We start from the raw sequence: 46,230 nt of genomic DNA, 5'->3' as shown, positions 1-46,230 counted from the left end.
GTCGTCAGTTCGAGTGTTTTTGTGTAGAGAAACGAAACAAAAATGTATCGAGAACTCATAAAAAACAAAAACTCAATTAAATTATTACGCCGTCAGTTCGAGTGGTTTTGTGTAGAGAAACGAAGCAAAAATGTATCGAGAACTCATAAAAAAAGAGAACTCAATTAAATTATTACACCGTCAGTTCAAGTGTTTTTGTGCAGAGAAACGAAACAAAAATGTATCGAGAATTCATAAAACCCTCAATATAAATCTACTTTACTTCTTCACCTGCGCTTTAATTTGTTCGAAATACTTGGTATAATTCCCATAATCGATATGCTTGGTAATGCGACTATTTTCGATAGTGAGAATGGTTACAAAAGGAATGGCAATAAGAATGGTTTCGTTTGTTTTTTCCTGAAACCAAGCATTAGGCAAAACACATTCAAAAGTGGCATTAATAATCGTATGATTACCTGATGTAAAGACTTTTTCGATGACAAAATTGACATAAGGAGGTTTGTCATTTTTAAATTTGTCTTTAAAAACCGTTTTGAAGAATTGATACACCTTTTCTTTTCCATCAAAAACAAAATCTTGTTGAAAAGCCGCTTTGGCTGTAGGATCTTCAAAATGAACCTCATCAGCATAAAAGGTTTTCATGGTGTCAAAATCCCATTTTCCATAGGCTTGCATATACGCTAAAGCCAGTTTTTCATTTTGACTTTCATTGGTTTGTCCAAAAGAAAAAGCAGAAAGAATAATTAGTAACGTTAGGATTAGTGTTTTTTTCATATTATTTATATTAAAAAAACTAGCTTATTTCTAAACTAGTTTTTATATAAGTAAGCAAGATACCAAATTACAGTATATAATCGGTATTAATGAAATTACTTTTTTTACTGTCTAATAATTCTTGTAAAATAGCATTGTTATAGTCGTTATCTTTTGACGCAACAAAAGTTCGTATCGAAAACGAGCGCAACGCATCATGAATACTTAACGTTCCTACAGCAGAATCTTTTCTTCCGGTAAACGGGAAAACATCTGGACCTCTTTGGCACGAACTATTTAAATTAACCCTACACACTAAATTAACTAAAACATCGATTAACGGTGCTACTGTGGTGATATCTTTTCCAAAAAGACTCACTTGTTGGCCGTAATCGGAAGCTGCCATATCGTCTAAAGGCTCTTGAATGTCTTTAAAAGTTAAAATAGGTACTACTGGTCCAAATTGTTCTTCGTGATACACACGCATGGCTTTATTTACAGGAAACAAAACCGCTGGAAAAATATAATTTTCCATGCGTTTGCCTCCTCTTTCGTTGATAATGTTGGCACCATGTGCTTTAGCATCATCAATTAATCCTTGGATATAATCAGGCTTATCAGGTTCTGGAAGTGGTGTTAAAAACACATTTTCTTCCCAAGGGTTACCAAATTTTAGTGCATCTACTTTGGCTGCAAAACGTTTGTTGAATTCTTCAGCAATCGATTCGTGTACGTAGATAACTTTTAAAGCTGTACAACGTTGTCCGTTAAACGAAAGTGATCCTGTAATACATTCGGAAACGGCCAAATCTAAATTCGCATCGGGTAAAATGATAGCTGGGTTTTTGGCTTCCAAACCTAAAATTAAACGCAATTTGTTTTTATTCGGATGTAAATCTTGTAAAGCAATCGCAGATTTACTATTTCCTATTAAAGATAAAACCGTAACTAATCCTGATTTCATAATGGGTGCAGCCACTTCTCTACCTCTTCCATATAAAATATTGATGACCCCTTTTGGGAACGAACTTTGGAATGCTTTTAGCAAAGGAGCTAACAACAAAACACCATACTTTGCAGGTTTAAATAATACGGTGTTTCCCATAATTAAAGCTGGAATCAATAAAGAAAACGTTTCGTTCAAAGGATAATTATACGGACCTAAACACAAAACCACTCCAAGCGGACTTCTTTTAATCATGGCATTAATGCCTTGTACTTTCTGAAAACGATTGCCTTCCTGATTTAAGGCTTTGTAATCTTTTATGGTATCATAAATATATTCTACGGTTCGATCAAACTCTTTTTCGCTATCAGGTAAGGTTTTGCCTATTTCCCACATTAATAATTTGACCACTTCACTACGCACTTGCTCCATTTGTTTTACAAATTGCTCCATGCATTTGATACGGTCTTGTACTTTCATGGTTGGCCAATCACCCTGACCATTATTATAGGCTTTGTGTGAAGATTCTAAAGCTGCTAAAGCGGCTGCTTCATTCATATTTGGTACAGACCCCAATAAAGTAGGCTGATAATGGGCTGTTGTAGAAATGGAAGAATATACCTCAGCTGATTCTCCTTCCCAAATTTTAAGTTCGCCATCGAGCAAATAGTCTTTTTGATACCAAGGTTGTTGCAGTTGTATTTTTTCTGGAATTGTTGTCATTTTCTTCGTTTTTATTTTATAGTTCCAATGCTTTTCTAAATAAAAAAGCTACTATAAAATTCCAACTATTTAACGGAAGAACCAAACATTTTCAACTGAAATACAATTATTTGACGCATTATTATTGATAATTTAAAAAATAAAATACTTCAAACGTTTTCGCATAAACACTAATCTAAAAAAGTCAAATATTTCTTAAACAATAACTTAGAAATCAAACAATTATTTATTTCTTTTTACGTTATACCTATTCAAACAACAACTATGAAAAAACTAGCCCTAAACTATTTCAAAGCAATAGGTTATTGTTTTGCAACATTCCTTTTAATCAGTTGTTCCAATGAGAGTGCAACCGAAGAACAAATCTTAACGGTACATAATCCTTTAGAAAACCCTCAAGATGGTCCACCAGCTGGTAATCCTAATGGTAATGCTCCCATTCCTGTTGGTGCAGGACCAGAAAATGTAAGCAATCCTGATGTGGTAATTGGCAATGGAACACCCGAAAGTTGCACGTGTGACGCAGTGGTTGCAGCAGTTGCACAAGGTGGTAAAATTACTTTTAATTGTGGACCAAATCCGGTTACTATAGTTATGGACAAACCTGCACGTATTTTTAACAATGCTAATCCAGATGTGGTTATTGATGGTGGTGGATTAGTTACTTTGAGTGGTGGTGGTACCACTCGCATTGTATATATGAATACCTGCGATCCTGATTTAGTTTGGACAACAGACCATTGTCAGAATCAAGATCACCCAAGAGTTACCGTTCAAAATATCACTTTTGCAGACGGTCACAATATGGAAACAGGTTCTTCTGGTGGTGGAGCTGCTATCTGGGCGAGAGGTGGACGATTAAAAGTAGTCAATTGTCGTTTCTTTAACAACAGATGCATTGGTACTGGACCAGATGTAGGCGGAGGTGCCATTAGAGCTTTTAGTCAATATAATAGTTTACCAATTTATGTTGTGAATACCACTTTTGGTGGCGGTAGTATTTATGGAAATAGCGGTTCCAATGGTGGAGCCATTAGTAGTATTGGGACTTCATGGACCATTATTAATAGTTTGTTTTCGCATAATAAAGCTATTGGGAATGGAGGTAACCCTGCACAAAGCGGTACACCAGGAGGAGGAAGTGGTGGTGCCATTTATAATGATGGAAACGAGATGACACTAACCATTTTAGGGAGTTTACTAGAACAAAATGAAGTTAATGCCTACGGTTCTTCTATCTTTTTTGTAAGCAACAATCATACCGGTACGATTCGAATTGATAATTCAACTATTAGAAATAATACTGGTGGTTCTTGGTACCCAGTATACCCAAGCATATCGATGCATAGTGATACTCCTATAGTAGTTACCAATTCAATCATTCAATAGTATTATTCTAATTCTACACAAGTATGATTAAAAGTGTCCAATAATTCACAAACTGTTTTTGAAACATTTTTTTCAGCTACAATTCGTAGAATATTATCGCAATCTTCTAAGTCAAAATTCCATCTTTTAATATCCTGAATTTGATTTAGGTTTTTGGAAATGCTTTTAATTTGTTTTTTATTTTCAATTGAAGTTTTGAAAACGTAAACCATGATTTGTATTGTTTTTTTATTTGTTTGTACAAATTTAAAATCAGTTAGTGACAACTGTATGTCAATAGAAATCTATTCGCATCATTAAAATAAAAAAAGACGCAATTAGTACTACATAAACTGAAAACATTTCAGCTATTTTTAAAGTATTAGATACTAAACACATTTGGCTTTTCATTACAGAAAAGCAACAATAGTAGTTAGTATTAACACGATATATATAGCAATAGAAACGTTTAAGTATAAATCAAAATATATCGATTTGAATGAAATTAATGATTTCTCGACATATAGTTTTAAAATGTACTTACAAGATGAAATGAAAAAACAAATAACTGAAATGGCAATAAAAGAAACCAAATAAGTTAATATCATTTTATCATAAGTAAATTTTGACACAAAATGATTTGTTAAATAATTAAATACCAAAAAATTCAATAAAATTAAACAAACTGCAAATATTAATCTTTTCATAAAGTAAATATTTATGTGTGAACAATTTTGGTTAAAATTTGGCAGAACTTTGTATAATGAAAATCTCATCCTACACAAGAAAGAGTTCTTTTAGTAACTTTTGCTTTGTAATAGTTTTGGGGATTCATTTAATACCATAAAGATAGTGTGTTTTTCAAATCAAATCAATACGTATTTACACGTATTTTTTACTGTTTTTTGTAAGTATTTATACGTATATGAGGAATTTTATCTTCTTATCTCAAAAAGAATACATATCAAATTCATGTATTTATAAAACGATTAAATTAATAACTCGTATCGTCAAGTTTTACTTTTCCATAAAATGTTTTATACAAAAAGATAAAGTAACCCGCTAATAAAGGTGATCCTATTACAACAATGGTTAGCATAATTCCTAAAGATTTTTGGGAAGAAGCAGCATTGTAAATAGTGACACTATGATTAGGATGAATACTTGATGGTAATAATACAGGATATAACTGAAAGGCAACCAACATTAATAAAAATGCCATGGTTAACGAAGAAAAAATCAAAGCATAACCGTATTTTTTCTTTGAAACCAACCTTGGCACATTGGCAACAGCCAAAAAAGCTAAAACAGGTAATCCAAAGAATAAAGGAGTTTCTTTAAAATTATCGGTCACACCAGGAATAAATACCAATGTATATAAAGAAGTTATTGAAAAACAAACAATAAAGAAAATCATTCCTTTTCTTAGTAAAAAAGTAATCCTTTCATGTAATCTTCCTTCTGTTTTTAATAATAAAAAAATGGCTCCTTGAGTCATAAATAAAAAAAGTGTTGTAAAACCTACCATTATAGCATACGGACTTAAGAAAGATAGAAATACACCTCCTTGATAACTAAACTCATGACCAATTTCAAATCCTTGTAAAATATTTCCTAAAACCACTCCTAATAAAAATGAAATAAGAATATTAGACACAAAATAAATAATATCCCAGGTATTTCTCCACCAGAACATCTCTTCTGCACTTCTAAATTTGATAGCAGCCGAACGTAGCACTAATAACATTAGAAACAACATAAATGGAATATACATAGCAGATAACATGGTAGCATACATTACTGGAAAACCTGCGAATAAAGCGCCACCTCCAATAATTAACCACACCTGATTGGCATCCCAAACAGGACCAATAGCGTTTATCGCAATACGTCTGCTTAAATCTTTTCTTAAAAACAAATGCCATGAGCCAGCACCATAATCAAAGCCTTCTAAAATAGCATATCCTGAAAATAATAATCCAACTACTAAATACCAAAGTGTAGGATAATCGATTCCTAAAAATGTTTCCATTTGATTTATTTTAAATAATTTCTAATGCATTTTGAGCTTCATCATAAGGTCCGTGTTTAATTTTCTTATTTAAAGAATACAAAAACAACAAGAAAAGCAAACTATAAACTATGGTAAACAATACCAAAGAAAAAACTATTTGATTGGCAGACACTTCTTGCGAAAAACCTTGACTAGTGCGTAAATGACCATAAACAATCCAAGGTTGCCTTCCCATTTCTGCGGTAAACCAACCTACTTGATTCGCAATTTGTGGTAATAAAACTGAAAAAGAAAAAATCCATAATAACCATTTGGTTTCAAACAATTTACCTTTCCACCATAAAAAACAAGCATAAAAAGTGAGTCCGATTAAAAACATTCCAATAGCAATCATAATATGATAAAACTGAAATACCGCATTTACTTGGCTTGGTCTATCTTCTTCAGGAAAAGCATTTAATCCTGTTATGGGCGCTTTAAAATCTTGATGCACTAAAAAGGATAATCCTCCTGGAATTCCTAAACCAGTTACTTCTTGATTTTTAGAATCAACCCAACCTAAAAGGTATAAATCGGCAGGAGCTTTCTCATCAAAATGACCTTCCATTGCTGCTAATTTTGCAGGTTGATTTATAGCAACACCATCTGCAGAACTATGTCCGGAAATTAATTGAGAAAACGAAATTATGGTGGCAACGACCAATGCCATTTTAAAGGCTTTCTTAGATATATCAATATACCTTCCTTTTCTTAAATAATAGGCATGTACACTCAATACCATAAAAGCACCTGCTAAAAAAGCGCCTTGCCACACATGAATAATGCGATCCAAACTGGAAGGATTAAAAACCATGGCCCAAAAATCGGTTACTTCTGCTCTGGCATGAATACCTTCACCTACTATATGATACCCTGCTGGTGTTTGTTGCCAACTATTCGCTACCACTATCCAAACCGCTGAAAACATAGAACCCAAAAAAACACCTACTGTAGAAATAAAATGTACTTTGGGAGACACTCTGTTCCAGCCAAAAAGCAAAATCCCTAAAAATGTACTTTCTAAACCAAAAGCAAACAACCCTTCTGCAGCAAGAGCACTTCCAAAAATATCACCAACATATTTGGAGTATATCGCCCAATTGGTTCCAAACTCAAATTCCATAATAATTCCAGTAGCAACTCCTATTCCGAAGGTTATAGCAAATATTTTTAACCAAAAACGAGTAAGAATTTCATATTCTTTCTTCCCCGTTTTTAAATACAAACCTTCCATGATGACCATTATAAGACCAATGCCGATACTTAAAGGAGGATAGATATAATGAAAAGCAACGGTAAAGGCAAATTGGATTCGAGCAAGTATTTCAACATCCATAATTGTAAATTTTAGCTTCTCACAAAGTTACCTTATTCTAATTTATTTCAAGGTAATAATTGTTACATTTTAACCTGAATTTATACTCTTTTTATAACCTATGAAAAACACATAAACATAAAAAAAGAGGTCTTTTCGACCTCTTTATATAAAATTCAATATTTTGTTTCCTACATTCTTTCTGGTACTTGTATACCCAATAATTGGAAGGCATTTTTAATTGTATTTCCAACCGCTTGAGACAATTGTACTCGAAACGCTTTTTTCTCTAAATCTTGTTCAGGTAAAATAGGCACATTTTGATAGAATGAATTGAATTCTTTTACTAAATCATAGGTATAATTAGCAATTAAAGCTGGACTATAATTTGTAGCCGCATTTTGAACTACTTCAGGGAACAACTGCACTTGTTTGATTAATTCTTTTTCTTTTTCATGTATCTCTACTTCAGTTGATACCACAGTATTGGCATAATCAAAATCAGATTTTCTTAAAATCGATTGAATACGAGCATAAGTATATTGAATAAAAGGCCCTGTATTTCCATTAAAATCAACCGATTCTTCAGGATTGAACATCATTTGTTTTTTTGGATCTACTTTTAACATATAATATTTTAAAGCGCCTAATCCAATTACTTTGTACAGAGCCGCTTTTTCTTCCGCTGTATAGCCATCTAACTTCCCTAATTCTTCTGAAATATTTTGAGCAGTTTCGGTCATTTCTTCCATTAAATCGTCTGCATCGACCACCGTTCCTTCTCTCGATTTCATCTTCCCAGAAGGCAATTCTACCATCCCATAACTTAAATGATATAAATGTTCTGCCCAATCAAATCCTAACTTCTTTAAGATTAAGAACAATACTTTAAAATGATAATCTTGTTCGTTACCTACGGTGTAAACCATACCACCCACATCTGGATAATCTTTCACACGTTGAATAGCCGTTCCAATGTCTTGCGTCATGTAAACAGCCGTTCCATCTGAACGTAAAACAATTTTTCTATCTAAACCTTCTGCCGTTAAATCAATCCAAACAGAACCATCTGAGTCTTTTTCAAAAACACCTTTTTCTAAGCCCATTTGAACCACTTCTTTTCCTAATAAATAGGTATTGCTTTCGTAATAATTTGGTATGTTAAAATCAACACCAAGGTTTTTATACGTTTGTTCAAAACCATCATACACCCATTGGTTCATGGTTTTCCAAAGTGCTACTACTTCTTCATCACCTGCTTCCCATTTACGTAGCATTTTCTGAGCTTCTAATATTGATGGAGCTAGCTTTTTAGCTTCATCTTCTGTTTTGCCTTGTGTTACTAATTCATTGATTTCTTTTTTATATTGCTTATCAAATTCAACATAAAAATTACCCACTAATTTATCCCCTTTCAATCCAGTAGATTCTGGAGTTGCCCCTTCACCAAATTTTTGCCAAGCCAACATCGACTTACAAATGTGAATGCCACGGTCGTTTATAATTTGTGTTTTATAAACTTTCTTACCTGAAGCTTTAATAATTTCTGCTACAGAATAGCCTAATAAATTATTACGAATGTGTCCTAAATGCAAAGGCTTATTCGTGTTTGGTGAAGAATATTCCACCATAACTGCCTTATCTCCTTCTACTGGATCAACATAGCCAAAAGTAGCCTGATTTTTAATAGAATTGAAGAAATTTACATAAAAAGCATCTGCAATAACGATATTTAAAAATCCAGCAACTACATTGAATTTTTCAACTACAGCTACATTTTCTACTAAATAGGTTCCAATTTTGGTTCCAATTTCAACAGGATTGCCTTTTAATGCTTTAACCAAAGGAAAAACAACCATTGTAATATCACCTTCAAAGTCTTTCCTAGTCGCTTGAAATTCAACTTTATCAATGGTTAAATCGAAAACAGAATGAACGGCTTCTAAAATGTGTTTGGTTAGTGTTTCTTGTAATGTCATTTTTCTTGATTTTTATGAAGGTGCAAAAATAAGAAATTAGAAGTTAGAAATCAGAAATCAGAAAATAGATTTTCAGACAAGGTGTTAAAAAAAACCAAAAAAACAATACTCTTTGTAACAAAGTAGAAAAACTATAGTCTAGTATAGTATCAATCAAATCACGTTAAACAGTTATTAAAATGAAATTAAAATTATTTATTTTACTTGCATTGAGTAGTTGGTATTCCCTATTTGCTCAAATCTCTGGAAACATTTCAGGAAAAGTAATCGACAAAAAAACAAGTGAACCTTTACCCTATGTTACTATTGTAGTTAAACACGACGCTACTTTGGTAACAGGTGGTATTACGAATGAAACTGGAAATTTTGAAATCAACAAATTAGTCCCTCAAAAATACACTCTTGAAATTCAGTTCATTGGATACAAAACCTTAGTAAAGGAAGTTGATTTATCGACAAATTCTCGTATCGATTTAGGTACTATTGCCATAGAAGAAGACGTAGCACAGTTAGCTGGTGTTGAAGTAGTAAAAGAACGTTCTATTATGGAACAAAAAATCGACCGAAAAGTAATTAATGTAGGAAAAGATTTAATTAGTGCTGGTGCAACCGCAGGAGAAATTATGAACAACATTCCTTCTGTATCAGTAGATCCTCAAACCAATCAAATTACGTTAAGAGGTAATTCGAATGTGCGTATTCTTATTGATGGAAAACCAACAAACATTTCACCAGAACAATTGTTAAAGCAAATTCCGTCTGCGTCTATCAAACAAATTGAATTAATTACAAATCCATCTGCAAAGTATAATCCAGAAGGAATGAGTGGAATTATTAATATTGTGTTACATAAAAATGCCAATGATGGTTTTAATGGTTCAGTCAATTCTGGAGTAACTTTTGGAAAAACACCGAAAGTAAATTCGTCTTTAGATTTAAATTATAAAACTGGAAAAGTTAATTTTTATGGTAATTATGGTTTCAATCATGGTAAAAATGCGAATAATGGTCATATCGACAGTTATGAAGTAAACAATAGAAACTATCAGGATTTTGACTTTAACAATAAAAACACTTCTCACCTATTTAAGGTAGGAATGGATTATTTTATTGATGACAAAAATACCGTTTCGTTTTACACCACTCAAAATCTTTTCTATGGAAATGGAATAGGAAAAACAGTAGTAGATTATGTAGATCCTGCAACCGCAGATATTTTACAATTGTTTAATTCTAAAAATGACAATACATCGCAAGCTTATAACTTTGATTACAAACACAACTTCAAAAAAGAAGGAGAAAATATTGAGTTAGAAGTAAATTTTAACACGAATGATAGTCCGGAGAGAACCACTTTTGATTTCCCATTTACATCGAGTTATACCTTAAATACAGTAGATAATAATAATGATAATGTTATTATTAATTTGGATTATGTGAATCCATTAAGCGAAACGACTAAATTAGAAACTGGATTAGAAACCCGTATTGAATCGACTGATAATTTATTAAATGTAAACAACAATTATAATTCTAGTTTTAGTTACGAAAGAAAAATTTATTCAGCTTACGCTACTTATGGAAAACAATGGAAAAAATGGAGTGCGCAAGTGGGTGCAAGATTAGAAAAATTTGAAGCTGCTGCTGATTTTAATCAAATAGGAAATGCAACTGCTCATTTTTCAGATAGTTTTGTAACGGTATATCCTTCAGGATTTGTAAGTTACAATCCGAATGACAATAACTCTTTTAATTTTAGTGTTGCCAGACGTGTGGATCGTGCGAGTATTCAACAAATAAATCCAATTAGAGAGTGGTCAACTCCTACTATCGATTCTAAAGGTAATCCAGAATTAGACCCACAATTTACTAATTCCTTTGAATTGAATTATACAAGAAGAACAAAAATAGGTTCTATTACTTCGGGTATTTTTTACAGAAAAATTTATGATGAAATTAATAGATATATCTATGAAAGCCCAACAGATCCTAACAAAAACATCTTAAGTTATGACAATTTTAAAGATAATGATGCTTACGGAATGGAAGTTTCTGGGAACTTAAATTTCACTAAATGGTGGAGTGCTAATTTTGGAGTAGATGCTTATTTCAGAAAAATAAGAGGTGTTGTAGCTACTGATTACGTAGAAGCAAATACAACTATTTTCAATGCAAGAGTAAACAACAGTTTCAAAGTAACTAAAGATTTCCGCATGCAACTTTTTGGAATGTACAGAGGCAAAGATATTAGCTTACAGTTTATCCGAAAACCAATGTGGAGAACCGATTTAGGTGCAAGTTATACCGTTTTAAAAGGAAAAGGAACGGTTAGTGCTCGTTTTAGCGATATGTTTAAAGCAATGAAATTTAGTTTTGATGGCGATTTACCTTACAGACAAGTTGGTTCTTTCCGTTGGGAAAGTCAAACCGTCTATGTTGGATTCAATTACCGATTTGGAGGAGGAAAAAACAGAGCCTTACAACGTAAAGAAAGAGACAACAACCAAACACAAAAAAGTGGTGGTCTATTATAATTTTATACAAAAAAGCGATTCCAAATGGAATCGCTTTTAGTTTTAAGGTGAGGCGTCTATCCAACTCTGTAAATACCATTTCCCGTTTTTATTTTCAAAGAAATAATCAATCATATAACCATTATTCAATCCTCTTTGCTCTATTTTGGCGTGTTTAGCATCAATAAAAATATTTTGTTTGTATTCCAAAAAATCATCAGGTAGTATAAAATTTAAGAAAGTATACTTTTCTTGAGTTATTGCAATTTCTTGCAATTCAAAATCATCATCTAACACTTGAATTGCTAAAGGAAATTGAACTCTCTCTAATTGAAACGCTCTTTTTTTACTAAACATTGCAATAAAATCATAGAAATCTTCCTGAACAATTATCTTATTAATTTCTTTTCTTTCTTGTGATTGACTCAAAGAATCTTGCTTCGTTTGTATATTGTTATTTATTTTTCCTTCATTTTCTTTTTTACAACCTAGAAGAAAAAAAGTAGCACAAATCAATATAAAAAACAACTGTTTCATCCATTTAAACGAAACAGCTTTTCCCATTTTTGTAAATATCATTTTACCAACGAATAATTGCACTTCCCCAAGTAAAACCACTACCAAAAGCGGCTAACACTATTAGATCTCCTTCTTTTATTTTTCCTTGCTCCCAAGCTTCAGTTAAAGCAATAGGAATGGATGCGGCTGTAGTATTACCATACTTCTGAATATTGTTATACACTTGATTATCAGCAAGTCTAAACTTTTGTTGAATAAACTGAGAAATTCTCAAATTAGCTTGATGAGGCACTAATAAATTAATATCAGAAACTTGCAAATTATTGGCTTGTAACCCTTCGTTAATCACTTCACTAAAACGAACCACTGCATTTTTAAATACAAATTGACCGTTCATGTAAGGATAATAACTTTCATCATTAGGATCATTATCGGCAATAATATCGGTAACCCATCTTTTTCCCATACCTGGAGCTACTAAAGATAATTCTTCAGCATGTTGGCCTTCAGAATGTAAATGAGTAGACAAAATACCCTTAGTTGTATCTTCTTCTCTACTTAAAATAGCGGCACCTGCTCCATCTCCAAAAATAACAGAAACACCTCTTCCTCTGGTAGTCATATCTAACCCAGTAGAATGCAACTCAGATCCAATAACCAATATATTTTTATACATACCTGTTTTTATAAATTGGTCTGCTACCGAAATGGCATATACAAAACCAGAACATTGATTTCTTACATCTAAAGCACCAACTGTTTTTAATCCTAAATCGCGTTGTACTAAAACACCTGGTCCTGGAAAATAATAATCTGGACTTAAAGTGGCAAAAATGACAAAATCAATATCATCTTTATCTATTTTTGCTCTTTCGATGGCAACTTTAGCTGCTTTTACACCCATTGATGTGGTTGTATCTTCTCCTCTTATTACATGTCTGCGCTCCTGAATACCTGTTCGCTCTTGAATCCATTCGTCATTGGTATCCATAATTTTAGACAAATCATCATTGGTTACTATATTGTCAGGAACATAATATCCTAATCCTGTTATTTTTGAATGATACATTTCTTACACTATTAATATTTTATGCAGGACAAATTTAATAAATTATCATTTTAAATGAATTATCATGCTATTTTTTTCGGTAATCTCAAATTTACAGATTTTAAACTTACATTTTAACAAAATTTACAGATTTTCCGATTTTAATTTAAATATTTTTGAGCAACTAACCATTTTTATTTTACAATGAAAGCATTTTTTATTAGTGCATGCCTGTTAACAGCTAGTTTTTCTAGTTTTTCTCAGGAAAATGTAACCTATCAAAAACCACCACAAGAAATTTTAGCTTTAGCTGATTACCAAAGAGCTCCAAGTGTTTCCATGGATTCCAAAAAAGAATACATGCTATTAAGTTATCGAAACACTTACAAGCATTTAGAAGATTTAAGTCAGGAAGAAATGCGTTTGGCTGGATTGCGTATTAATCCTGTAACCAATATTTCTAGTACAGTTACTTATGTGAATAATTTAAAAATTGGCAACATCAGAAACAAATCTGAAGTTCAAGTTTCGGGTTTACCAGATAATCCAAAGATTGCTAATATTTCTTGGTCACCCAATGAAAAATATATTGCTTTTACACACACCACTTCCGAAGGGGTTACACTTTGGTATATTGATGTTGCAACAGCTAAAGCTACAAAATTAAGTAAGGTATTTTTAAATGCCAATATGGGAAATCCAATAAGCTGGTATAAAGATAGTAATGCCTTATTAGTAACTACATTATCTTCCAATAGACCTGCTTTAATTAATGCAAAAGAAGAATTACCTAAAGGCCCAATCGTTTCTGAAAGCGAAGGAAAAGTTTCTCAAAATAGAACGTATCAAGATTTATTAAAAAACAAAACAGATGAAGCTAACTTTATAAACTTAGTAACATCTAGAGTTGATAAAATTGATTTAAAAGGAAACAGAACTTCTTTTAGCAAAACAGCTGGAATGTTTTCTGACGTTAGCTTTTCTCCTGATGGAAATTATGTTATGATTACTTCTATTGAAAAACCTTTCTCCTATTTAGTTCCTTATTATCGTTTCCCACAAATAACTGTTGTTTATGATAGCAACGGTAATGAAATTAAAACAGTTAATGAAGTAGCTTTAAATGAAATTTCACCTAAAGGTTTTATGTCTACACGTACTGGAAAAAGAAATATGTCGTGGAGAAATGATGCTCCAGCTACACTTTATTATGTAGAAGCTTTAGATGGTGGTGACCAAGCCAATGAAGTACCCTACAGAGATGAAGTTTTCCTATGGGAAGCTCCATTTAACAAAGAACCAAAACCTTTACTAAAAGTACAACAACGTTTTGGAGGCATCGAATGGGGAAATAGTACAACTGCCATTGTTGTAGATTACTGGTACGATACTAGAAATAGCAAAACATACTTAATTAATCCTTCAACTGAGGGAGCAGATCCAAGATTAATTTCAGACAGAAATTACCAAGATAAATATAGTGATCCAGGGAATTTTGAAACAAAGAAAAATGAATTTGGCAGTTATGTTTTAACCATTGAAAACAATAAAATGTTTTTATTAGGTGATGGGTTTACCAAAGAAGGTCAGTTTCCTTTTATTGATGAATTTGATATAAAAACACTAAAAACAAAACGCATTTACACCTCAAAATTAACAGATAAAAAAGAAGATTTATTATCTATTGAAGACAGTAAAAAAGGAGATGTTTTAGTGATGTTACAATCTAAAAATGAATATCCAAATTACTATTTTAGAAATTTAAAAACAAAAAAAGTTACTCCTATTACCGCTTTTAAAAATCCTTTTGAAAGTTTAAATAATGTATATAAAGAAGTAATTACTTATAAAAGAAACGATGGGGTAACTTTATCTGGAACTTTATATTTACCAGCTAATTACGACAAAACTAAAAAAGACAAAAAATTGCCTCTATTAATTTGGGCTTACCCTGAAGAATTTAAAGATAAAAATAGTGCAGGACAAACTACTCAAAACCCAAATGATTTTACGTTTCCCTATTACGGTTCCTTTGTTTATTGGGTAACTAGAGGTTATGCCGTTTTGGATGATGCTTCTTTCCCTATTATTGGAGAAGGTACAACGGAACCAAATGATACGTTTATTCCTCAATTAGTGGCTAATGCAAAAGCCGCTATTGATGCCGTAGACAATTTAGGATATATCAATCGAAAAAAAGTAGCGGTGGGTGGTCATTCATATGGAGCCTTTATGACTGCCAATCTATTAACCCATTCTGATTTATTTGCCTGTGGAATTGCAAGAAGTGGTGCCTACAACAGAACATTAACTCCATTTGGTTTTCAAAGCGAACAAAGAAATTACTGGGATGTTCCTGAAGTCTACAATACCATGTCTCCATTTATGAATGCTTCTAAAATGAAAACCCCATTGCTTTTAGTGCATGGAGAAGCAGATAATAACCCTGGAACTTTTACATTGCAAACAGAACGTTACTTTCAAGCGTTAAAAGGATTAGGCGCACCTGTAAGAATGGTTCTTCTACCTAAAGAAAGTCATGGTTATGTTGCTGAAGAAAACATCTTTCATCTCTTATGGGAACAAGATCAATTTTTAGAAAAGTACTTAAAAAATTAAAATCATAAAAAAATAGACTTGTAATAATTACAAGTCTATTTTTATTTTTAAACCAACTGATGCGTTAGGTTCAATAGCATATTTACTTTCAAAAAAGATATTCTGATTTTGAAAAACTGATTCTACTAAATATTTATCTCCCTTAAAATAACATTGGGTAACTACTACTTCAAATGTAGATTGTGTGGCTACTTCCAATTGATGTGCATAAACATATAATGTGTTGTCTTCCCATTTTATAATGTTTACTTCTCCAAATAAAGAAGCAGCATAATACGAACTTGGGTAGCGATATATTTCTTCTGTTTGTCCTAAATCTACTATTTCACCATCTTTCATTATTAATACTTCATCACAATAAGAAAGCACATCATTCGTATCATGCGTAGCCATAATACATGTAATTTTCTTTTGTTTCAAATATTTAAAAATACGTCTCCTTAAACTATTTTTTAAAAAATTATCTATATGACTAAAAGGTTCATCTAGCAATAATAATTCAGGTTCAAGCGCTAATACTTTTGCTAAAGCCACGCGTTGCATTTGTCCTCCACTCAAAAATTTCACCCTAGTTGATGCAAAAGCAGTCATTTCGACTACTTCAAGTAATTCACGTGTTCTTTCTTTTTTTTCTTCGGGATAAAAGTTCGATAAAAATTTTCCCACATTTTCTGCTACAGAAACATAAGGCATTAAATCAAAATCTTGCGCTAAATATTTCATTTTTGGCATTCCTGGCACCAAATTAAATTTTGGTCCTAACACTTGTTCTTCATTCCAAAAAACAGATCCAGACTCTACATCATGCAAGCCATAAATTAATTTCAACAAGGTACTTTTACCACAACCGCTTTCTCCTATTAATGCTAAAAATTGACCTTTAGCCAAAGAAAAACTCATCTCTTTTAGTAAAGGTGTGGTTGTGTAAGAAAAAGTAAGGTTTGCTACTTTTAACATTATTTCATGAATTTTAAACAAACTTACAAATAAATTCACTTTTATTTAAACAACAGTTAGCAACAATAAATTGTTAATAAAAAGGATTTTATCAGATAAAATTAATTTCTATCTTGCGCCACCCAAAATCAATAACCTATTATTATTCAAAATGGCACGAAATTTTTTTTCAATTAGTTTAATTTTAACTTTTCTTTTTTGCACGATTACCTCTAATGCTCAATTCGGTGTAGAAGTAAATTATGGTCTTAATGGTGTAGTACAACCAAGCATTACTAATTTTTCACATTTAGGAGGTGGTATTTCTTATGATTTTAATGAATCTTATGGTGCTAAATTAGACTTTGGTTCTGACAAGTTTAGATCAGATAACGCCCTTTTCAATAAGGAAACAGGAATTACTATTACTAGAATTTCACTTCAAGGTACTGTCAATATTTCCGATTTAATAGATCCTACCAGTTTATATAGTGTTTTTAACTTGTCTGGACATTTGGGTGGTGGTTATTCTTTTATTAAATCATCAGAATTTAAGAATAATGATAACACTGTTAATGCAATCATTGGTTTAACTCCAAAAATTAAAATCTCAAGAGGCATCTATTTTGCTATTGATACTTCAGTTATTTTTAATCTTTCTCAACATTACGGCTTTGACGGAGCTTATACTTATGATAATTACCCAAACTCAATTACTGGAATTATGTACAACGTTACTGGTGGTATTATTTTTAAATTCAATGAATATTATTAATAAACAATTACTATAAATAAAAAAGGCTGTTGTGTAAACAACAGCCTTTTTTATTTTCATAACATTTTTTTAATTCTGTGCTTCCTTCTTAGCATCTTCTATCATTTTATCATTTGCTACAATAGCAAACTCTACACGTCTATTTTTACTTCGCCCAGCTTCAGTTTCATTGTCTGCTATAGGTTCAGATTCGCCCATTCCTTTAATTACAAATCGGGAAGAAGCTAATCCTCTTTGTACTAAATAACTTTTCACACTAGTAGCTCTTTGTTCTGACAGTTTTAAATTGTAATCATCAGCACCTTTACTATCTGTATAACCAAAAATGGTAATATCTGTATCGGCATAATCTTTAAATACTGGAACCAATTTATCTAAGTTTTGTTTTGCTAATGGAGTTAAAGTAGCTTTATTAAAATCAAAATTAACTGAATTTTCTCCTAAAACTAATTGAATTCCCTCTCCTACTCTTTTTACTTCTGCACCTGGTAAAGCCGTTTCAATTTCTCTAGCTTGCTTGTCCATTTTATTTCCAATAACACCCCCTGCAACTCCACCAACAACACCGCCAATCACTGCTCCAAGCGCACCATTTCCACCTTTACCTACATTATTACCAATAACACCTCCAATAATTGCACCACCTACTGCCCCAATAGCAGCTCCTCTTTGTGTTTTATTCGTATTTTTTACTGCATTACAACTGTTCATACTAACAAGCAAACTCATTGCTACAGCTGACATTACTATAATTGACCTTTTCATATTTTTATTTTTTTATTTTTAATTGTTTCTAACAAATTGATAAGTAACCGCAGTATTTTTTCCTGCTATACTCACATGGTCTATTAATTGAAACGTAGTTTCCGTTACATTTACCAAATCCAATACATACCCAGTACCTACTCTTTTTGCTTTTTCAGCATCTAAAATTTTCATCACAAAACGTCCTTCTTTATTTACATACCAAGTAATATCTGAAGAATACAAAGAACAAGAAGAATTAGTTAAACTAAATGACCCCTTATTATTATTTGAAATAAAATTCCACTTACTACCTACAAAACAATTAGAATCTACTAAATCAAAAGAATTCAGCTTCACATACTGAGAATTTGGATAACTTACCTGAGATAAAATCCAATCGCCTTTAAGAGCTACTTCGGTTTTCATATCTAGTTTTGTCTCAACTGGAGAAGTCGATTTACAGGAGACTAGTGTAAAAACAAAGCTCATAATTATAAGTACTTTTTTCATATTTGTTTTCTTTAAAATTGTATTACAAAGATACGTGGGTTTTATTCATTTTGATTTACATAATATTACTTTTCGATTTCAAAATTTCCATTCAGCCAATTTGTCAGTTTCTTTAAATTGGTATTTCTTTTGAGTAGTAATTAATCCAAAAAAGTATAATTAAAAAATCATAAATATGTCAAGTGGAAAAATTAATGTATCAGTAGAAAACATCTTTCCTTTAATTAAAAAGTTTTTATACAGTGATCACGAAATTTTCTTACGTGAATTAATCTCAAATGCTACAGATGCTACACTAAAGTTAAAACATTTAACGAGCATTGGCGAAGCAAATGTAGAATATGGTAATCCACAAATTGAAGTAAAGATTGATAAGGAAGGTAAAAAATTACACATTATCGATCAAGGTTTAGGAATGACCATGGAAGAAGTGGAAAAATACATCAATCAAATCGCTTTTTCTGGTGCCGAAGAGTTTTTAGAAAAATATAAAGATACTGCCAAAGATTCAGGTGTAATAGGACATTTTGGATTAGGATTTTATTCCGCTTTTATGGTAGCTTCAAAAGTTGAAATTATTACTAAATCTTTCAAAGAAGAACCTGCAGCACACTGGTCTTGTGATGGAAGTCCAGAATTTACTTTGGTTCCGGCAGATAAAAAAGAAAGAGGAACAGAAATAATTCTTCATATCGCTGAAGATTCATTAGAATTTTTAGAAGAAGGAAAAATTAATGGTTTGTTAACGAAATATAACAAATTCATGCCTATTCCAATTGTTTTTGGAACTAAGCAAGAAGCGTTACCAAAACCAGAAGATGCTCCAGAAGATTACAAGACAGAATACAAAGAGGTAGAAAACATTATTAATAATCCAAATCCAGCTTGGACAAAACAACCTAGCGATTTAAAAGAAGAAGATTATAAAAGTTTTTATCGTGAACTGTATCCAATGCAGTTTGACGAACCTTTATTTCATATCCATTTAAATGTAGATTATCCTTTTAACCTTACTGGTATTCTCTACTTTCCAAAATTAGCAGCTGACTTACAAATTCAGAAAGATAAAATTCAACTGTACCAAAATCAGGTTTTTGTAACGGACAATGTGGATGGAATTGTTCCAGAATTTTTAACCATGCTGAAAGGGGTTATAGACTCTCCAGATATTCCATTAAATGTGTCGAGATCTTATCTACAAGCCGATGGAAATGTAAAGAAAATTTCAAACTACATCACTCGTAAAGTATCCGATAAATTAAAATCGTTATTCAATGAAAATAGAGCCGATTTTGAAACAAAATGGAATGATATTAAAATTGTATTAGAATATGGGATGCTTTCTGAACCAAAATTCTATGAGAAAGCAGGTGATTTTGTATTATATCCTACAGTAGATGACAACTATTATACACTAGCGGAATTAAAAGAACAATTAAAAGAAACACAAACTGATAAAGACGGAAAATTAGTCTTACTTTATGCTTCTAATAAAGAAGCACAACACAGTTATATTGAAGCTGCTAAAGAAAAAGGATATGAAATATTAGTATTAGACAGTCCAATTGTTTCACATTTAATCCAAAAACTAGAAGCAGACAATGAGAATCTTACTTTTTCACGTGTTGATGGAGATGTTATTGAAAAATTAATCCAAAAAGATGATGCCCAACTTTCAAAATTGTCAGATGAAGAAAAAGAAAGTTTAAAATTAGTAATTGAAGCGACTGTTCCAAAAGAAAAATACAGTGTTCAATTAGAAGCTATGGACAGTAAATCTGCTCCTTTTATGATTACACAACCTGAATTCATGAGACGTATGAAAGAAATGAGTCAGTCTGGTGGCGGTGGTATGTTTGGTATGGGTAATTTCCCAGAAATGTACAACTTAGTTGTGAATACTAATTCAGATTTAGCGACTTCTATTTTAAACACTGAAAATGAAGAAGTAAAAGCCAATCTAGTAAAACAAGCCTTAGATTTAGCCAAATTGTCTCAAGGTTTATTAAAAGGAGAAGAATTGACTTCATTTGTAAAACGCAACTTTGAAACACTTCGCTAAGAAGCAACAAAAAATAGAAACAACAAAAAACCTGCAAATGATATTTGCAGGTTTTTTTTATTCAATCATCTTTTTTCAAACAATACTATAAATCATAAAATAATGAGAAATACTACCTCCTAAAACAAATAAATGCCAAATAAAATGACCATAGGGAATTCGCTTTGAAGCATAGAACAAAGTACCTAGAGTATAAAAAATACCGCCTATAGCCATGTAAGTTAACGCTTCTGTAGAAAGTAAATTGAGTAGTTGACTTAATTCGGCAACCACTAACCATCCCATTAATAAATACATTATTAAGGATAGTTTTTCTACTTTACCCGTTAAAAACAGTTTCATTACTAATCCAATTCCAGCAATGCTCCAAATAATAAAAAACAAACGCCAACCTGTAGTTTGCTCTAAAGTTATCAAACAAACTGGCGTATATGTTCCTGCAATGAGTAAAAAAATACCAATATGATCCATTATTTGTGCTTTTTTCTTTCTTCCTTCATGTTCAATCGCATGATAAACCGTTGATGCAGTATATAAAGCAATTAAACAAAATCCGTAAATCCAAATACTTAATGTGCTAAAATGAGTTACTTCTCTATTTTTTAGCAATAAAAAAATCAATCCAAAAATTCCTAATACAATTCCAGCTCCATGAGAAATGGTATTTAAAAATTCTTCCTTATTTTTGAAGTGCATTGCCATTGTAATTTCCTTATAAATAATGGTATAAAGATACTAAAAACCCATGAAAGAAAAACCAATCCTATATTTTAAAAACGATACCGAATGGAGAGAATGGTTGCACGAAAACCACACTCTTTATGATGGTGTTTATTTAATTTTTTACAAAGTAGCTAGCGAATCGGAAAGTATGCGCTGGGAAGAAGCGGTAAAAGTTGCTATTTGCTATGGTTGGATTGATTCTACTGTAAAAAAAATTGACGAAGACAGAAGAAAACAATTGTTTACCCCTAGAAAAGATAAAAGTGTTTGGAGCAAATTGAATAAATCCTACATCGAAGAATTGCTCGTTCAAGATTTAATACATGAAAGCGGACTAAAAAAAATAGCCACTGCGAAACAAAATGGATCTTGGGAAAGCTTAGACGCAGTTGAAAATTTAGAAATTCCAGATGATCTACAAAAAGCTTTTGAAAAAAACACTTTGGCCTTGACTAACTATACTAATTTCAGCAAAACCTATAAAAAAGGCTATTTATATTGGTTAAACCAAGCCAAAAGACCAGAAACTAGGCAAAACAGAATCATAGAAATCATTGAACTTTGTAAAAAAAACATAAAATCCAGATAACCAATAAAATAAACACAAAAATTTAACAATAAATACAAGATAATTGTAAGATTCTAATTTTTAAATTATATAATTTTAACATAAACCTAACAAACAATTATGGATTATGAAAAAAATTAATTTAAAAAAAATTACTTGGATGACTATTTTAATCATAGGCTATAGCTCTTGTGATAAAAATGATGTTCCCGAACCCGATTATGCTACGGAAGTCAATTCAATTACAGACGAAATTTACAATACCAAAACTACTGGCACTACAATTGAGGCAATTTATCTTGGAAGATATGTTACTCTTCTTGAAATTGACAATGACAAATATCTTTATGATGGCGATGTTGTTTTAGACAGAAATGATTTTTCACTTCCTAGCGAAGATAGTAATCGTGGTGTGTATGGTGGTGGAAATTGGCCAAATAGAAACGTTCGTTGGAAATATGCTAGTGGTGTTTCTCAAGATCTTAAAAACAAATGGACGAGCGCCATGAGCACATGGTCTAGTCAGCTAAATTTTACATTTACTCAAATTTCCAGTAGTTCAGGAGATTATATTTTGGTAGAACAAAACTCTAGTGGTTCAGCCTACAGTACAAGTATTGGCAGAAGAGGTGGACAACAAATTATAAGTGTAGATCCAAGATATTATGGTTCTGGTAATGTAGTTCATGAAATTGGTCATGCTGTTGGATTAATTCACGAACAAAAAAGACCCGATCGAGACAATTACATCATTGTTAATTATTTTAATATTAAACCAAATTGGACTTCTCAATACGATAAATGCTCTAATTGCACCTCTAATGGCTCTTTTGATTACAATTCCATTATGCTTTATGGTTCAAGAGCAAGTAGTTCAGTTGTATACGACACTAGCATTCCAGCAATGACCAAAAAAGACGGGAGTATCTGGAATTCACAACGCTCTTATCTATCAACAGGCGATAAAGCTGCTATAAATGCGAAATATTAAAAATACTCTAAATATTGAAATTTTAACAAATTCTATAATTTTGTTGTAAAACTATTACAAAAAAACGTTTTAGATTTGTATCAACAAACAAACAGATCAAGCATGATGAAACCGTCTAAAAAACTTTTTTTAGACGGTTTTTTTCTTTTCCTTATTTCTTAATAACAATAAGCTAAGTATTTTCCATAATAATTTAACTTGTAAACTAGTGTTACAAGCCATCTAGATTCTTATATTTACGTAAAAATTAGCTGTAAAAACTGTACCATGAAAAAAATACTTTCTATCTGTATTCTTACTTTTTTGTTTTCAAAAAACTTACACTCTCAAGAGACTAAAAAACCCTTAACCATTGGAGAAACTGTAACTTTAAAATCTAACATTCTTTCTCAAGATAGAATGTTACATATTTATTTACCAGAAGGATATGAAACCAATGATTCTATCACTTACCCAGTTATGTATGTTTTAGATGGTTCTCTAAATGAAGATTTTATACACGTTACAGGATTAGTCCAATTTTTTAATCTTCAACTACATATGCCAAAAACAATTGTGGTTGGCATTGCTAATATAGACCGAAAACATGATCTTACTTTTCCAACAGAGATCCCTGATTTAAAAAAAGACTACCCTACAACAGGTGGATCTGAAAAATTTATTGCTTTTATAGAAAAAGAATTACAACCTTATATAACTGCCAACTACAAAACCTCTGAAAAAAAATACCTTTTAGGGCAATCTTTAGGTGGTTTATTAGCCACTGAAATACTATTTAAAAAGCCAGAATTATTTACAAATTATATTATCACTAGTCCGAGCTTATGGTGGGATGACCAATCTTTATTAAAAAATGCCACAAGCTACTTATCTAAAATTCAAAAACCAGTTTATGTATATGTTGCCGTAGGTGAAGAGCATAAAATTATGATTCGAGATGCAAAAACTTTAGCTTCTGAATTAAAAAAATATCCTAATAAAATTAAATCCGATTTTCAGTTTTTTCCAAAAGAAAATCATGCAACCATTTTACATAATAGTTTGTACAAAGCCTTTTTAATTGAATTTCCATACAAAGAATCGAAATAATTTATCATGAAAAAAATATTTTTTTGGGTCGTATTACTTGTCTTTACAAAAGAATTTTCTCAAAATAAACAAGTAATCCCAGCTTTTGATTTTCTAATAAACTATTCTAATTGCAGAGATTTTACTCTTTCAAAAAATCAGGATGAAATGTATTTTACCGTTCAAAACATGAATGAAGAAATTTCTCGAATTGTATTTAGTAAAAAAGTTAAAAACAAATGGACAAAACCAAACTTAGTTTCTTTTTCCAGTAATTTTAGAGATCTTGAACCCTTTTTAAGTCAAGACGGACTACGTTTGTATTTTGCTTCAAACCGACCGCTACAAGATACCATTTCAACTAGCAAAGATTATGACATTTGGTATGTAGAACGAAAAAGCGTCTCAGGAAATTGGTCAAAACCCATAAACATTGGTGCACCAGTAAATACTGAAAAAGACGAATTTTATCCATCGGTTGCTTTAAATGGCAACTTGTATTTTACTTCTGAAAATAAAAATTCATTGGGAAAGGATGATATTTTTGTAAGTTATTGGAATACTAATAAATATTCCAATCCTGAAAATTTAGGTACAACAATTAACTCATCGGGATATGAATTTAATGCTTTTATTGATCCCGAAGAGAAGTTTCTGATTTTTACTGGTTATAAAAGAGAAGATGGTTTAGGAAGTGGTGATTTATATATTAGCTACCAAGATACAAATGGTAAATGGCAAACCGCAAAATCATTGGGTGAAACAATCAATTCTGTAGCTATGGATTATTGTCCTTTTTATGACACCAATAACAACATCTTATATTTTACAAGTAGAAGAAATAATACTTCCAATAAAAATTTTCAAACTTTAGCAGACTTTGAGCAAGAAATTAACCAATATGAAAACGGATGTAGTAGAATTTACAAATGCTATTTAAAATTATGATGAACTTACAACCTACTCTTATAGAAGACACTATCCTTATAAGACCTTTACAGAAAGAGGATTTTGATAATTTATATTTAGTTGCTTCCGATAAATTACTTTGGGAACAACATCCTAATAATGATAGATATAAAAAAGAAGTTTTTGAAGACTTCTTCCAAAAAGCTTTAGATTCCAAAGGTGCTTTTGTTATTATAGATCAAAATAGCAACGAAATAATAGGGTCATCTCGTTTCTATGATTATGATGAAAAACTAAAAACCATTGTCATTGGTTATACTTTCATCGCAAGAAAATATTGGGGCACACATTACAATCGTAGCATAAAAAAAATGATGATGGACTATGCTTTTAATGATATAGACAAGATTCAATTTTATGTTGGAAAAACAAATTATAGATCTCAAAAAGCAATGGAAAAACTAGGTGGCAAAATTATTGGTTACACTACAGCGAGTAATGGAGTAGAAGAAAATCCGGTTTATGAAATAACAAAACAAACTTGGTTAAATAAATAAAATGGCATACTTATTGAAAAGTGATTTGTTAAAAAATTTAACATTTGAATTAAACCTTTTTAATTTTTTAATATCCAATAAAAAACACAAAAACTTAGATTATGAAAAAATTAAACTTTTTAACAGCTTCAATCATAGTGGTTTTAACCTTATCATTTCAATCTTGTAATAAAGATGAACAAGAAGCTACAGCTGTTGATCAAGAATTACTAACGGTAAATGCACAAATCGATTTCTCTAACGAGTTAGATTTTAACATGGGGTTAGATGTTGCCTCTGAAAATGACACTTATTCAAATAGAGACACAAATGGCACCATGACTTTTCCTGCTTGCGCAAATGTATCTATACAAAGTGGAACCATAGGACAGTTTCCCATCACTTTTGCAATCGATTTTGGTACAGGATGTTTACACAATGGCATTCTTCGTGCAGGTATTATAACTATTACTTTTGATGATTATGTAACTAATTTTGGTAGTCACATGACTATTACACGTACTAATTATTACGTAAATGGTAGAAAAATTGAAGGAACTGTAGTCTATGAAAATCAAACTACAAATACGCAATTGCCACAATGGACAAGAACTGTAACTAACGGTCAATTAACCACTATTTCTGGAAGTGTATTTACTTTTTCTGGAACGAGATCAGTACAACAAATTGAAGGTGTAAGTACCTTGACACTTGGTGACAATGTTTACAAAGTTTTATCTGGAAATCACACGGTTAATAGACCTAATGGCTCTAGTTTAACTGTAACGGTAGTTACACCACTTATTAAAAAATACGCATGTAATTATATTTCTCAAGGCCAACTTAATTTACAAGGCACTATTTTAGACGGTATTTTAGATTATGGTAACAATACTTGCGATAATCAAGCAACATATACACATTCTAATGGTGTAGTATATAACATCGCTTTATAAATTAAAAACATAAAATGAAACCCATGAAAAAGATAACTTTTATATTTCTATTTGTTCTTATAACTACTTTTAGTAGTTATGCACAACAAGACAATTCAAACAATCTTGAATATACTGGCGAAAATTTTAGTTTAGAAGGTGCATTAGCAATTTTCAAAAAAGCGGCTAATTTAGAAGAGTTTGAAAAAATGATCAACGAAGAAAATAACAATGTAAATAATCTTGATTTGAATGGAGATGGAGAAATTGATTATGTTGTTGCCAATGCTATTCAAGAGAACGAAACACACGTTATTATTTTAAGTGCTTATTTAAGTGAAACTGAAAAACAAGATATTGCAACAATTGGTATTGAAAAAACAGGAAATGACGAAGCGATACTTCAAATAGAAGGAGATGAAGACTTATATGCTGCTAACACCATTGTAGAACCCTTAGACATTGAAGAAAAAGCAATTAAAACAGGTCATGGTCCAAGTCCTTTTGATATTAAAACAACTGCTGTTGTAGTTAATGTTTGGTTTTGGCCAAGTGTTCGTTATATCTACGCACCAAGTTATGTAGTTTGGAAATCTCCCTATCGCTGGAACGTTTATCCAAGATGGTGGAAACCTTGGAAACCTTATAGACATGCCATTTTTTATACCAGATGCGCTCCACATAGAGTATACTATTCTAGAACCCCTACAAGAAGAGTAGTTGTTGCTAGAAAAGTATACACTCCTAGAAGAAGTAGATCTACTGTCGTTGTACATACTCGAAAAGGAACTACGATAGTGCATAAAAACAGAAGAGGAAAAACAACTGTAGTAAAAACTAAAAGACGAACTAGAAGATAAATATCATTTAAAAAAACGCTAATCAATTTCTTTCGATTAGCGTTTTTTATTTTGTTTATTTTTTAGACCTTTGATTGTTTTCAAATTTATATTTTATGGAATTACCTATTGAAACACCTGCTTTATTGTTTTCGGCAACATCACTGATTTTATTAGCCTATACTAATCGTTTTCTAACAATCGCACAAATCATACGAAGTTTAAAAAAAACTTACGATGAAGAAGAAAATAAACTTATTTTATTGGAAATAAAAAATCTAAACTTAAGACTAACACTTATTCGGTATATGCAATTGTTTGGTGTAATGTGTTTGTTCTTGTCTGTTTTTGCCATGCTTCTTTTATTTTTAGGACATCAATTAACTGGTATTTATCTTTTTGGACTTTCTTTATTATGCTTACTCATTTCTTTAGGATTATCCTTTTGGGAAATTAGTATATCCGTAAAAGCATTACGACTCCATTTAAGTGATTTAAACGAAAAATAATTACTCTATTAATACATTTTCTAAGGTTTCTTTCAATTTATTTATTTCAAAAGGCTTCCATAAAACACCACTAAAATAATTCGTTTCATAATTTTTCGAAGTTACCATCGTATCTGCAGTTAAGGCTAAAATAGGTGTTTTTAGGTTGGCATTTGGAGTTGTTTTAATAAGTTTAGCGACTTCAATACCATTCATCTCAGGCATATGAATATCCATTAAAATATAGTCATACCTGCTTTCTTTTACTTTTTCTAAAGCCATCTTTCCTGTCTCAACGTGCTCTGAAGTAATTTCCCACTTAGAAAGAATTTTTTGAAGTAACACGGCATTGATAACTGTATCTTCAATGATTAATACCTTTTTATCTTTAAGATCAATAATTTGTTTACCAATTCTATTTTCTAGATTTACATCTCCTTGAAACGATTCATTTCTACTAAATTTTAACTTAAAATAAAAAGTAGTACCTTTACCCAAAGTGCTTTTTACTTTAATTTTGCTTTTGTGTAAAGCGATAATTTTTTTTACAATAGCTAAACCTAATCCAGTACCTCCTTGCTTACGGGTTAAAATAGGTTTAACTTGCGAAAAACTTTCAAAAATTTCTTCTAAATTTTCTTTAGAAATACCTTCTCCTGTATCTTTCACTTCAAACAAAAATGTATTTTTCTTAGTTCCTATTTTGACTTCCTTAATAGATAATTCAACTCCTCCTTTATCTGTAAATTTTATTGCATTACTAATCAGATTATTTAAAATCTGAGTTAATTTCGTTTCATCTACATTATAATAATTCTGTGTAGGAATAGTACAGTTTAACTTAATATATAGTCCTTTTTCTTTTGCTTGCTTGTCATAAACACTAACAATATTTTTTACTAAATGAGCTAAAGAAACTGGTGCCATTTCTAATTTAGATTTATTGGAATCTAATTTGGTAAAATCCAATACATCATTTACAATTTTAATTAGATTAGATGAAGCAAATTTTAAACTTCCTAACAGCTCTTCCCCTTCTAAACTTACCTCATCATTTAATAGCTCAACTATTGAAGTTATTGCATTTAACGGTGTTCTAATCTCGTGACTCATAATAGACAAAAAATCCTGACGCATTTTTATAGCCTTAGCTTCGTCTAAATTCTTTTTCTCTAATAATAATTGCTTTTCTTTATGCAATTTCGCCTCATTTTTTAAAACTTCCATTTTAGAAATCAACTCATAATTTTCAATAACCTTTAACGTTTGTGCATTAATTACCGATTCCTTTTCTTTTTGATACCGCTCAAAATAATCTAAAGCAAGTTCATGTTCTTGTTTGGCTTTAAAAATAAGATAAATTAACTTTTTAAGTTTAATAGTAGACATAGCAATTCTTAGTTTATTGGCTATCTCTAATCCCATAAAAGCTGCTTCTAATGCAAGTTCCAAATCATTTTTAGCATAATACAATTCTCCAAGTTTAGTATAAGTCATTGCTTTACCGGTATTTTCGCCCATTTCATTATGCATTTTCAAGGCCTTCAAATAATAGGTTTCTGCTTTTTTGTACTCTTGCAAGTAAAAATATACTTTCCCCTTTCCATACAAAGCATACGCCATACCCCTAATGTCTTGGGTGATTTCTTTTAGTTGGATTGACTTTTCAATAAAAGCCATAGCAAACTTTAGTTTCCCATTTTTAGCTAAAATTCCTGAAAGATTATTGTATACATTAGATTCTAAATTAAAATCCTTTACTTTTCTGGCATTTCTTACCGCACTATAATAGGATTTTAAAGCCGCATTTTGATCTCCAATATATCCATAAATGGTACCTAACGACTTCTCTGTCCGAGATTGATTGTAATAATCTCCTTTTCTTTGATAAATTTTTAAAGCATCTAAAAAAGAAATCAACCCTAAATGATACAAATTGGTTTTATAGTATACTCCAGCTAAGCTATACTTGGCATCTGCAATACCTCTTTCATCATTTAATTCCACAAAAAGGGCTAAAGCTACTTTGGCATATACTTCTGCCTGAGTCATTTCTCCTATAATCATATAATACAATCCTAATTGACTATAAGATCTAGCCAACAAAGACTTATTACCAAGCTCAGAACTAAGTTCTAATGCATTAAGTGTTAAAGAAATACTTTTAGAAATATTATTTATTCTAATTTGATGAGCTTCATCAAGTAATAAAAGTATGTCCTCATCACTTTTATTAAAATTTAATTGGTTAAACATTTAAGCAGTTTTGGGAAATTAAAAATATAAAAAAATGTTTAAAAAAAAATTTATTTTTTATATAATCCACAATAAAACAGGCTTTTGTGATTGTTGTAACTGTTTATCTAGCTTTTTCATAAAGGTATTTGAAACAGCAGGACACCCCCAACTTAACGGGCTATATTTCGGATAAACCTCTTCATTTTTAACAGCATTCCAAGAATGTAAAACCACTACTCTATCAACAGCGGTTTGATTGCTTTCTTCTAAACCATGAATCCAGTACTTTACATTAATTCCCCAAGAACTGTAATCTCTATCTCCAATTTTATACTTTCCACTCATAGAGCAATGACTATTATTTCTTACATCAAACTTTACTTTCTCCCATTTTTTTGGATTTTCTTCAAATTGATCACAACTACCATGAGTTACTAAATTTTTATCTATTATCTCTTTCTTTTTAAAATCATAAATAAAAAAACGGAATTTCCCTGAATGCTGACTTAAATCAATTAAGTAATAATAATCGGTATTAAAATTATTGGCTTCAACATATGTTTTAGCTTGTTGATGCAAAGAAGTATAATCTCTTATTTTTTCTGTATTCTCTTTAGTCAATACTTTCTTTGGAGTAGTAGGCCCATTGGTACAATTTATAAGAATAAAAACAAACAAAACAAACAGGTTCTTCATATACAAACAATTAAACTTTGTAATATTAAAATTAATTTTAAACCTTTTGTGTTAATTTTTGTCTAAAATATAACGTCAAATCGTTAATATATGAACACAAATACACTTTGGTCACTTCGATTAGGCTTTTCAAACAAAGAAAGTCAGTTAATAGAAAAATTAGGTTTTACTTCTTTTCTAGAACAGTCTTTTGATTCAAAAATAGATCATTCTTTACCATCATTTTTAAAGGACAGCCCTAAAACTATGATTGAATTAAAATTAGTAAGAGAAACGATTCAAAAGGCTGATGAAGAAGAGAAAAAGAAAATTTTAAAAAAACAGATTAAAGATGTAACAGAATTAAGAGTTTGGTGGTTAGAGAAGATGCAACAAGAAAAGTTTCCTTTACGAGAAAAAATGACCTGTTTTTGGCACAATCATTTTGTATCAACTATACAAAAAGTAAAAGTAAGCTATTGGATTTATCAACACAATATGGTTCTTAGAGAAAATGCCTTCGGAAATTTTAAAGACATTACTAAAAAAATCATTCAATCCAATGCCATGGTACGCTACTTAGACAATGTAGATAATCGCAAAGGAAAATTAAATGAAAATTTAAGCAGAGAATTATTAGAATTATTTACAATTGGTATCGGAAATTACACAGAAGAAGACATTAAAAATGGAGCCAAAGCATTAGCTGGTTTGCATTTAGGCGATGAAAAAGCAATGTACAGACCTCGTTTAGAAGACAACGAAACCATTACTTACCTTGGAAAAACAGGAAATTTTAAAGTAGAAGATTTGATTGATATTATTTTTGAACAAAAAAACACACCTTATTTCTTGACTGAAAAAATTTTAAAATGGTTTATTTATGATACTCCTTCAAGTGAATTAATTCAATATTATGGAGATTATTTTAAAGAGACAAATTTTGAAATCAAACCCCTATTATTAAAAATTTTCACTGAAGAATATCCGAAAAACAATAAGGGGAGTAAAATAAAAGATCCATTGGTTTTTTCGCTACAACTTCTAAACGAACTACAAATAGAAAGCACAAATAAGCTAATACTTATTCAGTTCCTAAAACAACAAGGCATGGAATTATTTAATCAACCCAATGTAAAAGGATGGATTGGCGGTAATCATTGGCTTACCTCTCAAATTTATTTACAAAGGAACAATACTGTAGATTTTTTGAGTAGTGGTCAAAATATGGTTAGAATACGAAAAAACGAAACAGAAGAAAAAAAACGCTCACCAAATATTCAATTTGAATCAAACGGAAATAATATTAGCATTATAAAAGAGCTAACCGACAGGTTATTATTTACAGTAGATAAAAACACACAAGAAGATATGGAAACTATCCTAAAATATGATTTTAATCCTAAAAGTGAAAGTGCCTCCTCAGCAGTTTTACGTTTATTTACTTACATAACTAAATTACCCGAATTTCAACTCATTTAATTTTAGAGCTATGGATCGCAGAAAATTCTTTAAATTAACAGGAACATTTACAGGAGGCTCATTACTAATTCCTAGCTTTCTTCATGCTTTTACAAATAAAAATAGTTTCACTTTATATGAAAAAAGCGTACTATTTATTCAATTAAATGGTGGAAACGATGGTTTAAACACATTCATTCCTTTTAATAATCCTTTATATTATAATTTAAGACCCAATATTAGCATCGTTAAAGATCAAATTATCGGTAAAAACAACGGCATGGGGTTTCATCCAGCTTTAAAGGGTTTTGCAAAAATACAGGAAGCAGGTGATTTATCTGTTGTCCAAAACGTAGGTTATCCAGAGCCTAATCGTTCTCATTTTAGAAGTCAGGAAATTTGGCAGACTGCTACAAGTTCAAAAGAATACAGTAATGAAGGTTGGCTAGGCCGTTATCTCGATTTTCATTACTTAGAACAACATGCTACTGGAGGAATTAATTTAGATACTATAGACAATTTTGCGTTAAAAGGGTTGCACCCCAATAGTATTACTGTTAAAGATCCCAATCGTTTTAGAGGCAAAAATAAGACAGACGACAACGCTAAATTATCAGAAAATCCTCAACTTGATTTTGTTAGAAAAATTGCCAATTCGGTAGTAGAAGGAGCCGATGAAATTCAAAAAGCTTTAGCAAAAAGCAAAGCAGAAATGAATTATCCCAAAACGGGTTTAGGCAAAAATTTAGAGTGGATTTCCAAATTGATTAAAGGAAATTTAAATTCAAAAATATATTATACTTCGTTAGGTAGTTTTGACACCCACGACAATCAACTAGCATTACATCACAATAAACTAACAGAATTAAACGATGCAGTTTTGGCACTATATTCCGATTTAAAACAAGCCAATTTATTGCCTTATACTACTATTGTTATATTTTCAGAATTTGGAAGAAGAGTAAAAGACAATGGAAAAGGTACCGATCATGGTACTGCAGCACCTATGTTTATTATTGGTGGTAATACCAAAGGAAAAATTATTGGTACAAATCCTAATTTAGAAGATTTAGATCAGGGCGATTTAAAATTTGAAATCGATTTTAGAAGTATTTACGCTACCTTATTAGAGAAACAATTAGATTGTAACCCAAAAACAATTGGCATACAGAACAATTCCATACAAGGATTATTCTAATTTTCTATTATAGAATCAATTCTTTGCTTATCTTTGCGCCCCCTTAAAAAAAGAGAATATGTCAAAGAATGAAATTATAAAAGGAGTTATATTAGTAGGCTTAGGTGCAACTAGTTATGGCATGCTTGCTACAATTGTAAAACTGGCTTATCACAGTACAGAAAAATTTACTACTGCTGAAGTTATTACAGCTCAATTTATATATGGTCTTTTAGGAATTCTTTTACTAAATCTGTACCAAAAAACCACTGCTAAGAGTCCTATTATAAAAGCCTCTTCAAAAAATATTAGAAATTTAATGCTTGCAGGTACTTCTTTAGGAGCTACAAGTATTTTTTATTATTTATGTGTAAAATATATTGATGTTTCTATTGCTATTGTGTTACTGATGCAAACTGTTTGGATGGGAGTACTTGTAGAGTGGATTTTAGACAAAAAAACACCTTCAAAACAAAAAATACTCGCTGTTGTAGTTGTATTAGCAGGTACTATTTTAGCAACCAATTTATTATTTAGCAAAGTGGCTTTTAATTGGACCGGTTTTATGTGGGGAATACTTGCAGCTGCCTCATTTACAACAACCATGTTCACGGCAAATAAAATAGCTGTAGGGGTATCCTCAGCACAAAGGAGTTTGTACATGCTTTTGGGAGGTGCTATAATTGTTTTGTTTTTCGTACTTTACACACAAACAACTCCATTTAATCTAGCCATTTTTGGAAAATATGGGATTCTATTAGCCTTATTTGGCACCATTATTCCTCCCCTATTAATGAATAGTGGTTTCCCAAAAACAGGGTTAGGATTAGGCAGTATCGTTTCTTCATTAGAATTACCAGTTTCTGTTTCTATGGCCTTCTTTCTTTTAAATGAGAAAGTGGTTTTCTTACAATGGCTCGGTATTATTTTAATTATTACTGCTATTGTTATTATGAATATAAATTTCAAAAAAACAGGTAGTCTCTTTATTTTTTCATACCTTAGAAAATAAAAAACATGAGTTTACCGTGGCACCAATATGCAATGGGAATTATTTATATTTTAGCTGGTATAAATCATTTTAGAAGTCCCAAATTATACATAAAAATTATTCCCCCATTTTTCAAAAACCCAAAACTTTTGAATCAAGTTAGTGGATTAGCTGAAATTATTCTAGGGGGTTTAGTATGTATTAAAATCACAGCTCCATATAGTGCTTGGGGAATTATCCTATTGCTAATTGCTGTTTTTCCAGCAAATTACTATATGTATCAAAATGACCAAGCCTCATTAGGCCTATCAAAATGGTTACGATTCATTCGATTGCCCATACAATTACTTTTACTATATTGGGCCTATTTATATACTTAAAAGTTATTTTTATCATCAACTTTATTATTTTTAAGATATGTTAGATTTGTTCCCAAATGAAAAAATAACATTTGACCTACCCGATGCAATTTTCGAATATTATCCTAATTTTCTTTCAACTGAAAAAGCTACAACTCTTTTTGAAAAATTAGTAAACGAGACCCCTTGGCAGCAAGACAGCATAACAATTTATGGCAAAACGCACTTGCAACCCAGACTTACAGCTTTGTATGGAAATGAAGGCAAACCTTACTCCTATTCAAACATTGTAATGCATCCACATCCTTGGAATGCTACCTTAATGTATTTGAAAAATGAAATTGAAGAACGCACCCAACTTAATTTTACTACCGTTTTATTAAACTTATATAGAAATGAGAACGATAGTAATGGTTGGCATTCAGATAATGAGAAAGAATTAGGAAGAGATCCAATTATTGCTTCATTAAGTTTAGGACAAGAAAGAGTATTTCAATTAAGACACAACACAAAAAAAGAAGCAAAACTAAATATCACTCTTGGCAATGGAAGTCTTTTAGTAATGAAACAAGGAAGTCAAATTTATTATAAACATCAGCTCCCTAAGGCTTCAAGTCCTAAAAAGAACAGAATAAATTTAACATTTAGAACTATTATTTAATGATTTTTTAATAAAACACAGTAAACTATAAATAATATTAAGAAATTTCTAAAAATGAACGAATATATTTTTTTTAGTAATTTTTTTTAGTAATATTGAACTACATAACATTAATAAATTTACAGATTAATTTTTCATCTGATGAAAAAAAGAAAGATTTCAGAATTAGACAACGAAACTTTAGAAAGAGTTGTAACTATGGCTCAAGAGGAAAAAAAACCATTTGAAGCCTTAAAAGAAGAATTTGGAATTTCAGAAAATGAAGTTACAGAATTAATGAAAAAGAAATTATCGAAAGATAATTTTGAAATTTGGAAAAAGAAAGCTGTTTCAAGTAAACCTAAGCCAAAACCTTTAAAGTTTGATCCCCTAGAGGATGATGATTTAGATAGTAAATACTACTTTAAAAATAAATTTGATTAAAATGTTAAGCTCTTCCTAAATGAAGGGCTTTTTTTATTTAAAAATGTAACATTTTCATAGCTTTAACGTCAAATTAAAATATCAATAACGATTTAAATGAAAAAAATAATTTTAACCCTTGCTGTAGCAAGTTTTGTTTGGAGTTGTAAAACTGGTTCTACAACTACAAAAAAAGACGAAGTTAATGTTGCTATCGACTTAGTAAACGTAAAAGATGACAAAGTAATGGTAGCTATAGATGCACCTACTTTCACATCAGAAAGTACCACTTTTTTCATACCAAAAACAGTACCTGGAACGTATTCAGAAGATGATTACGGTAGATTTATTGAAGATTTCAAAGCTCTAGATGCAGCAGGTAATGGATTAAGAGTAACTAAGATTGATGTTAACTCATACAAAATTGATGATGCTAAAAAACTAGCCAAAGTAACTTACTTAGTAAACGATTCATTTGACACAGAAGGTGGTGGTGGTTTTGGAAAAAGCGAAGATATTTTTTCTCCTGCAGGAACAAATATTATAGCAGGTGAAAACTTCATGTTAAACACACATGGTTTTGTAGGTTATTTTGAAGGAAAAACGGAAACTCCATATGTTTTAACCATTACACATCCAGAAAGTTTATTAGGTGTGTCTGCCATGACAGATTTAGATAAATCAAATGCTAAAGATGTTTTTCATAGCTCTAAATATGCCACTTTGGTTGAAATGCCATTAATGTATTCTAAACCAGACATTACTACTTTCATGGTAGATGATATGGAAATCATTATCAGTGTGTATTCACCTACAGGTAAATATACGGCTAAAGATATTACTCCAAACATGGAAAAAATGATGACCGCTCAAAAGAAATTCCTAGGAGCTTTCAATGCGACAAAAAAATATGCTATTCTACTATATCTTTCTAATATAGAAAATGATGCAAAAGGCTTTGGTGCTTTAGAACACCCTACTTCAACTACAGTAGTTATGCCAGAAAGAATGGAATTAGAACAATTAAGAGAACAATTAAAAGATATTGTTTCTCATGAATTTTTCCATATCGTAACTCCTTTAACTGTGCATTCAAACGAAATTCAGTATTTTGATTTTAACAATCCACAAATGTCTGAGCATTTATGGATGTATGAAGGAGTAACAGAATATTTCGCTAATTTATTTCAAGTAAATCAAGGTTTAATTGATGAAACTGAGTTTTATGAAAGAATGTCTGATAAAATTGAGCAATCAAAACGCATGAATGATAAAATGAGTTTTACTAAAATGAGTAAAAACGTTTTAAAAGAACCTTATAAAGATCAATATATTAACGTGTACCAAAAAGGAGCATTAATTGCTATGTGTGTGGATATTTTAATACGAGAAAACAGTAATGGTCAAAAAGGTATTTTAAATTTAATGCAAGATTTATCAAATGAATTTGGTACCAAAAAAGCTTTCAAAGACGAAGAATTATTTAGCACCATTACTAAATTCACTTATCCAGCTGTAGGCGCATTTTTAAACAAATACGTAGCTGGTGAAACACCAATTCCTTATGATGAATATTTTGCAAAAATGGGAGTTACTCCAGCTGAAATTGAAGTACAAGGTAATCCATTCTTAAAAGGAGGTCAAATCCCTTACATTACAATCGATCAGTCTACCAAAGAAATCATGATTATTCCTAGTATAGAATTAAATGAATTTATGACTAATTTAGGGCTAAAAGGCGGTGATAAAATCCTTGCTGTAAACGGAACTAATTATAATTTAGATAATATTTATGATTTAGTTTTAGGAAGTATGGGATGGAAAGATGGAGATGCCATTACTTTAAAAATTAAGAGAGATGGTGCTGAGCAAGAAATCAAAGGTACAATTGCAATGCCAAAAGAAACAATTCAAGGCTATCAAGCTACTGATGATAGTAAAAAGACAGTTAGAGAAGCTTGGTTAAAAGGATAATTCCTTTTGTATTTAAAATACTAATCCTCAAAGTAGATTCTATTTTGAGGATTTTTTTATTATTTTGCAGACAAATTATAAAAAATGCAAAATCCCCCTTATTTTACTGACGATACAATTGTTTTTGGTTTGCTAATGTTCGTTCTAGGTTTTGTTTTTTATACTTCTTCTAAAAATGAAGGGAATTGGAAAACATTTTACAAATTTATACCAGCACTATTAATGTGTTATTTACTTCCTGCTGTTTTAAGTTCTCTAAATATTATTGCTCCAGATTGGATAGAGATTTCAGCAACAGGTGAAGAAGTAAAAAAAAGTTCACAAATATACTATATTGCTAGTCGCTATTTATTACCTGCAGCATTGGTTTTAATGACTCTAAGCATAGATTTAAAAGCACTTATGAATTTAGGATTCAAATCTATTTTAGTTTTCTTAGCTGGAACGGTTGGTATTATTCTAGGTGGTCCTATTGCTATTTTAATCCTATCCATTTTTTCACCAGAAACAGTTGGTGGCAATGATTTTGATGCGGTTTGGAGAGGTTTATCGACCATTGCTGGAAGTTGGATTGGCGGTGGTGCAAATCAAGCAGCAATGTTAGAGATTTTCAAATTTAACCAATCTAAATATGGAGCAATGGTACTAGTTGATATTGTTGTTGCTAATATTGGAATGGCTTTTTTATTATTTGGAATTGGAAAAAAAGAAGCTATCAATAAATGGTTAAAAGCAGACAATTCTTCCATCCAACAACTCCAAGACAAAGTTTCTAGCTATCAAGAAAGTGTTAAAAGAAACCCTTCATTAACAGATTATATGGTTATCTTAGCTATTGCATTTACGTCAGTAGGAATATCACATTGGGGATCACAAATAGCATCAAAATTTTGTATCCAAACTTTCGAAGTTGTTAACGACCCAAAGAGTTTTGCTTCCACTTTTGGAGGAACTTTCTTTTGGATGATAACTATAGCTACTCTTTTAGGAATTATATTATCTTACACAAAATTAAAAACCTATGAAGGAGCAGGAGCTAGTAAAATAGGAAGTATCTTTATTTATATTTTAGTAGCATCAATTGGCATGAAAATGAATTTGACATCTGTTTTAGAAAACCCAGGATTAATTCTTGTTGGAATTATTTGGATGATAATTCATTTTATTATCATATTTGCAGTCGCAAAATTAATAAAAGCACCTTACTTTTTCATAGCGGTTGGAAGTCAGGCTAATGTGGGTGGAGCAGCATCTGCACCCGTTGTAGCTTCTGCGTTTCATTCGTCCTTAGCAAGTGTAGGAGTGCTTTTAGCAATTTTCGGTTATATTATAGGTACATACGGAGCTATTATTTGCACCTTTTTAATGGAACATGCAGCTCCAAAATAATTAAAAAAGAAAATACAAAATGAAAAAAGTTTTACTTTTTGGACTTGGATTATTGAGTTTAATCTCTTGTAATGAAAATGATGCCCCTAAAGAAAGTTTACATTTAACAGGAAATGTAAAAGGATTAAGTCAAGGAAAATTATACATTAAAAAAATTGAAGACACAACCTTAATTACTATAGATAGTATTATTATTAAAGGAGCATCTCATTTTGAAACTTCTATTCCACTTAAAAATCCTGAAGTATTATACTTAATTTTAGATAGAGGACAAACAAATTCTATTGATAACAATTTAAGTTTCTTTGCTGAACCTGGTGATATGAATATTGAAACTACATTAAAAGAATTTTATGCAGCGGCAAAAATAACTGGTTCAAAAAACCAAGAGTTATTAGATGAGTTTAATGGTTTTAAATCTAAATTTAATGATGAAAATTTAACCATTATAAAGAAAAGAATTGAAAATGCTACTAATTTCAACCAGCAAAGAGCAGACAGTATAGAAGATGCTTTTGAAAAATTAATTAAAAGAAAATATCGCTATACAGCAAATTTTGCAGTAACACACGGAGAATATGAAGTTGCACCTTATTTAGCGCTAACAGAAATTCCAGATATTAACATTGCTTACTTAGATACCATTGCAAAACATATGAGCAGACAAGTAGCTGCATCTAAATATGGAAAAGTTTTAAGAAAACATATTTACGACACTAAAAAAGAAGCCATAGCAAATAAAAAATAAAGCTTTTTTTGATGACGTTACAAGGTGTTTTCAGTAATTATTTAATAATTATACACCTATGAAAAGACAGCACATACACACTTTGGCAGTACACGCTGGGGTAAAAAAAGGAAACAATAAAGATATTATTCAACCTATTCATCTATCTACCACTTTTGAGCGAAACGAAGATGGTAGTACAGGAGAATATATTTACACTCGTGCTGAAAACCCAAATAGAATTGCTGTAGAACAGAAAATAGCAAGTATAGAAGAAGCAAAAACAGCTATTACTTTTGCCTCTGGAATGGCAGCTATAAACGCGTTATTCAATACATTACTCGAACCAAATTGTCACCTTATTATACCAGATGATTGTTATCATGGTACCAGACAATTGCTGAATACTTTTTTTAAGCGTTGGAATGTTACAAGCACGATGATTGATATGACTACTGCTTCAAATATTGAAGAAGCCATTCAATCAAATACAAAATTAATTTGGATAGAAACACCTTCCAACCCTCAATTAAAAATTACTGATCTTGAAGCTGTGATTTCAATTGCAAAAAAACACAACCTTTTAACAGTTTGCGACAATACATTTGCTACTCCAATCCTTCAAAAAACAATAAACATAGGTATTGATTATGTGATGTATTCTTCCACTAAATTTTTCAGTGGTCATTCTGACATATTAGGAGGTATTATTTTAACCAATAAAGAAAATGAAATAAGTGAAAGTATACGAACCTACCAAAAAATGGCAGGAGCAGTTCCAGCACCTTTTGATTGCTGGTTACTCAATAGAAGTTTGGCAACTTTTCCTTTACGTTTTAAAGCACAATGCGATAATGCAATGGTTATAGCTTCTTTCTTAAATACACATGCCGCTATAGAAAAAGTATTTTTTCCTGGATTAACTTCACATGAAAATCATACAATTGCTAAAAAACAAATGCAACATGGTTTTGGAACTATTGTATCAATTTTGGTAAAAGGGAATCAAGAAAATGCATTACGGTTTACCAATAAATTACAAATTTTTAAACATGCCACTTCATTAGGTGGAGTAGAAAGTTTAGTAGAACACCGAAGAAGCGTTGAAGGTACAAATCCGATTAGTCCAGAAAATTTAATACGCCTTTCTATAGGAATTGAATATATTGATGATTTACTTTTCGATTTAAAACAAGCTTTAGAATAACAATCTAAAACATTAATTTTCTTATATTTATCTAATAATACTAGGCAATACCTAAATAGAGATAAACAAAAATACATGTCTTATTTAATAAAATGGTTTCAAACACATAAAACGATTATTGCATATGGCATTAGTTTAGCTATTTTACTTTTTTTCTTAAAATGGTTAGAACTTCGGTATATCCTGTTTGACCATTCGTTAGAAATATACATTGGTTCCATTGCCTTACTTTTTACTGCTTTGGGAATTTGGCTTGCTTTAAAATTAAGCAAACCCAAAACAATCATTGTGGAGAAAGAAATCTTTATTCGGAAAGAAACCCCTTTTGTGTTAAATAAAAGTCTTGTTTCCCAACTAGAATTAAGTTCAAGAGAATTAGAAATATTACATCTAATGGCTGATGGCAACAGTAATCAGGAAATTGCTAATATTATTTTTGTTTCTTTAAGCACTGTAAAGACACACAATCAAAATATTTTTGAAAAATTAGAGGTAAAAAGACGTACCCAAGCAGTTGAAAAGGCAAAACGCTTACAACTAATACCTTAACAAACCCTACTTTAGTACAAAAAAACGATATAGGGTCAAAAATATACTAAAGTATGAGTAAAAAAAAAGGAGTAATGTTCACATTTGCAAGTAATAAATTATTCTTATTATGAAAAAAAATATTATTATTTTCGGATTAATAGCTGGTATTGTTGTTTCTGTACCTATGCTTTTTTTAACCTCTACAGACAGTGTTGATTTTGAAAAAGGAATGCTTATTGGTTATTCCTCGATGCTTATTGCATTCTCACTTGTATACGTAGGTATCAAAAATTACAGAGACAAATACAATAACGGTACTATTAGTTTTGGTAAAGCTTTTAAAATCGGCAGTATAATTGTTCTTATTGCCTCAACAATGTATGTAGTTACTTGGTTGATTAACTTTTTTTATTTTGTACCAGATTTTACAGAAAAATATGCCGAACACATGATAAACGGTTTAAAACAAAATGGAGCAAGTGTGATGGAAATAGAACAAAAAACAAAAGAAATGGCAGAATTTTCTACCATGTATAAAAACCCATTTTTTAATGCCATGATTACGTATACAGAAATTTTACCTGTCGGTTTTCTTGTTACGTTAATTAGTTCGTTCATTTTAAAACGAAAAAGTATTGCACAATAATATACAATAAAAGGCAACTGAAAAAAATTACGCTTTGTATTTCAGTTGATTTTTATTCAATTCAATTCAATTCCATCTATCCATGACAAAAAAAGAAATAGCTACCCATTTTTTACATCTTGCGGCTAAAGGGAAAGCTAGAGAAGCATTTGATTTGTATATCGATTCTAAATTTATTCATCATAATGCCTATTTTAAAGGAGATCAAAATACTTTAATGCTCGCCATGGAAGAAAATGCAGTTCAAAATCCGAATAAAATTTTTGAAATACAACGAATATTAGAAGATGACAATTTGGTTGCTGTACATTCTCGGATTCAATTACAAAATAATGATATGGAATTAGCTGTCATGCATATTTTCAGATTCCAGGATAATAAAATTGTAGAACTTTGGGATTTTGGTCAACCCGTTCCAAAAGATATCATTAATGAAAATGGTATGTTTTAAAAGTAAAAGGATTCCACTTAAAAAGTAGAATCCTTTTGTATCATTAAAAATTAGTTATTCAAAACTAACAAACTATATTAATCAATGATAATTTTCTTTATGATTATTTGTAATCCATTGTTTATTTTTAGATAATAGATTCCAGCAGGTATTTCGGTAGTATCAAAAGAATAGGTTGGTTTATCTTTAGATGCTGCATACGAAACTGTTTTGACAACTTTATTTTCAGAAGAAACTAATTCTGCAACAATACTACTTTCATTTATAGTCTCTAAATTAAAATATAAAATATCTTTTGCAGGATTTGGGTAAACTAAGAAGCTAGGATTTGATTCTGAAATTTCTTTTACAATTGTAGTAGAATTTACTGTATTAACTACTTTATTAGCAGCTCCACTAGATGGATACAATGCGGTTTGAGGTATTATTTCTTTTGGCAAACCAATACTAGACCAACTCAATTGTACAACGGCTCCTCTTGTATTATCAAAGTATTCTAAAGCAATATTATATTTTTGACCTCCATTCAATTGGACGGTACCAGAATATTCTGTAGTTGCTTGGTTATTCCATTTATTGATTAATAAAACACCATTTACCCATAAACGAACACCATCGTCACTATTCGTATAAAAAGTATAGGTTCCTGTTGTTTTTGGCTTTACTTGTCCAATCCAACTTGCTGAAAAAGTATCGGCTTGAATACTAGTTGATGGAGAACCATTTCCCCAATTAAAATTTATCGTTGGATCAATTCTTGTGATTGATGTTCCTGTAAAATCCATATTATTATAATACGTTGCTTGTAAACCTGTCCCATTTAATTCGATTGTCTTGAAAACTGCTGAATAAGAAAAATCTGAAATTACATTTCCATTCTTGGCAGATAAGCGGTAACGGTATTCTTTATTTGGCATCAATGTAGCATCTGTAAAAGAAGTGGCATTGGCATTTACTGTACTCAAATAAGTATAATCGCCTCCATCTGTAACAGAACGTCTATCAATCACAAAAGCCGTTTCGTTATTAGAATTATCAACCCATTTTAAAGTAGCCTGATTTTCTTGAATTGCTGTAACATTTAAATTTGAAGGCGCAACTACTATTGATGGTGTCGTTACATCTAGATAAACATATTTAGATCTTCCATAAGCATTTTTTCCAGATAATCTGTATCTATATGATTCCCCTCCAATCACATTATTATCCACACAATCTGTTTTATTTATTCCTAGTTGTTTAGCAACTTCATACTGACCGTCAGGTAAGTTTCTTCTTTCTAAGAAATATTCAGATTCATTCGTTGCATTATCATTCCAATTAAACGTTACTTGATTCGATAATATATTTGCAGCTGTAAATGCTGAAGGACTTGCTATATTGACTTGTTCTGGGGTTAGATTTTTCCAGAATTTCAAATCATCCCAATAAACTTGAAAAACGCCTCCCAAGTTGTTCATCTGATTAATCATATTATTTGAAGTATAAAGCTTAAGAATATTTAATTCAGATAAGCCACTTGGTGTAGGGTCATTCGGATGGCAAGTAGGTACATTCTTAAGATCCCATAAAATAGTTTTCTCTTCTCCATCTGGAGTAACCGCAAAATAAAAACGTCCCGTTCCTACTTTACCTTCTTTGATGTAATATTCAATTGTCATCCACTTACCAATAGGGACTTCAAAATGGGTATTCATATTTTCCCAATCCTCGGGTTGTACCCAATTACCATTTACCAATCTTTGTCCGGATGCTTTAAAATATAAAGGTGCTCCTTTAGTTGCAATTTCTTTCTGTAAACCTACCCCAAATCGAAAAGGGCTATTCGTAGATGTCCATGGGGCATCATTCCAAAATTCAAAAAGAGTGATCCAATCGCCTACACCTGGAAAATTACTTTCATTAATAATTTTATTAAAATCATTAGGTATAAAAAGACGAACCGATTGAAAAACTTCTTTTAATCCTGAACAACCATACATATCTACTTGTATTCTTCCCTTTTTATTAAAAACAATGTTGTTTACTGTATAACCAGGCAACATGTTGATATGAGGTTGTAAAATCTTAAAATTAAGCACTTTGTTATTCGCATTAACTGGGTCATTTACAATTGCAGCCCTTCGTTGATTTGCATTTCCTTCTTCATATTCCAAACGAAACAAACCTATATTAGGTTGACTAGTAATTGTATTCCAGTTATTTGGCATTCCAACAGTAGTATCTATACCAGAAAATATATCTTTTTGAGCGTTTAATTGATTAATCGAAGTGGTACCTTCAAAACCAGAATTAAAAAGTAAGGTTTGTCCATTGCTTTTTATACAAAAGAGAATAATTACTACATGTAACACAGATGTTGCTAATGCAAAAGCATTCTGACTAGAAACAAATGATTTAAACTTTTGAGTCTTTTTTTTCATTTTTAAATATTTAGAGTTTGGTTTATTTTTAGCACATAGTACCCTTAACCAAATCATAACATATTCCTATGCTATGTATTTGGCTTTGGTAACAAATAATAAATAAATACGTGTAAATTGAACTGTTGCTTTTATGTATTCTCATATTTTTCAGGTAAGCATCTCAATTCTATTTCTGTTTTTTTCTATTGAATTACTATTTTTTGTGTCGTTGTTTTTTGTAACCTATCTGTAATTGTAATAAAATAAACTCCTTTTGGATGGTGGCTAATATCTATGCTATTATTATCAATCTCGTCATCAATGATTTTCTCAAAAATAGTTTGTCCAATAAAAGAGGTAATAGTAATCTTATTTATTTTTTCAGAAGTTTGAATAGTAAAAATTCCTTTAGACGGATTTGGGTAAATCGTTAAATCATTTTGACTTTCATTTTTAGTAAAAGTTTGGTGATTTAAAAAGTCATTATTATCTATCAAATTATTTGCTTGATAATATACTAAAACGGCACTCTCTCCAGAAGGAGTTGCACTTCCCCAAGGTGTCACATTGGTAACTGGCAAGTTATTGCCTATAGCCACATTACTCAAATTTGCCTTTTGCCTTCCCACACATACTACACCTAAATTTGTTTTATATACACCAAAAATTTCTGTGTTATCTCCACCTGTTTCCGTTGTAGTATTCCATTGACCAACAATTAAAGAAGAGTATTTTGGTACATGAAATTGAGAATCATAAACCCTTACAAAACTATTCCATGCACTCTTCCCTTGTGAAGGTTTTATCATTTTTTGATACGCATTTGCTGTAGTGATAGTTCTTCTACCAATGCCCAAGACACATACATCACCATTACTGGCTACTTTTAATCCGTTTTTTGCCATTCTTGTTGTGTTCACATTGGGCCAACCCGAATTTGGATTAGGCCATCCATCTAAATTGGGGTCGGTATGTGGAGTACCTAATGAACCTGTTCCTTCCGCTAATTC

42 protein-coding genes (1 of these 42 cut by a window edge) are annotated in these 46,230 nt (G+C 31.0%); 26 read left to right on the top strand and 16 right to left on the bottom strand.

The window, feature by feature from the left end; genetic code table 11:
• Positions 1 to 258 precede the first annotated feature (258 nt).
• Both CX675_RS06505 and CX675_RS06500 read right to left on the bottom strand, forming a co-directional pair.
• Positions 259 to 777 (bottom strand): nuclear transport factor 2 family protein, encoded by a 519-nt coding sequence (locus CX675_RS06505; protein ID WP_130734401.1) that lies wholly within the window; start codon positions 775 to 777, stop codon positions 259 to 261.
• Between the two features lie 67 nt (positions 778 to 844).
• A complete protein-coding gene (locus tag CX675_RS06500; RefSeq protein WP_130734400.1) occupies positions 845 to 2,425 on the bottom strand; it encodes an NADP-dependent glyceraldehyde-3-phosphate dehydrogenase in 1,581 nt (526 codons plus the stop codon).
• 264 nt (positions 2,426 to 2,689) lie between these two features.
• Here CX675_RS06500 and CX675_RS06495 point away from each other — a divergent pair, with 264 nt between their 5' ends.
• Positions 2,690 to 3,814, top strand: coding sequence for a hypothetical protein (locus CX675_RS06495; protein ID WP_205728608.1), 1,125 nt, complete (start codon positions 2,690 to 2,692; stop codon positions 3,812 to 3,814).
• Positions 3,815 to 3,816: 2 nt separating this feature from the next.
• Here CX675_RS06495 and CX675_RS06490 read toward each other — a convergent pair whose 3' ends face one another.
• From CX675_RS06490 to argS, 4 genes are all read right to left on the bottom strand, one after another.
• A complete protein-coding gene (locus CX675_RS06490) occupies positions 3,817 to 4,026 on the bottom strand; it encodes a hypothetical protein (RefSeq protein ID WP_130734399.1) in 210 nt (69 codons plus the stop codon).
• Positions 4,027 to 4,787: 761 nt separating this feature from the next.
• A complete protein-coding gene (gene cydB, locus CX675_RS06485; RefSeq protein ID WP_130734398.1) occupies positions 4,788 to 5,825 on the bottom strand; it encodes a cytochrome d ubiquinol oxidase subunit II in 1,038 nt (345 codons plus the stop codon).
• Between the two features lie 10 nt (positions 5,826 to 5,835).
• A complete protein-coding gene (locus CX675_RS06480; RefSeq protein WP_130734397.1) occupies positions 5,836 to 7,182 on the bottom strand; it encodes a cytochrome ubiquinol oxidase subunit I in 1,347 nt (448 codons plus the stop codon).
• Between the two features lie 170 nt (positions 7,183 to 7,352).
• Positions 7,353 to 9,140, bottom strand: coding sequence for an arginine--tRNA ligase (gene argS / locus CX675_RS06475; RefSeq protein WP_130734396.1), 1,788 nt, complete (start codon positions 9,138 to 9,140; stop codon positions 7,353 to 7,355).
• Between the two features lie 179 nt (positions 9,141 to 9,319).
• On the opposite strand from argS, the gene CX675_RS06470 reads away from it, so the two are divergent.
• Positions 9,320 to 11,674 carry a TonB-dependent receptor domain-containing protein gene (locus CX675_RS06470; RefSeq protein WP_130734395.1) on the top strand — a complete coding sequence of 785 codons (2,355 nt, stop codon included), beginning with the start codon at positions 9,320 to 9,322 and terminating at the stop codon, positions 11,672 to 11,674.
• A gap of 42 nt (positions 11,675 to 11,716) precedes the next feature.
• Here the strand turns inward: CX675_RS06470 and CX675_RS06465 are convergent, their stop codons facing one another.
• Positions 11,717 to 12,217, bottom strand: coding sequence for a DUF4348 domain-containing protein (locus CX675_RS06465; RefSeq protein WP_165395985.1), 501 nt, complete (start codon positions 12,215 to 12,217; stop codon positions 11,717 to 11,719).
• Between the two features lie 16 nt (positions 12,218 to 12,233).
• The gene (locus CX675_RS06460; protein ID WP_130734393.1) at positions 12,234 to 13,241 is read right to left on the bottom strand and encodes a 3-oxoacyl-ACP synthase III family protein; all 1,008 of its coding nucleotides are present in this window, start codon (positions 13,239 to 13,241) and stop codon (positions 12,234 to 12,236) included.
• A 183-nt stretch (positions 13,242 to 13,424) separates the two neighbouring features.
• On the opposite strand from CX675_RS06460, the gene CX675_RS06455 reads away from it, so the two are divergent.
• Positions 13,425 to 15,839, top strand: a complete 2,415-nt coding sequence (locus tag CX675_RS06455; protein ID WP_130734392.1) for a S9 family peptidase — start codon at positions 13,425 to 13,427, stop codon at positions 15,837 to 15,839.
• Positions 15,840 to 15,866: 27 nt separating this feature from the next.
• On the opposite strand, the gene CX675_RS06450 is transcribed toward CX675_RS06455, so the two are convergent.
• Entirely contained in the window at positions 15,867 to 16,796 is a 930-nt protein-coding gene (locus CX675_RS06450) for an ABC transporter ATP-binding protein (protein ID WP_130734391.1), read from the bottom strand.
• 151 nt (positions 16,797 to 16,947) lie between these two features.
• Here CX675_RS06450 and CX675_RS06445 point away from each other — a divergent pair, with 151 nt between their 5' ends.
• Entirely contained in the window at positions 16,948 to 17,550 is a 603-nt protein-coding gene (locus CX675_RS06445) for a hypothetical protein (RefSeq protein ID WP_130734390.1), read from the top strand.
• 69 nt (positions 17,551 to 17,619) lie between these two features.
• Here the strand turns inward: CX675_RS06445 and CX675_RS06440 are convergent, their stop codons facing one another.
• Positions 17,620 to 18,315, bottom strand: a complete 696-nt coding sequence (locus tag CX675_RS06440) for an OmpA family protein (protein WP_130734389.1) — start codon at positions 18,313 to 18,315, stop codon at positions 17,620 to 17,622.
• Positions 18,316 to 18,333: 18 nt separating this feature from the next.
• On the bottom strand, positions 18,334 to 18,807 hold the full coding sequence (locus CX675_RS06435) for a lipocalin family protein (RefSeq protein WP_130734388.1): 474 nt from the start codon (positions 18,805 to 18,807) through the stop codon (positions 18,334 to 18,336).
• Positions 18,808 to 18,982: 175 nt separating this feature from the next.
• On the opposite strand from CX675_RS06435, the gene htpG reads away from it, so the two are divergent.
• Complete coding sequence (htpG, locus tag CX675_RS06430; protein ID WP_130734387.1) at positions 18,983 to 20,869, top strand: molecular chaperone HtpG; 1,887 nt, start codon at positions 18,983 to 18,985, stop codon at positions 20,867 to 20,869.
• A gap of 75 nt (positions 20,870 to 20,944) precedes the next feature.
• Here htpG and CX675_RS06425 read toward each other — a convergent pair whose 3' ends face one another.
• Complete coding sequence (locus CX675_RS06425; protein WP_240723600.1) at positions 20,945 to 21,571, bottom strand: hemolysin III family protein; 627 nt, start codon at positions 21,569 to 21,571, stop codon at positions 20,945 to 20,947.
• A gap of 43 nt (positions 21,572 to 21,614) precedes the next feature.
• On the opposite strand from CX675_RS06425, the gene CX675_RS06420 reads away from it, so the two are divergent.
• From CX675_RS06420 to CX675_RS06385, 8 genes are all read left to right on the top strand, one after another.
• Positions 21,615 to 22,181 carry a YdeI family protein gene (locus CX675_RS06420; protein WP_130734386.1) on the top strand — a complete coding sequence of 189 codons (567 nt, stop codon included), beginning with the start codon at positions 21,615 to 21,617 and terminating at the stop codon, positions 22,179 to 22,181.
• 106 nt (positions 22,182 to 22,287) lie between these two features.
• Positions 22,288 to 23,151 carry a M12 family metallopeptidase gene (locus tag CX675_RS06415; RefSeq protein ID WP_130734385.1) on the top strand — a complete coding sequence of 288 codons (864 nt, stop codon included), beginning with the start codon at positions 22,288 to 22,290 and terminating at the stop codon, positions 23,149 to 23,151.
• A gap of 267 nt (positions 23,152 to 23,418) precedes the next feature.
• Complete coding sequence (locus CX675_RS06410) at positions 23,419 to 24,240, top strand: alpha/beta hydrolase (RefSeq protein WP_130734384.1); 822 nt, start codon at positions 23,419 to 23,421, stop codon at positions 24,238 to 24,240.
• A 6-nt stretch (positions 24,241 to 24,246) separates the two neighbouring features.
• The gene (locus CX675_RS06405; RefSeq protein WP_130734383.1) at positions 24,247 to 25,167 is read left to right on the top strand and encodes a PD40 domain-containing protein; all 921 of its coding nucleotides are present in this window, start codon (positions 24,247 to 24,249) and stop codon (positions 25,165 to 25,167) included.
• Positions 25,164 to 25,685 carry a GNAT family N-acetyltransferase gene (locus tag CX675_RS06400; protein ID WP_165395984.1) on the top strand — a complete coding sequence of 174 codons (522 nt, stop codon included), beginning with the start codon at positions 25,164 to 25,166 and terminating at the stop codon, positions 25,683 to 25,685. The genes CX675_RS06405 and CX675_RS06400 overlap by 4 nt, the downstream gene beginning before the upstream one ends.
• A 101-nt stretch (positions 25,686 to 25,786) precedes the next feature.
• Positions 25,787 to 26,620: a hypothetical protein gene (locus CX675_RS06395; protein ID WP_130734381.1), complete on the top strand. Its 834-nt coding sequence runs from the start codon at positions 25,787 to 25,789 to the stop codon at positions 26,618 to 26,620.
• A 23-nt stretch (positions 26,621 to 26,643) separates the two neighbouring features.
• The gene (locus CX675_RS06390) at positions 26,644 to 27,459 is read left to right on the top strand and encodes a hypothetical protein (protein WP_130734380.1); all 816 of its coding nucleotides are present in this window, start codon (positions 26,644 to 26,646) and stop codon (positions 27,457 to 27,459) included.
• A gap of 95 nt (positions 27,460 to 27,554) precedes the next feature.
• On the top strand, positions 27,555 to 27,947 hold the full coding sequence (locus CX675_RS06385) for a DUF2721 domain-containing protein (RefSeq protein ID WP_130734379.1): 393 nt from the start codon (positions 27,555 to 27,557) through the stop codon (positions 27,945 to 27,947).
• Here CX675_RS06385 and CX675_RS06380 read toward each other — a convergent pair whose 3' ends face one another.
• Positions 27,948 to 30,182, bottom strand: coding sequence for an ATP-binding protein (locus CX675_RS06380; RefSeq protein ID WP_130734378.1), 2,235 nt, complete (start codon positions 30,180 to 30,182; stop codon positions 27,948 to 27,950). It abuts the gene before it with no gap.
• 57 nt (positions 30,183 to 30,239) lie between these two features.
• Positions 30,240 to 30,860 carry a murein L,D-transpeptidase catalytic domain-containing protein gene (locus tag CX675_RS06375; protein ID WP_130734377.1) on the bottom strand — a complete coding sequence of 207 codons (621 nt, stop codon included), beginning with the start codon at positions 30,858 to 30,860 and terminating at the stop codon, positions 30,240 to 30,242.
• A 90-nt stretch (positions 30,861 to 30,950) separates the two neighbouring features.
• On the opposite strand from CX675_RS06375, the gene CX675_RS06370 reads away from it, so the two are divergent.
• From CX675_RS06370 to CX675_RS06310, 13 genes are all read left to right on the top strand, one after another.
• Positions 30,951 to 32,321, top strand: a complete 1,371-nt coding sequence (locus CX675_RS06370) for a DUF1800 domain-containing protein (RefSeq protein WP_130734376.1) — start codon at positions 30,951 to 30,953, stop codon at positions 32,319 to 32,321.
• Positions 32,322 to 32,331: 10 nt separating this feature from the next.
• Positions 32,332 to 33,498, top strand: coding sequence for a DUF1501 domain-containing protein (locus CX675_RS06365; protein ID WP_130734375.1), 1,167 nt, complete (start codon positions 32,332 to 32,334; stop codon positions 33,496 to 33,498).
• 58 nt (positions 33,499 to 33,556) lie between these two features.
• Entirely contained in the window at positions 33,557 to 34,489 is a 933-nt protein-coding gene (locus CX675_RS06360; protein WP_130734374.1) for an EamA family transporter, read from the top strand.
• A gap of 5 nt (positions 34,490 to 34,494) precedes the next feature.
• Complete coding sequence (locus CX675_RS06355) at positions 34,495 to 34,848, top strand: DoxX family protein (protein WP_130734373.1); 354 nt, start codon at positions 34,495 to 34,497, stop codon at positions 34,846 to 34,848.
• A 37-nt stretch (positions 34,849 to 34,885) separates the two neighbouring features.
• Positions 34,886 to 35,488 carry an alpha-ketoglutarate-dependent dioxygenase AlkB gene (locus CX675_RS06350; protein ID WP_130734372.1) on the top strand — a complete coding sequence of 201 codons (603 nt, stop codon included), beginning with the start codon at positions 34,886 to 34,888 and terminating at the stop codon, positions 35,486 to 35,488.
• Between the two features lie 141 nt (positions 35,489 to 35,629).
• Complete coding sequence (locus tag CX675_RS06345) at positions 35,630 to 35,911, top strand: DUF2805 domain-containing protein (protein WP_130734371.1); 282 nt, start codon at positions 35,630 to 35,632, stop codon at positions 35,909 to 35,911.
• Positions 35,912 to 36,007: 96 nt separating this feature from the next.
• On the top strand, positions 36,008 to 37,864 hold the full coding sequence (locus CX675_RS06340) for a peptidase M61 (protein ID WP_130734370.1): 1,857 nt from the start codon (positions 36,008 to 36,010) through the stop codon (positions 37,862 to 37,864).
• 84 nt (positions 37,865 to 37,948) lie between these two features.
• A complete protein-coding gene (locus tag CX675_RS06335) occupies positions 37,949 to 39,253 on the top strand; it encodes a DUF819 domain-containing protein (RefSeq protein WP_130734369.1) in 1,305 nt (434 codons plus the stop codon).
• A 19-nt stretch (positions 39,254 to 39,272) separates the two neighbouring features.
• A complete protein-coding gene (locus CX675_RS06330) occupies positions 39,273 to 40,001 on the top strand; it encodes a DUF4369 domain-containing protein (RefSeq protein ID WP_130734368.1) in 729 nt (242 codons plus the stop codon).
• A 58-nt stretch (positions 40,002 to 40,059) separates the two neighbouring features.
• Positions 40,060 to 41,187 carry a PLP-dependent aspartate aminotransferase family protein gene (locus CX675_RS06325; protein WP_130734367.1) on the top strand — a complete coding sequence of 376 codons (1,128 nt, stop codon included), beginning with the start codon at positions 40,060 to 40,062 and terminating at the stop codon, positions 41,185 to 41,187.
• A 75-nt stretch (positions 41,188 to 41,262) separates the two neighbouring features.
• Positions 41,263 to 41,736 carry a LuxR C-terminal-related transcriptional regulator gene (locus CX675_RS06320; protein ID WP_130734366.1) on the top strand — a complete coding sequence of 158 codons (474 nt, stop codon included), beginning with the start codon at positions 41,263 to 41,265 and terminating at the stop codon, positions 41,734 to 41,736.
• 109 nt (positions 41,737 to 41,845) lie between these two features.
• A complete protein-coding gene (locus tag CX675_RS06315; RefSeq protein ID WP_130734365.1) occupies positions 41,846 to 42,364 on the top strand; it encodes a DUF4199 domain-containing protein in 519 nt (172 codons plus the stop codon).
• Positions 42,365 to 42,446: 82 nt separating this feature from the next.
• The gene (locus tag CX675_RS06310; RefSeq protein WP_130734364.1) at positions 42,447 to 42,815 is read left to right on the top strand and encodes a nuclear transport factor 2 family protein; all 369 of its coding nucleotides are present in this window, start codon (positions 42,447 to 42,449) and stop codon (positions 42,813 to 42,815) included.
• Positions 42,816 to 42,892: 77 nt separating this feature from the next.
• On the opposite strand, the gene CX675_RS06305 is transcribed toward CX675_RS06310, so the two are convergent.
• Complete coding sequence (locus tag CX675_RS06305; protein WP_165395983.1) at positions 42,893 to 45,238, bottom strand: PA14 domain-containing protein; 2,346 nt, start codon at positions 45,236 to 45,238, stop codon at positions 42,893 to 42,895.
• A 185-nt stretch (positions 45,239 to 45,423) separates the two neighbouring features.
• On the bottom strand, positions 45,424 to 46,230 hold the 3' end of the coding sequence (locus CX675_RS06300; RefSeq protein ID WP_130734362.1) for a T9SS type A sorting domain-containing protein. It continues 1,374 nt past the right edge of the window; the window shows 807 of its 2,181 coding nt (coding positions 1,375-2,181); its start codon lies beyond the right edge, outside the window; it ends in the stop codon at positions 45,424 to 45,426.

Origin of the sequence: Flavobacterium sp. J27 (assembly GCF_004303025.1) — a bacterium.
In the GTDB taxonomy this organism is placed as follows: domain Bacteria; phylum Bacteroidota; class Bacteroidia; order Flavobacteriales; family Flavobacteriaceae; genus Flavobacterium.
This window is presented reverse-complemented; position numbering and strand designations above follow the sequence as displayed.

Bases quoted from the DNA above. Each gene is read 5' to 3' on its own strand.
- CX675_RS06505 (WP_130734401.1), bottom strand. From the start codon at position 777: ATGAAAAAAACACTAATCCTAACGTTACTAATTATTCTTTCTGCTTTT.
- CX675_RS06500 (WP_130734400.1), bottom strand. From the start codon at position 2,425: ATGACAACAATTCCAGAAAAAATACAACTGCAACAACCTTGGTATCAA.
- CX675_RS06495 (WP_205728608.1), top strand. From the start codon at position 2,690: ATGAAAAAACTAGCCCTAAACTATTTCAAAGCAATAGGTTATTGTTTT.
- CX675_RS06490 (WP_130734399.1), bottom strand. From the start codon at position 4,026: ATGGTTTACGTTTTCAAAACTTCAATTGAAAATAAAAAACAAATTAAA.
- cydB (WP_130734398.1), bottom strand. From the start codon at position 5,825: ATGGAAACATTTTTAGGAATCGATTATCCTACACTTTGGTATTTAGTA.
- CX675_RS06480 (WP_130734397.1), bottom strand. From the start codon at position 7,182: ATGGATGTTGAAATACTTGCTCGAATCCAATTTGCCTTTACCGTTGCT.
- argS (WP_130734396.1), bottom strand. From the start codon at position 9,140: ATGACATTACAAGAAACACTAACCAAACACATTTTAGAAGCCGTTCAT.
- CX675_RS06470 (WP_130734395.1), top strand. From the start codon at position 9,320: ATGAAATTAAAATTATTTATTTTACTTGCATTGAGTAGTTGGTATTCC.
- CX675_RS06465 (WP_165395985.1), bottom strand. From the start codon at position 12,217: ATGGGAAAAGCTGTTTCGTTTAAATGGATGAAACAGTTGTTTTTTATA.
- CX675_RS06460 (WP_130734393.1), bottom strand. From the start codon at position 13,241: ATGTATCATTCAAAAATAACAGGATTAGGATATTATGTTCCTGACAAT.
- CX675_RS06455 (WP_130734392.1), top strand. From the start codon at position 13,425: ATGAAAGCATTTTTTATTAGTGCATGCCTGTTAACAGCTAGTTTTTCT.
- CX675_RS06450 (WP_130734391.1), bottom strand. From the start codon at position 16,796: ATGTTAAAAGTAGCAAACCTTACTTTTTCTTACACAACCACACCTTTA.
- CX675_RS06445 (WP_130734390.1), top strand. From the start codon at position 16,948: ATGGCACGAAATTTTTTTTCAATTAGTTTAATTTTAACTTTTCTTTTT.
- CX675_RS06440 (WP_130734389.1), bottom strand. From the start codon at position 18,315: ATGAAAAGGTCAATTATAGTAATGTCAGCTGTAGCAATGAGTTTGCTT.
- CX675_RS06435 (WP_130734388.1), bottom strand. From the start codon at position 18,807: ATGAAAAAAGTACTTATAATTATGAGCTTTGTTTTTACACTAGTCTCC.
- htpG (WP_130734387.1), top strand. From the start codon at position 18,983: ATGTCAAGTGGAAAAATTAATGTATCAGTAGAAAACATCTTTCCTTTA.
- CX675_RS06425 (WP_240723600.1), bottom strand. From the start codon at position 21,571: ATGGCAATGCACTTCAAAAATAAGGAAGAATTTTTAAATACCATTTCT.
- CX675_RS06420 (WP_130734386.1), top strand. From the start codon at position 21,615: ATGAAAGAAAAACCAATCCTATATTTTAAAAACGATACCGAATGGAGA.
- CX675_RS06415 (WP_130734385.1), top strand. From the start codon at position 22,288: ATGAAAAAAATTAATTTAAAAAAAATTACTTGGATGACTATTTTAATC.
- CX675_RS06410 (WP_130734384.1), top strand. From the start codon at position 23,419: ATGAAAAAAATACTTTCTATCTGTATTCTTACTTTTTTGTTTTCAAAA.
- CX675_RS06405 (WP_130734383.1), top strand. From the start codon at position 24,247: ATGAAAAAAATATTTTTTTGGGTCGTATTACTTGTCTTTACAAAAGAA.
- CX675_RS06400 (WP_165395984.1), top strand. From the start codon at position 25,164: ATGATGAACTTACAACCTACTCTTATAGAAGACACTATCCTTATAAGA.
- CX675_RS06395 (WP_130734381.1), top strand. From the start codon at position 25,787: ATGAAAAAATTAAACTTTTTAACAGCTTCAATCATAGTGGTTTTAACC.
- CX675_RS06390 (WP_130734380.1), top strand. From the start codon at position 26,644: ATGAAAAAGATAACTTTTATATTTCTATTTGTTCTTATAACTACTTTT.
- CX675_RS06385 (WP_130734379.1), top strand. From the start codon at position 27,555: ATGGAATTACCTATTGAAACACCTGCTTTATTGTTTTCGGCAACATCA.
- CX675_RS06380 (WP_130734378.1), bottom strand. From the start codon at position 30,182: ATGTTTAACCAATTAAATTTTAATAAAAGTGATGAGGACATACTTTTA.
- CX675_RS06375 (WP_130734377.1), bottom strand. From the start codon at position 30,860: ATGAAGAACCTGTTTGTTTTGTTTGTTTTTATTCTTATAAATTGTACC.
- CX675_RS06370 (WP_130734376.1), top strand. From the start codon at position 30,951: ATGAACACAAATACACTTTGGTCACTTCGATTAGGCTTTTCAAACAAA.
- CX675_RS06365 (WP_130734375.1), top strand. From the start codon at position 32,332: ATGGATCGCAGAAAATTCTTTAAATTAACAGGAACATTTACAGGAGGC.
- CX675_RS06360 (WP_130734374.1), top strand. From the start codon at position 33,557: ATGTCAAAGAATGAAATTATAAAAGGAGTTATATTAGTAGGCTTAGGT.
- CX675_RS06355 (WP_130734373.1), top strand. From the start codon at position 34,495: ATGAGTTTACCGTGGCACCAATATGCAATGGGAATTATTTATATTTTA.
- CX675_RS06350 (WP_130734372.1), top strand. From the start codon at position 34,886: ATGTTAGATTTGTTCCCAAATGAAAAAATAACATTTGACCTACCCGAT.
- CX675_RS06345 (WP_130734371.1), top strand. From the start codon at position 35,630: ATGAAAAAAAGAAAGATTTCAGAATTAGACAACGAAACTTTAGAAAGA.
- CX675_RS06340 (WP_130734370.1), top strand. From the start codon at position 36,008: ATGAAAAAAATAATTTTAACCCTTGCTGTAGCAAGTTTTGTTTGGAGT.
- CX675_RS06335 (WP_130734369.1), top strand. From the start codon at position 37,949: ATGCAAAATCCCCCTTATTTTACTGACGATACAATTGTTTTTGGTTTG.
- CX675_RS06330 (WP_130734368.1), top strand. From the start codon at position 39,273: ATGAAAAAAGTTTTACTTTTTGGACTTGGATTATTGAGTTTAATCTCT.
- CX675_RS06325 (WP_130734367.1), top strand. From the start codon at position 40,060: ATGAAAAGACAGCACATACACACTTTGGCAGTACACGCTGGGGTAAAA.
- CX675_RS06320 (WP_130734366.1), top strand. From the start codon at position 41,263: ATGTCTTATTTAATAAAATGGTTTCAAACACATAAAACGATTATTGCA.
- CX675_RS06315 (WP_130734365.1), top strand. From the start codon at position 41,846: ATGAAAAAAAATATTATTATTTTCGGATTAATAGCTGGTATTGTTGTT.
- CX675_RS06310 (WP_130734364.1), top strand. From the start codon at position 42,447: ATGACAAAAAAAGAAATAGCTACCCATTTTTTACATCTTGCGGCTAAA.
- CX675_RS06305 (WP_165395983.1), bottom strand. From the start codon at position 45,238: ATGAAAAAAAAGACTCAAAAGTTTAAATCATTTGTTTCTAGTCAGAAT.